Consider the following 54274-nt stretch of genomic DNA (forward strand, 5'->3'; position numbering starts at 1 on the left):
CCGCCCCACAGCCATGTCACGCGATCGTGCGCCTCAGGCCGCGCGCTGGCCCACCGCCTCGCCGGCGGCGCGGGACGCCACGGGCACCGGCGCCGCGTCGGCGGCGGCGCCGGTCGTGGCGGCCGGCCGGTGGACGGCGACCGTACGCGGCTTGGGCGTCGGTACGGTCATCGCCACCAGCAGTCCCAGGGTGAGCGCCACGACGGCGACGACGGCGATCCACCCGGCGGAGGTCGTCTGCGACAGCAGCAGCATGGCGAACGTCGAGAGGATCACGGTGAGGGAACCGTAGGCGAACTGTGCGACAGTCGGACGGGGCATGGCCATCGTGTCCTCGAAAAGGGGTGATCTCGGGGGTGAGACGGGCGGTCGGCCTGGCTTTCCGCCGACTCCCAAGCGTTCCGCCAAACGACTCTAATCGGTCGCATGCCCGAGGGGAACGAACGGTAAGCGTGACCTGACCTACGGTGCGCAGCACGGGGGGCGCACGGTGTCATGACGTCCACCAAGTGGACAGTCATACGCGCCTGTCAGGTTTCCCCGCCATTTCCCCCACGTGTCCGTTTAACGGATCGCGCATCCGCATAACGCTCTTGATCTGTCCAAGTCAAGGTCTGTCTTTTCTTCTGAATCTCCAGTCAAATGTCGTCACTTGACTACACGCGTTGAACACGAGTGCACCGCACGCGGACGCGGGGGAGGATTTCAAGTGACCAGCAGACCCTGGACGTTCCGGGTGACCGCGACAGCCGTAGCGCTCGCCGCAGCCACCGCCACCGCGACGTTCTCCACCGCCGCGGCGGCCGAGGAGGCCCCGTCCGCCCGGCCCGCCGCCGTCGACCGGCACGACCCGCAGCCCACGAAGCAGCGGGAGCACGACCTCGACGGCCCGCTCAGCAAGACCCAGGAGGCGCAGCGCCAAGAGGCCCTGAACCGGCTGATATCCGGCGACGCCACCGCCAAGGACCGCGACGGTTCCAAGGTCGTCGCCCTCAGGGGCAAGAAGGGCGACACCAAGTACGTGGAACTGGGCCGGGAGAAGACCGACAAGATCTTCACCATCCTGGTCGAGTTCGGCGACCAGATCGACAGCCGCTACGGCGGCACCCCCGGCCCGCTGCACAACCAGATCGCCGAGCCGGACCGCTCCGTCGACAACAGCACCGACTGGCTGGCGGATTACGACCAGCAGCACTACGAGGACCTCTACTTCGGCACCGGCGAGGACACCGAGTCGCTGAAGAAGTACTACGAGAAGCAGTCCTCGGGCCGCTACTCGGTCGACGGCGAGGTCACCGACTGGGTCAAGGTCCCCTACAACGAGGCCCGTTACGGCTCCAACGACTGCGACACCTGCGCCTGGAACGCGGTCCAGGACGGCGTCACCGCCTGGGTCGCCGACCAGGAGGCCGCGGGCCGCTCGCTCGCCGACATCAAGGCGGACCTCTCCGAGTACGACCTCTGGGACCGCTACGACTACGACGGCGACGGCGACTTCAACGAACCCGACGGCTACATCGACCACTTCCAGCTGGTGCACGCCGGCGAGGACGAGTCGGCCGGCGGCGGCGCGCAGGGCGAGGACGCGATCTGGGCGCACCGCTGGTACGCCTTCGGCACCGACGCCGGCTCCACCGGCCCGGCGGACAACAAGCTCGGCGGCACCGAGATCGGCGACACCGGTCTGTGGGTCGGTGACTACACCATCCAGCCGGAGAACGGCGGCCTCGGCGTCTTCGCCCACGAGTACGGCCACGACCTCGGCCTGCCCGACGAGTACGACACGGCGGGCGGCGAGAACTCCACCGGTTTCTGGACGCTGATGTCCTCCGGTTCCTGGCTCGGCCGGGGCGAGGACGCCATCGGTGACCTGCCCGGCGACATGAACGCCTGGGACAAGCTCCAGCTCGGCTGGCTCGACTACACCACCGCCGAGGCCGGGACCAGGTCCCGGCACAAGCTGGGCGTCGCGGAGTACAACACCGAGAACGACCAGGCGCTGATCGTCACCCTGCCCGACAAGACCGTCACCACCGAGGTCGTCGAGCCCGCCCAGGGCGCGAGCCAGTGGTGGAGCGGCAGCGGCGACGACCTGCGCAACACCCTCGCCCGCACCGTCGACCTCACCGGCAAGTCCTCCGCCGCACTCACCCTCGACGGCTGGTGGGACATCGAGTCCGGCTACGACTACCTCTACACCGAGGTCTCCACCGACGGCGGCGCCACCTGGACGCCCCTGGACGGCACCGCCGACGGCCAGGCGATCCCGCGCGACGGCAGCGACAAGCCCGCCCTCACCGGCTCGGTCGACGCCCACCAGAAGCTGGCGTACCCGCTGGACGCCTACGCCGGCCAGAAGATCGACGTCCGCTTCCGCTACCAGACCGACGGCGGCGTGGCGCAGAAGGGCTTCACCGCCGACGAGATCACCGTCACGGCCGACGGCACCGCGCTGTTCAGCGACGACGCCGAGTCCGCGGACGCGGCCTGGACGGCCACCGGCTTCTCCCGCGTCGGCGCGTCCTTCACCAAGGACTACGCGCAGTACTACATCGCGGAGAACCGCCAGTACGTCTCCTACGACACGACGTTGAAGACGGGCCCGTACAACTTCGGCTTCTCGACGACCCGTCCGGACTGGGTGGAGCACTTCCCGTACCAGAACGGCCTGTTGATCTGGAAGTGGGACACCTCCCAGGCGGACGACAACACCAGCGTCCACCCGGGCACCGGCCTCATCCTCCCCGTCGACGCGCACCCGACGGCCCTGAAGTGGTCCGACGGCACGCTGATGCGCAACAGGTTCCAGGCGTACGACTCGCCCTTCAGCACCTACCGCACCGACGCCCTCACCCTGCACAAGGCGGACGTCGTCACCCGCGTGCCGTCCGCGCGGGGGGTGCCGGTCTTCAACGATCACACCAGCGACTACTACGACGAGTCGAACCCGACCGGCGGCGTCCGGGTCACTGACACCAACACCAAGATCAAGATCACCAAGGAGGCCCGCGACGGCTCCACGATCGAGCTGGAAGTCGGCCCCGCGGTGAAATAATCCGCGTTCTAGCAGGTCAGAGCATGATCGGCGGCGACCCTCTGGCGGGTCGCCGCCGATCCGTGTTTAGGTGCGTGGTGTGGTTCTCTTATTGACACCGGCTGGTACGGGGGTATGACCGCATGGCCACAGGAGGTTTCTGCAAGCTGCCGAACGGCACCGTGGTGGTGGCGCTGAACCTGCCGAGCCCCGCCGTCCGCGTCCTCGTCCACGCCGGCAACCGGGCGCGCGCCCTGACCAGGCTGCGCAACCTCGGGCTGCGCGCCGTCTACCTGCGGGGCAACGCCGCCCCGCCGACCCCCGACGAGATCACCGCCGTACTGCACCACCCGGACGGCCTGGTGTGGCGCACGGCCCCGGCGGACGCACCCGCCCTCGGCCCGGAGCTGGTCCAGGAGCTGTGGCACCCCATCCGGGCGCTGCTCAGACCCTCGACCGCCCCGATGTGACGGCTCACTGCACGACGGGCTTCCCGGACAGCTCCACGCCCGCCTCCCGCAGCTCCTCCAGCGCCCGCTCGGTGGTCACGGCGGCCACCCCGGCGGTCAGGTCGAGCAGCACCTGCGTACGGAAGCCCTCCCGTACGGCGTCCAGCGCGGTGGCCCGGACGCAGTGGTCGGTGGCGATGCCGACCACGTCGACCTCGTCGATCTCCCGGTCGCGCAGCCAGTCCCCGAGCCGTACGCCGTTCTCGTCGGCGCCCTCGAAGCCGCTGTAGGCCGCCGCGTACGCCCCCTTGCTGAAGACGGCGTCGACCGCGCCGGAGGCGACGGCGGGGGCGAAGTTCGGGTGGAAGCCCACGCCCTCCGTCCCGGCGACGCAGTGCGGGGGCCAGGTGTGCTCGTAGTCGGGCTGGTCGGCGAAGTGGTTGCCGGGCGCGATGTGGTGGTCCCGGGTGGCCACCACGTGGCGGTACCCGGCCGGCGCCTGCCCGATCAGCTCGGTGACGGCGGCGGCCACGTCGGCACCTCCGGCGACGGCGAGGCTGCCCCCCTCACAGAAGTCGTTCTGCACGTCTACGACGATCAAGGCGCGGCGCATGGTCGGTGTCCTTCGGCTGTCGGAACGGCGATGACTGAGGTGGGCGGAGATCCGCCGGAGGTGTCGCTGCGCACTCGCTTTAGTTACCCGAGCCCTCGGCGGCGTACTCCGTCGGAATCACGGGTTCCCCTCGGGAGAGCTGGGTGGCGGAGAGCGGCAGGGCGGCGCGGGCCGCCGCGTGCCGGTCCCGGGCCACGTCCAGCGGCTCGCGGGCGACCACCGCGCCGCCCTTGACCAGCTCGACCAGGAGCTGCCGGCCGGCCAGCGCGGCGGGCACCGGCCCGGTGCCGACCACCTCCGCCTCGGCGTACCCGTCCGCGTCCAGCCGTCGCGCGGCCCACTTGCGTCCCCCCATGGAGGTCTTGCCGCCGCTGGACTTCTTCGCCACCGGCACCAGCGGCGCCTTCGGGTCGTCGGACTCCGCGCGGGCGACCAGCTTGTAGACCATGGACGCGGTCGGGTGCCCGGAGCCGGTCACCAGCTGGGTGCCGACCCCGTAGGCGTCCACGGGCGCCGCCGCCAGCGAGGCGATGGCGTACTCGTCCAGGTCGGAGGTGACGACGATCTTCGTGTCCCGTGCGCCCAGCTCGTCCAGCTGCTGCCGCACCCGGTGCGCGACCAGCAGCAGGTCGCCGGAGTCGATCCGCACCGCGCCGAGCCCCGGACCGGCCACCTCCACCGCCGTACGGACCGCCTCGGCCACGTCGTAGGTGTCCACCAGCAGGGTCGTGCCCGAGCCGAGGGAGTCGACCTGGGCGCGGAAGGCGTCCCGCTCGCGGTCGTGCAGCAGCGTGAAGGCGTGCGCCGAGGTGCCGACGGTCGGGATGCCGTAGCGGAAACCCGCGGCCAGGTCGGAGGTGGTGGCGAAGCCGCCGACGTAGGCGGCGCGGGCGGCGGCCACGGCGGCCAGCTCGTGGGTGCGCCGGGCGCCCATCTCGATCAGCGGACGCTCCCCGGCCGCGGAGGCCATCCGGGAGGCCGCGGCGGCGATCGCCGAGTCGTGGTTGAGGATGGACAGGATCACGGTCTCCAGGAGCACGCACTCGGCGAAGCTGCCCTCCACCCGCATGACCGGCGAGCCCGGGAAGTACACCTCGCCCTCCGGGTAGCCCCAGATGTCGCCGCTGAAGCGGTAGTCCGCCAGCCAGGCCAGGGTCGGATCGTCGACGATCTCCCGCTCCCGCAGGAAGTCGAGGACGCCGGTGTCGAAGCGGAAGTTCTCGACGGCGTCGAGGACCCGCCCGGTGCCGGCCACCACGCCGTACCGCCGCCCGTCGGGCAGCCGCCGGGTGAAGACCTCGAACACGCTGCGGCGCCCGGCCGTGCCCGCCGCCAGAGCGGCCCGCAGCATCGTCAGCTCGTACTGGTCCGTGAAGAGCGCCGTCGAGGGAACGTCGACCGGCAGCCCGAGGTCCGCTGTGTTCATGGCGGAATCGTACCCCCATTTCGTCAGTCTGACGATTTTGATCCGCGTCACAGGCCCGTTTGTGCGACCGCCCCCCTGCGGTGGCAGCATGGGTGATGTGACGTCACCCGCTCCCGTAGAGATCGAACGCACCGACCCGGCCGAAGAAGCCTTCGCCGTACCCGAGCCGGACGTCCCCTGGGTCACCATCGTCCACAACGACCCGGTCAACCTCATGAGCTATGTGACCTACGTCTTCCAGACGTACTTCGGCTACTCCAAGGACAAGGCCACCAAGCTCATGCTCGACGTCCACCACAAGGGCCGGGCGGTCGTCTCCAGCGGCAGCCGCGAGGAGATGGAACGCGATGTGCAGGCCATGCACGGCTACGGCCTGTGGGCCACCCTCCAGCAGGACCGGAAGTAGCGGGGCGGACCGCACAGTGGGCAGGACCGCAAGCAGCCAGGACCGCAAGCAGCCGGCAGGACCGCAAGCAGCCAGGACCGCAAGCAGCCGGCAGGACCGCAAGCAGCCAGGACCGGGAAGTAGCTGACACCCCTTCATGCCAGGACAATTCGAACCGCTCCCCGGCGGCGGCGCGGCCGTCGCCCTCGACGACGTCGAGATCTCCATCATCCGGTCGCTGGCCGTGCAGCTCCTTGAGCTGATCGGCCCCGGACCCGGCGGGGAGGCCTCCGAGGACCCGCTCGCCGACCTCTTCGCCGAGGGCCCCAGCGAGCCGCCCGCCGACCCGGTGCTCAGGCGCCTGTTCCCGGACGCCTACATCGACCCCGAGGGCACCCCGCAGGCCGCCGAGGCCGAGGAGCAGCGGGCGCACTCCGCCGAGTTCCGCCGGTTCACCGAGAACGACCTCCGGGCCGGCAAACGGGAGAACGCGCTGGCGGTGGTCCGCTCCCTGGACGCCCTCGCCTCGGCCTCCGCCGGGGAGGGCGGCGCGGTGCTGAAGCTGTCGCCGGACGAGTCCCGACAGTGGCTGAGCTGTCTGAACGACCTGCGCCTGGCCATCGGCTCCCGGCTGGACATCGCCGACGAGGACGACACCGACCTGCTCTACCGCCTCCCGGACGAGGACCCGCGCAAGCCGATGGTGATGGCGTACCTGTGGCTGGGCGGGCTCCAGGAGACGCTGGTCGCCACGCTCATGCCCTGAACCCCGTTCAGCGGGACCTCGCCTCCGGATAACGATCCCGTCACCTTGGCGCCCTGCTGTGCACCCTTCGGTGTGCTTTTCCCACCATCTGTCCGTGGCGTGTGTCACAGCGCGGCCCTGTGGCCCACGAGGCAGTCGTGGTAAATCTTCACGATCGCCCGGCCGACACCACCCGAATGTCGACCGGGTGCGCCACCGAGCCGGCGGACCGCCGGCCAGGCACGAGCGGGACGTCAGGCCCGCTCAGCTCCAGTATCCGGGGGGATCGAGATCCGATCCGCGGCCACCGAGAAGGCCCGGGTCGGTTGTGGAGAAAGGCGCACCACACATGACCTCAGCGAAGGTCGACACGGACAAGGGCCCTGACCAGGCCCCCGAGGAGGGCTACGAGCGCGGGCTCGGCAGCCGCCAGGTCCAGATGATCGCGATCGGCGGCGCCATCGGCGTCGGCCTGTTCCTGGGCGCCGGGGCCAACATCGCCAAGGCCGGCCCCAGCCTCATCGTCATGTACGCCCTCGCGGGCCTGATCATCTTCTTCATCATGCGGGCCCTGGGCGAGCTGCTGCTCTACCGCCCGGTCTCCGGCTCCTTCGCCGAGTACTCGCGTGAGTTCCTCGGCCCCTTCTTCGGCTACTTCACCGGCTGGACGTACTGGCTGATGTGGGTGGTCACCGGCATGGCGGAGCTGACCGCCGCCGCGATCTACATCAACTACTGGTTCCCCGGGATCCCCCAGTGGGTGACGGCCCTGGTCTTCCTGATCGTGCTGTTCGTCGCCAACCTGATCTCCGTCAAGCTCTTCGGCGAGATCGAGTTCTGGTTCTCGATGGTCAAGGTCACCGCCATCATCGGCATGATCGTCATCGGCCTCGGCGTGCTCACCTTCGGCTTCAGCCAGGCCGGCGACACCGCCGCCGTCTCCAACCTGTGGGCCTTCGACGGCTTCTTCCCCAAGGGCGTCGGCTCCTCCCTGATGACCCTCCAGGGCGTGATGTTCGCCTACCTCGCCGTCGAACTGGTCGGCGTCACCGCCGGCGAGTCCGAGAACCCGGAGAAGACCCTCCCCAAGGCGATCAACACGCTGCCCTGGCGCATCGCCCTGTTCTACGTCGGCGCCCTCACCGTCATCCTGTGCGTGGTGAAGTGGACCGAGTTCGCCGGGGGAGCGAGCCCCTTCGTCAAGGCGTTCGCGGTCATCGGCATCCCGGCCGGCGCCGGCATCGTCAACTTCGTCGTCCTCACCGCCGCCCTGTCCTCCTGCAACTCCGGCATGTACTCCACCGGCCGGATGCTGCGCACCCTCGCGGACAACGGCGAGGCCCCCGGCTTCTTCAGCCGCCTCTCGGCGACGAAGACCCCGGCCCTCGGCATCGGGGTCTCGGTGGTCTTCATGGGCATCGGCGTGGTCCTGAACTACGTCGTCCCCGAAAAGGCGTTCGGCTACGTCACCTCGGTCGCCACCGCCGCCGGCATCTGGACCTGGCTGATGATCCTGATCAGCCACGTCCTCTACCGCCGCCAGGTCGTCGCGGGCCGCCTGCCCGCCTCCTCCTTCCCGGCCCCCGGCGGCTCCGTCTGCTCCTACATCGCCATCGCCTTCCTGCTCTTCGTCACCGGCCTGATCGCCTACGACGCCGACGCCCGCGTCTGCCTGTACGTGATGGCCGGCTGGGCCGTCGCCCTCGGCATCGGCTGGGCGGTGCTCAAGAGCCGCAACCCCGAGGTCACCCAGCGGGGCGGCGAGCGCGGCGGAGAGCCGGAGTTCGAGAAGGTCGGCTGACCCCGTCCGCCTGCCGATACGGCCGCTGTCCGGCATATGGGCCGTCCCGTACCACCCACCGGTACGGGACGGCCCCTCTGCTTATCCTGCTTCTCATGCTGACCATCACCCAGACGCTGTACGACCAGATCGTGGCCCACTCCCGCGCGGACCACCCCGACGAGGCGTGCGGCGTGATCGCGGGCCCCGTCGGCGCCGGCCGCCCCGAGCGCTTCATCCCCATGCTGAACGCCGCCCGCTCGCCCACCTTCTACGAGTTCGACTCCCAGGACCTGCTCAAGCTCTACCGCGAGATGGACGACCGCGACGAGGAACCGGTGGTCATCTACCACTCCCACACGGCCACCGAGGCCTACCCCTCGCGCACCGACATCTCCTACGCCAACGAGCCAGGCGCCCACTACGTCCTGGTCTCCACCGCCGACACCGACGGCGCCGGCGACTTCCAGTTCCGCTCCTTCCGCATCGTGGAGAGCGAGGTCACGGAGGAGGAAGTGAAGGTCGTCGAGGCTTACTGATCTGGATGGATTCCCGGGCTTCTCGCACTGCGGATGAACATCGTCCGAAGGGTGAGATCACATTCCAGAACCCGGACCGGGAATCGATACGATGACCGCATGGTTTCCCACGACGTGAGCACGAAGACGCCGGGCACGCTGCTCGTGGCGCGGCTGCACGTCGACCTGTGCAGGCTCGCCAGCGCCATCTGTTGACCCCGCCCTGCCGCCGTACGGCCGTGAGCCGCGGCGTGCTGACGCGCGCCCTCCGAAACCCACGACACTTCCGACAGGAGCCCTGAGCCATGGCCATCGAGGTCCGCATCCCCACCATCCTCCGCACCTACACCGACGGTCAGAAGGCGGTGGAGGGCACCGGAGCAACCCTCGCCGACCTGTTCGCCGACCTCGACACCCGCCACCAGGGCATCCAGGCCCGCATCGTCGACGACGGCAAGCTGCGCCGCTTCGTCAACGTCTACCTCAACGACGAGGACGTCCGCTTCCTCGACGGCATCGACACCAAGCTCACCGACGGCGACAACGTCACGATCCTGCCGGCCGTCGCCGGCGGTATGGCCTGATATCCATGCGCTACGACTCCCCGCTGGCCGCGGTGGGCAACACCCCCCTGGTGCGCCTGCCGCGGCTGTCGCCCTCCGCCGACGTCTCGGTCTGGGCCAAGCTGGAGGACCGCAACCCCACCGGCTCGGTCAAGGACCGCCCCGCCCTGCACATGATCGAGCAGGCGGAGAAGGACGGCCGCCTCACCCCCGGCTGCACCATCCTGGAGCCGACCAGCGGCAACACCGGCATCTCGCTCGCCATGGCCGCCAAGCTCAAGGGCTACCGCATGGTCTGCGTCATGCCCGAGAACACCTCCCAGGAACGCCGCGACCTGCTCGGCATGTGGGGCGCCGAGATCATCTCCTCCCCGGCCGCGGGCGGCTCCAACACCGCCGTACGCGTCGCCAAGGAACTGGCCGCCGAGCACCCCGACTGGGTCATGCTCTACCAGTACGGCAACCCCGACAACGCCGGCGCCCACTACGCGACGACCGGCCCGGAGATCCTCACCGACCTCCCGTCGATCACGCACTTCGTCGCCGGCCTGGGGACGACGGGCACGCTGATGGGCGTCGGCCGCTACCTGCGCGAACACAAGCCCGACGTCAAGATCGTCGCCGCCGAGCCCCGCTACGACGACCTCGTCTACGGCCTGCGCAACCTCGACGAGGGCTTCGTCCCCGAGCTGTACGACGCCTCCGTCCTCACCACCCGCTACTCCGTCGGCTCCGCCGACGCCGTCACCCGCACCCGCGAACTCCTCGCCCAGGAGGGCATCTTCGCGGGCGTCTCCACCGGCGCCGCCCTGCACGCCGCGATCGGCGTCGCCACCAAGGCCCGCAACGCCGGCGAGAGCGCCGACGTCGTCTTCGTCGTCGCCGACGGCGGCTGGAAGTACCTCTCCACCGGCGTCTACACCGCGGCCACCACCGAGGAGGCCATCGAGACCCTCCACGGCCAGCTCTGGGCCTGATCCGCTACGACGAGAGGTGACGGACCTGGTCCCACAGGGCCGGGTCCACCACCCCCACCCGCCGCCGGAAGTCCCCCACCCGGACCTTCCGCAGCTCACCGGTGTCCAGGAAGCTCGCCCGCCCCCGTGCGTCCCCCACCGACCCCGGCGGCAGCGCGATCACCCCGCCCCGCCCCTCCCGGTACCGCGTGGTGATCTTCGCGACGACCGCCCGCCGCCCCCGCACCGACAGCACCAGGCACGGCCGGTCCTTCCCGCCCCCGCGCTCCTCGTAGGGCACGGTCGCCCACCAGATCTCCGCCGGCCGCGGCCGCACCCGCGCCCCCGGCGGCCGGTGCCCCCGGCCCCAGCCGTCCACGAGCGCCGCGACCAGCCCCAGCAGGGCCACCGCCGCGATCACCAGCCACCAGGACGCGTTCATACCCGCCGACGTTACCGGCGCACGCGGCATATGCGCGCCCCCTCGGCGGTCCCGACCGCCCCCTCTTCCAGCCGAACCGGTGACACCGCAGGTGAGTTCGCCCACAACGGCCCCTGGCGGAGGAGCGACCCCAGGTTTTGCGCCTTACGCTCGGTGAACCGCACGACCCCCGTCTCTCCACACCCGCCAGCGGAGGTTTCTGCTCCATGAAGCTCACCGTCGTCGGCTGCTCGGGGTCGTTCCCGTCCGCGGAATCGGCCTGCTCGAGCTACCTCGTCGAGGCCGACGGCTTCCGGCTGCTCCTCGACATGGGCAACGGCGCCCTGGGCGAGCTGCAGCGCCACTGCGGTCTCTACGACCTCGACGCGATCTTCCTCAGCCATCTGCACGCCGACCACTGCATCGACATGTGCGCCTACTTCGTGGCGCGCTACTACCGGTACGACGGCGGCCGCTGCGCCCCCCTGCCGGTCTACGGCCCCGAGGGCACCGAGCACCGGCTCACCACCGCCTACGCCGACACGCCCTCCGCCTCCTCCATGAGCGAGGTCTTCGACTTCCACACGGTCAAGCCGTCCACCTTCGAGGTCGGGCCCTTCACCGTGCACACCGAGCGCGTCGCCCACCCCGTGGAGGCCTACGCCGTCCGCGTCGAGCACGGCGGACGCTCACTGACCTACTCCGGTGACACGGGCGTGACCCCCGTCCTCGACGAACTCGCCCGGGACACCGACCTGTTCCTCTGCGAGGCCGCCTTCACCCACGGCAAGGAGGACATCCCCGACCTCCACCTCAACGGCCGCCAGGCCGGCGAGAGCGCCGCCCGCGCCGGCGCCCGCCGCCTCGTCCTCACCCACATCCCGCCGTGGACCGACCCCCGCGTCAACCTGGCCGACGCCCGCGCCGTCTACGGCGGCCCGTCGGACGTGGCGGCGCCGGGGGCGACGTACGAGATCTGACGCCACGCACGAAGGGCCCCCGGAACCAGGACGGTTCCGGGGGCCCTCGGTACTGCGGCAGGCGGCCTACGCCTTCGTCAGGTCCTCGACCTCCTCCTCGGGCTCCCGGCCCGGGGTCTTCAGGTCGAACTTGACGATGGCGAAGCGGAACACCACGTAGTAGACGACCGCGAAGACCAGACCGATCGGGATGATCAGCCACGGCTTGGTCGCCAGGTGCCAGTTGAGGGCGTAGTCGATGGCACCGGCCGAGAAGTTGAAGCCGGCGTGCACCCCCAGGCCCCACGTCACCGCCATCGACACCGCGGTGAGCACCGCGTGCAGCACGTACAGCAGCGGCGCGATGAACATGAACGAGAACTCGATCGGCTCGGTCACACCCGTGACGAACGACGTCGCCGCCAGCGAGACCATCATGCCCATCACGGCCTTGCGGCGCTCGGGACGGGCGCAGTGCGCGATCGCGATCGCGGCGGCCGGCAGACCGAACATCATGATCGGGAAGAAGCCGGACTGGAAGATGCCGGCGGACGGGTCACCGGCCAGGAAGCGGGTGATGTCGCCGTGCACGATCTCACCGGAGGCGTTCTCGAAGTCGCCGAGCTGGAACCAGGCCACCGTGTTGACGAACTGGTGCATGCCGATCGGGATCAGCCCGCGGTTCACCGCGCCGAACAGCGCCGCGCCGCCCGCGCCCAGGCCCGTCATCCACTCACCGAAGTTGGAGATGCCCTCGCCGATGGGCTCCCAGACCAGACCGAAGAAGACGCCGACCACGATGCCGACGAACGCCATGATGATCGGCACCAGCCGGCGGCCGTTGAAGAAGCCCAGCCAGTCCACCAGCTTCTTGCGGTGGTACCGCTGCCACAGCACCGCCGCCAGCAGACCCATGATGATGCCGCCGAGCACCCCGGGGTCGTTGTACGTCGCGGCGACGTCCTCGCCCTTCTTCACCACCGCCTCGGTGACCGGGAACGCCTGGAGCACCTTGCTGTAGACGAGGAAGCCGACCACCGCGGCCAGCGCCGTCGAACCGTCCGCCTTCTTCGCGAAACCGATCGCCACGCCGATGCAGAACAGGATCGGCAGCGAGCCGGTCAGCGCACTGCCCGCGTTGTTGAAGACCGCGGCGACCTTGTCCCAGCCCAGGCCGTCCTTGCCGAAGATGTCGTCCTGGCCCAGCCGGACCATGATGCCCGCGGCCGGCAGTACGGCGATCGGGAGCTGCAAACTGCGGCCGACCTTCTGCAGGCCCTGGAACAGGCCTGATCCCCGCTTCTTCGCGGGAGCCGCCGAGGCGGTGGCGGTGCTCATCGTGCTTCCTCCAACACAGGTGGTGGTCTACACCACTCAGTGGTGCGGACCTGTTCTAACACGATGAAGGTGACATAAGGAACCCACGATTCCGTCAGTACGGCGGCACCCCGGCGCCGGTCGCCGCGGGAGGGTGGTGTAGACCAGTCGGCGGGCTCGCGCAGACGGGCCGACTGTGGGTTACTGCGACAAAGCGGTTCGGACCAGGGAGAAGGAACATGGCCACCAAGGCTGAGAAGATCGTCGCCGGACTCGGCGGCATCGACAACATCGACGAGATCGAAGGCTGCATCACCCGCCTCCGCACCGAGGTCCACGACCCCTCCCTCGTCGACGAAGCCGCCCTCAAGGCCGCCGGCGCCCACGGCGTCGTCAAGATGGGCAGCGCCATCCAGGTCGTCATCGGCACGGACGCGGACCCGATCGCCGCCGACATCGAAGACATGATGTAGCCGACACCTCACGTGCGAAGAGGGTCCCTTCCCGCCCCGGAAGGGACCCTCTTCCCGTACGGCTAGGCTCGTCCGCATGTCACGCATCGACGGCCGCACGCCCGAACAGCTCCGCCCCGTCACCATCGAACGCGGCTGGAGCAAGCACGCCGAGGGCTCCGTCCTCGTCTCCTTCGGCGACACCAGAGTCCTCTGCACCGCCTCCGTCACCGAAGGCGTCCCGCGCTGGCGCAAGGGCAGCGGCGAGGGCTGGGTCACCGCCGAGTACGCCATGCTGCCCCGCGCCACCAACACCCGCGGCGACCGCGAGTCCGTCAAGGGCCGCATCGGCGGACGCACCCACGAGATCAGCCGCCTCATCGGCCGCTCCCTGCGCGCCGTCATCGACTTCAAGGCCCTCGGCGAGACGACGATCGTCCTGGACTGCGACGTCCTCCAGGCCGACGGCGGCACCCGCACCGCCGCCATCACCGGCGCCTACGTCGCCCTGGCCGACGCCATCACCTGGGGCCAGGCCAACAAGCTGATCCGCCCCAGCCGCAAGCCGCTCACCGGCACGGTCTCCGCCGTCTCCGTCGGCATCATCGACGGCACCCCCATGCTCGACCTCCGCTACGAGGAGGACGTCCGCGCCGACACCGACATGAACGTCGTCTGCACCGGCGACGGCCGCTTCGTCGAGGTCCAGGGCACCGCCGAGGCCGAACCCTTCGCCCGCGACGAGCTCAACACCCTCCTCGACCTCGCCACCGCCGGCTGCGCCGAACTCACCGACCTCCAGCGCAAGGCCCTCGACACGGTCCTCGAAAGGTAAAGACGGGGAAAAGAACGGCGGTCCGCGCACGCAACTGGACCGCCCGCCCCCGCGTCCCTACACATATACGGATGTACGGGCCTCACCGCCCCGCATCCGGCGCAACAGCACCGCACGGAGGGCCGCCCGGCCCTGTCCGCAGGGAAGGACCGTACTCTCATGGCCACGACCGGACGCCGAAGTCGTCGCACCGCCCTCGCCACCGCCGCCGCCGTGGTGGCCGTCGGCCTGACGGCCGGGCTGACCACCGGCTGCGACGCCGTCGACAAGGCACTGGACTGCGTCCAGACCGCCGACGCCATCGCCGACAGCGTCAGCGACCTCCAGCAGGCCGTCGAGGCCGCGTCGAACGACCCGACGCAGCTGGAGGAGTCCCTGAACAGCATCGACAAGAACCTCGACAAGCTCGGCGACAAGACCGACAACGCCGACGTCAACAAGGCCGTGGACGACCTCGGCAAGGCCGTCGACAACGTCCGCACCTCCGTGGAGAAGGGCGACGCGACCCCCGACATCAGCCCGGTCACGGACGCGGCGGGCGAACTGACGAAGGTCTGCACCCCGTAGCACGAGGCGAGCGGATGTGAAGGGAGCGGCGGGTCACCGCGATACTGATGCACATGACCCGCCTGATCCTCGCCACCCGCAACGCCGGAAAGATCACCGAACTCCGCGCCATCCTGGGGGAGGCCGGCCTCCCCCACGAGCTGGTCGGCACCGACGCGTACCCCGAGATCCCGGACGTGAAGGAGACGGGGGTGACCTTCGCGGAGAACGCCCTGCTGAAGGCCCACGCCCTGGCCCGGGCCACCGGCCTGCCCGCCGTCGCCGACGACTCCGGCCTCTGCGTCGACGTCATGAACGGCGCCCCCGGCATCTTCTCCGCCCGCTGGTCCGGCCGCCACGGCGACGACCGGGCCAACCTGGATCTCCTCCTCGCCCAGCTCTCCGACATCGCGGACGAACACCGCGGCGCGTACTTCGCCTGCGCGGCGGCCCTCGCCCTCCCCGACGGCACGGAACGCGTCGTCGAGGGCAAGCTGATGGGCGTCCTGCGCCGCTCCCCGTCCGGCACGGGCGGCTTCGGCTACGACCCGATCCTCCAGCCGGAGGGCGAGACCCGCACCTGCGCGGAACTGACGGCCGCCGAGAAGAACGCGATCAGCCATCGGGGGAAGGCGTTCCGGGGGCTGGTGCCGGTGGTGCGGGAGTTGCTGGGCTAAGGGCGAAGGCCCACCTGACTCCTCCAGGTGGGCCTTCGTTTCTAAGGTGTGCGGCCGGAGGGACTCGAACCCTCAAGGGATTTCTCCCACAACATCCTAAGTGTTGCGCGTAGGCCAATTCCGCCACGGCCGCCCGGCCGCAATGCTACCGGCCAGGAGTGGCCTTCCGCCTACCCCCTCGGCACCAGGTGTCCGTGGAGGCATGACAGTTGGGACACAACAGCCGCAGATTCTCGCGTCGGTTGTCGCTCCGGTCCCCGTTGACGTGATCGACCTCCAACGTCATGGGTTTGCCGAACCACTCGGGACCGATGCCGCACTCGGCGCACTGCTCGGGAACGCCGATCTCGCGGAGTGCCCGGCGGAGCGGTCCGGTCCGCGTCCGGTGACCGTCGTCCCGCAGGACCAGGATGTCCTCCGGCTGCCTGGCCAGTTCCGGCCGTGACGTCCCCCGCTGGTGAGCCTGCCCCAGGAAGTGCGCGGTGGTGAGGCCTTCTTCGGTGATCCACTGACGTAGCAGCGTGCGTTGCGTGCCGTTGTCCGGGCGCTCCAGACGGCGGAGTGCCTCCGCGACGGACGTCGCCGAGCCGACTGCGGCGCGCAGTTCGCCGGATGAGGGGCGGGCTCGCTTGCCGCGCGGCCTGAAGTGCGTGATGTCGATGCCGAAGTGTGCGAAGCGGCGCGTGAGATAGCGCCGCAAGGTCGCGTAGGGCCGCGTGCCGAAGAAGGCGATGACCTCATCGATGTCGGAGCACCGGGCGGCGGCTTCGGCCAGGCGCTCACGGGTGTACCGCGTGCCGGTGGTCACGAGGTCCGTCCCTTGCCCCGGCCCCGGTAGGTGTCCGTCGCCGAGTGGCAGTTGGGGCACAGGAAGCGCAGGTTGGCGAGGCGGTTGTCCCGCCAGTCGCCGTCGAGGTGATCGACCTCCAAGGGCAGGGGACGGCCGCGCCAGACCGGCGGGATGCCGCAGAGGGCGCACTGCTCCGGCACGCCGAGTGCCGTCATCGCCCATCTGAGGCGATCGCTGTGGACGCGGCGGGCGTGATCCGGCGGCTGCTGGACGAGCAGCGCTTCCGGTGTACGAGGACGGCGCCGCTCTCCACGCCGGGACGGCACCCGGAAGTGCGACACGTCGATGCCGTACGCCTTGATCCGGCGGCTGATGTGGGTGTGGTGGCCGCCGACGGCGTCCAGGCCGAGCCGGCGCAGTACCTCGACCATGGTCGTCGACGCGGACACCGCCTCCTGGAGGATCTCCCGGGTCCACTTCACCCCCTCCCGCTCGAAGTGGGAGGTGTCCACCCCGAGCTTTCTCATCCGGACCAGCACATACGACCGTGTCGAGCTTTTCGGGTCCACCCCCAACCGCCCCGACGCCTCCGTGAGCGTCCGCGCCCCCCGAGCCGCCTCCTCCAGCCGCTCCCGCGTGTACGCACTGGTCCCCATCGGGCCACCCCCTCCGCTTCCCGGCCGTCTGTTCGCGGCCTCGTACGGAGTAACGAACCGGTTATCGGACAGTCACGCGCGATATGCGGAAGGGACCGTTCCGGGGTGGTGTCCCGGTACGGCCCCTCGGGGTGGTGTCTCAGATGCCCAGATCCTTGATGATCTTGGCTACGTGGCCCGTCGCGCGGACGTTGTACAGGGCCCGTTCGACCTTGCCCTCCGCGTCCACCACGATCGTGGAGCGGATGACGCCCATGTACGTCTTGCCGTAGTTCTTCTTCTCGCCGAAGGCGCCGTACGCCTCCAGGACGGACTTGTCCGGGTCGGCGAGGAGGGTGACCTTCAGGGATTCCGTGTCGCGGAACTTGGCCAGCTTCTCCGGCTGGTCGGGGGAGATGCCGAGCACGTCGTAGCCGGCGCCGGCCAGCAGGTCGAGGTTGTCCGTGAAGTCGCACGCCTGCTTCGTGCAGCCGGGGGTAAGGGCTGCGGGGTAGAAGTAGACGATGACCTTGCGGCCCTTGTGGTCGGCCAGGGACACCTCGTTGCCGTCGGCGTCCTGGAGGGTGAAGGCGGGGGCCACGTCCCCGGGCTGGAGTCGCTCGCTCATCGGGACAGAGTAACCGGGGGTGCTGACAGTGCGGCGAGGCGCGGAGCTGACAGACTGTCCGGAACAGCACGACATCAGCATCACATCGGAGGCCGTACGGTGGCGGACACGTCGGACACGAGAACCCCGGCGCAGATCGAGGCGGACATCAAGCGCCGCCGCGAGGTGCTGGCCGAGACGCTCGACGAGATCGGGGTGCGGGTGCACCCGAAGACGATCATGGGTGACGCGAAGGCCAAGGTCGCGTCGAACATCGACCACACGCTCGGGCGGGCGTACGTCCAGGTCAACCGCGCCGTGAGCGAGGTGAAGGGCCGGTTCGTGAACGAGGACGGTTCGCCCCGGCTGGAGCGGATCGTGCCCGTGGCGCTCGTCGCCGTCGGGGTGGTGGGCCTGGTGGCCCTCGGGACCCGGCGGCGCGGGCGCTGAGGCGGAGCAGGTAGGTTCGGGGCCGTGAGCGTCAAGAGAAACGATCCCAGCACCCAGGACGACAAGCTGCCCATCCGCATGCTGCACGACCGGGTACTCGTGCGGCAGGACACCAGCGAGGGCGAGCGGCGTTCCGGGGGCGGCATCCTGATTCCCGCCACTGCGGCGGTCGGCAAGCGGCTGGCCTGGGCCGAGGTCGTCGCCGTCGGGCAGAACGTCCGGACGGTGGAGCCTGGGGACCGGGTGCTCTACGACCCCGAGGACCGGGCCGAGGTCGAGGTGCGGGGGGTCGGCTACGTGCTGATGCGCGAGCGGGACCTGCACGCCGTCGCGGCGGACCGGTTCGAGGGGTCGGAGGACTCCACCGGGCTGTATCTCTGACCGCGCGCCGAACACACGGAAAGGGCTGGTGACCGTGGTCACCAGCCCTTTCCCGTGTGCTTTGCTACCTTCGGAAGCCACCCGACGAGACGCGCCGTACCGGGTCACGCAAAGACGACGCACCACCGTTCAGTACGTTTTCGGAGGTGCCGTCATGGCCTGGGTTCTGTTGATCGTCGCCGGTCTGCTGGAGGTCGGCTGGTCGGTCGGGATGAAGTACACGGACGGCTTCACCCGTCTCGTCCCGTCCCTGTTCACCGGCGCCGGGATCGTCGCCAGCATGCTGCTGCTGTCCTACGCGGCCCGGTCGCTGCCGATCGGTACGGCCTACGGCGTGTGGGTCGGGATCGGGGCGGCCGGTGCGGCGGTGCTCGGCATGGTCGTGCTGGGTGAGCCGGTGACCGCCGCCCGGATCTTCTTCGTCTGTCTGCTGCTGGTGGCCGTCGTGGGGCTGAAGGCGACCTCCGGGCACTGACCTCACTGGCTCCCCGGCCTCACTGGCTCCCCGGCCTCACTGGCTCCCTGACCTCACTGGCTCCCTGACTCACTGGCCTCACTGGCTCCCTGACTCACTGGCCTCATTGACCGGTGGTGTCGGAGCTGTCGGGGAACGGCCAGTCCGAGTCGTCGTCGCCCCCGGTGCCGTCGTCCGTGCCCTCGCCGCTGCCGGGCGGCGCGTCGTCGCCGGTCCCGGTGTCGCCGCCGGTGCCGTCGTCCCCGCCGGGGTCGGTGCCGGTGCCGGCCGTCTCGCCGCCGGTGCTGTCGTCGCCGGGGGTGGTGCCGGTGTCGCCGGTGCCGGGCGGGGTGACCTGCTGGGTGGCACCGGGGGTCCGGCCGCTGCTCCGCGACGCGTCCGGGCTCGCCTCGTCGTCGCCGTCGGGCCCGCCGGTGCCGGTGGAGGAGGCCGACGGGCCGGTGGAGGGGGCCTCGCTCTCGGAGGCGCCGCGCTGCAGGCGCAGGTCGAAGCTGCCGACCGGTTCGCCCTCCAGGGCCTGGCGGGTGTACTGGCCCCAGATCTCCGCGGGGGCGCCGCCGCCGTTGATGCGGGCGAGGCCGGTGGCGCCGTAGAGCGGCTTGTGGGCGGCGGTCTCCGGGTCCTGGCCCATGACGGCGACGACGGTGGCCAGTTCCGGGGTGTACCCGGCGAACCAGGCGGCGGTGTCCTCCTCGGCGGTGCCGGTCTTGCCGGCGGCGGGGCGGCCCGCGGCCTGGGCGGCGGTGGCGGTGCCCTTCTGGACGACGCTGCGCAGCACGGAGGTGGTGGTGTCGGCGGCCTCGCGGCTGATGACCTGCCGTTCCTTGCGCTCGGGGAGCTTCAGTTCCTGGTCGCCGTCCTTCACGACCTTCACGACCAGGGTGTACGTGCCGTGCTTGCCGTGGTTGGCGAGGGTGGCGTAGGCCTCGGCCATGTCCAGGACGCTGGCCTGGGCGACGCCGAGCGCGATGGAGGGGCTCTCGACCAGGTCGGGGGTGGCCTGCGGCAGTCCGAGGTCGACGGCGGTCTCCTTGACCTTGTCGGAGCCGACGTCGACGGCCATCTGCGCGTAGACGGCGTTGACCGACTTGTCGGTGGCCTCGCGGACGGTGATCTGCCCGTAGGAGGTCTGGTCCTCGTTCTCGGGGGCGTAGTGGCCGCCGTCCCAGCCCTGGACGGCGCGCTTGTTGGTGCCGTCGTAGACGGTGTTGGGGGTGATGCGGCGGCCGTCCTGGGTCACGGAGGAGTTCTGGACGGCGGAGGCGAGGACGAACGGCTTGAAGGTGGAGCCGACCTGGAAGTCGCGGCGGGTGGCGTTGGGTGTGTACTGCTTGACGTAGTCGATGCCGTTGTACATCGCCACGACCTTGCCGGTCTTCGGGTCGACGGAGGCGCCACCGGCCCGGACGTACGTGTCGACCTCGCGGTTCTCCTTGTCGAGCTGGGACATCAGCTTGTCGTCGACGGCCTCGACGAAGGCGTCCTGCTTGTCCTTCTCCAGGGTGGTGGTGATGCGGTAGCCGCCGCGGTCGAGGTCTTCCTCGCCGACGATGCCGTGCTCGACGAGGTAGTCCTTGACGATGCCGACGACGTAGCCGCGCTGTCCGGACATGCCGGTGGAGGTGGTCGTCTCCTTCGGCATCGGGAACGTCAGCTCCGCGCGTTCGGCGGCGTCGAGCCAGCCCTGGTCGACCATGCCGTCCAGGACGTAGTTCCAGCGGGCGGTCGCGGCGCCCTTGTTCTCGGGGTGGGCGACGACGTCGTACTGGCTGGGGGCGTTCAGCAGCGAGGCGAGGTAGGCGCCCTGGGCGGCGGTGAGGTCGGTGGCGTCGGTGCCGTAGTAGGCCTGGGCGGCGGCCTGGATGCCGTAGGCGCCGCGGCCGAAGAAGCTGGTGTTGAGGTAGCCCTCCAGGATGTCGTTCTTGCTCTTCTCCCGGTCGAGCTTGATGGAGATGAAGAACTCCTTGGCCTTGCGGGTGACCGTCTGTTCCTGGGCGAGGTAGTAGTTCTTCACGTACTGCTGGGTGATGGTGGAGCCGGACTGCTTGCCCTTGCCGGTGACGGTGTTCCAGCCGGCCCGGATCATGGCCTGGGGGTCGATCGCGGACTCGGTGTAGAAGTCGCGGTCCTCGGCGGCGAGGACGGCGTGCTGGGCGTCCTTCGAGATGGCGTCCAGGCCGACGTTCTCCCGGTTGACCTCGCCGTCGCGGGCGAGGACGGTGCCGTCGGCGTAGAGGTAGACGTTGCTCTGCTGGGTCGCCAGGGCGTTGGCGGAGGGGATCTTGACCAGCGAGTAGCCGAGGAAGAAGCCGCCGACCAGCAGCACGGCGGCGATCAGCACGGTGCCGAGCGTCAGGCGCCAGGTGGGGACGATCCGGCGCCAGCCGGTGCGCTCCGGGCGCTTCGGCTTGCCGCCCGAGGGGGCGGTGGTGTCCTGGCTGCGGGCGGACCGGCCCGGGGCCGGCTGTTTCGGCTGCGGCTCGTCGCTCATGGTGTGCGTATGGCTCCTGGGGTGCAGTGCGTGCGGTGCGTGCGGTGCGCCGTACGTGGGGTCCGTACGGCTTCGGCGTGATGCGCGCGCAGAGGGGACTCCTGTGACCCCTGTGAACAAGACTGTCGCATCCGTCGTTCAGTTCCCTCCGCACCGGCCTGCGGAAAACCCGTGGCATGCCTCCTTCGGCCGGTACTAGGCTCCTGCGCTTCGGTGCCGGGAGGAGGTCGGAGGTGGGCGTGGGCGCGTGGCGGGTGTACGCGGCGGTCGTCGCGGGCGGGTTCCGCCGGTACGCGACGTACCGGGCGGCCACCGCGGCCGGGGTGTTCACCAACACGGTGTTCGGGCTGATCCTGGTCTACACGTACCTGGCGCTGTGGGACGAGCGGCCGTCGCTGGGCGGGTACGACCAGGCGCAGGCGGTCACCTTCGTGTGGGTGGGGCAGGCGCTGCTGGCGGCGCTGGCGCTCGGGGGCGGCGGCGTGGAGGGCGAGCTGACCGAGCGCATCCGTTCGGGTGACATCGCCATCGATCTGTACCGGCCGGTCGACTTCCAGCTGTGGTGGCTGGCGGCGGACCTGGGCCGGTGCCTGTTCCAGCTGGCGGGGCGCGGGGTGGTGCCGTTCGCGTTCGGGGCGCTGTTCTTCCCGGCCCACCTGCCGTCGGACGCGGGGACGTGGGCGGCGTTCCTGGTGGCGGTGGTGCTGGGGACGCTGGTGAGCTACGGCATCCGGTTCCTGGTGGCGCTGTCGGCGTTCTGGCTGCTGGACGGTACGGGGGTGCAGCAGACGGCGTGGATCGCCGGGTTCTTCTGCTCGGGGATGCTGCTGCCGCTGAACGTGTTCCCGGGGGCGCTCGGCGAGGTGGTGCGGCTGCTGCCGTGGTCGGCGCTGTTGCAGGCGCCGGCGGACGTGCTGCTGGGGGAGGCCGATCCGTGGGGCACGTTCGCCTTCCAGGCGGGCTGGGCGGTGGCGCTGGCGGCGGCCGGGCGGCTGGTGTGGTCGGCGGCCACGCGCAGGGTGGTGGTGCAGGGTGGGTGACGGCAGGTGGCACGACCGGGGCGGCGCCGGCGGGCCGCTGCCGGACGAGGGCCGCGGGGTCGGCGGGCCGCGCGCCTACGGGATGATCGCCGCGATGTGGATCAGGTCGACGATGGCCTACCGGGTGTCGTTCCTGATCACCACGGCGGCGAGTTTCGTGACCAGCGGGCTGGACTTCGTCGCGGTGCTGCTGATGTTCTCCCGGGTGGACGCGCTGGGCGGCTGGTCGCTGCCCGAGGTCGCGTTCCTGTACGGGCTGTCCGCTGTCGCCTTCGGGCTGGCGGACCTGGCGATCGGGTCGATGGAGCGGCTGGGCCGGCGGGTCCGGGACGGCACGCTGGACCTGCTGCTGGTGCGTCCGGCGCCGGTGCTGGCGCAGGTGGCGGCGGACCGGTTCGCCCTGCGCCGGGTGGGCCGGGTGATCCAGGGGGCGCTGGTGCTGGGCTTCGCGGTGTCCGCGCTGGACGTGGCGTGGACGCCGGCGAAGGTGGTGCTGATGCCGGTGATGGTGGCCGCCGGAGGGGCGATCTTCTGCGCGGTGTTCGTGGCGGGGGCGGCGTTCCAGTTCCTGGCGCAGGACGCCTCCGAGGTGCAGAACGCGTTCACCTACGGGGGGACGACGCTGTTGCAGTACCCGCCGGCGTTGTTCGCGCAGGAGCTGGTGCGCGGGGTGACGTTCGTGCTGCCGCTGGCCTTCGTGAACTGGGTGCCGGCGTCGTATGTGCTGGGGCGGCCGTATCCGCTGGGGCTGCCGGGCTGGACGGCGTTCGCGTCGCCGCTGGTGGCGGCGGGCTGCTGTGCGCTGGCGGGGCTGGCGTGGCGGGCGGGGCTGCGTTCCTACCGGAGTACGGGGAGTTGACGGTGACGGCATCGGCGGGCGACCGCTTCATCCATCTCGACGGCGTGGAGAAGGTCTTCGACGTACGCAGGAGGACCGGGTTCCTGCGCCGGGAGCGGCGTCGGGTGCGGGCGGTGGACGGGCTGTCGTTCACCGTGGCGCGCGGCGAGATGGTGGGCTACATCGGGCCGAACGGCGCCGGGAAGTCGACCACGATCAAGATGCTCACCGGCATCCTGACGCCCAGCGGCGGCACGCTCCGGGTGGCCGGCATCGACCCGTCCCGGGAGCGCACCCGCCTGGCCCGCCGTATCGGCGTCGTCTTCGGGCAGCGCACGACGCTGTGGTGGGACCTGCCGCTGATCGACTCCTACCGGCTGGCGCACCGCATGTACCGCATCCCTGACGCCCGCTACCGCGCCAACCTCGACCGCTGCGTCGAACTCCTCGGACTGGGCGCCCTGCTGGACGTGCCGGTCCGCCAGCTGTCGCTGGGCCAGCGGATGCGCGGCGACATCGCGGCGGCCCTGCTGCACGACCCGGAGGTCCTCTACCTCGACGAGCCGACCATCGGCCTGGACGTGGTCTCCAAGGCCAAGGTGCGCGGCTTCCTGCGCGAGCTGAACGCCGAGCGCGGCACCACGGTGCTGCTGACCACGCACGACCTGACCGACATCGAGCAGCTCTGCTCCCGGGTGATGGTGATCGACCACGGCCGGCTGATGTACGACGGTCCGCTGGCCGGGCTGCACGAGGCGGGGGAGAGCGAACGGACCCTGGTGGTGGACCTGGCGCGCGAGCTGCCCCCGATCGAGGTGCCCGCGCCCGCGCGGGTGGTACGGGTGGAGGGGCCCCGGCAGTGGCTGGCCTTCCCGGCGTCGGCGTCGGCGGCCGAGCTGGTGGCGCGGGTCGCCGCCGCCTATCCGCTGGTCGACCTGTCGGTGCGGGAGCCCGACATCGAGGCGGTGATCGCCCGGATGTACGCGGAGCGGGCGAGCGCGTGAGCGGGTGCGCGGGGGCGGCACGTTGGGCATAGTGCCGGGCGCGGTGAACTCGTAGGCTGCTGTACATGACCGACGACGCCCCGGACCTCCGGGCATCCGACGCCGACCGTGAGCGAGTCGCCGAGGTCCTGCGGGACGCCCTCGCGGAGGGGCGGCTGGACATGGCGGAGTTCGAGGAGCGGCTGGACGCCACGTACGCGGCCCGCACCTACGGTGAGCTGGCCCCGATCACCAAGGACCTGCCGGGCGGTACGGCGGCGCCGGCGCCGAAGGTGTCGATGACCAAGGAACCGGCCGGGGCGGGGAGCTGGGCGGGGCGGATCACCGGCGGGGAGGCGACCTCGACGTGGGCCGTCGCCGTGATGTCCGGCTTCCAGCGCAAGGGGCGCTGGCGGGTGCCGAAGCGGTTCAACTCCTTCGCGTTCTGGGGCGGTGGGGAGATCGACCTGCGCGAGGCGGACTTCGCGGACCGCGAGGTCGTGATCAACTGCGTGGCGGTGATGGGCGGGATGAACGTGGTCGTGCCGCCCGGCGTCGAGGTGATCGTCCGCGGCATCGGCGTCATGGGCGGCTTCGACCACCGTGAGGAGGGCGTGCCGGGCGACCCGGGCGCCCCGCGAGTGATCGTCACCGGCTTCGCCTTCTGGGGCGGGGTCGGCGTGGAGCGCAAGCCGACCCGGGCGGAGCGGCAGCGGCTGAAGGAGGAGCGGCGCCAGGAGCGGCTGGAGCGCAAGGAGGCGAGGAGGGAGCTGAACGCCTCGTTGCGCGACGACGTGCTGGACGCCCACCGGCGGATGCTGGACGCCCACCGGGACCACCGCGACCAGCACCGGGAGCGCCGCCCGCGCCGGGGGACTGAGCAGGGGGGACTGAGCAGGGGGGACTGAGCCGGGCCGGGGCCCGGTGTCCTCACAGCTGGGCCGGTGCCGCCCCCTCCAGGTCGTCCAGGTCGAGGGCCTCGGCCATCCGCTCGTACCCCCGGTCGCTGGGGTGGAGGTTGTCGCCGCAGTCGTAGTCGGGGCGCAGCCGGCGCGGGTCGTACGGGTCGCGCAGCGCCTTGTCGAAGTCGGCGACCGCGTCGAACACCTCGCCGGCGCGGATCGCGGCGTTGATGTCCTGCCGTACCCCCTCGCGGACGTCGCTGTAGCCGCGGTGGCCGCCGAACGGCATCAGGGTCGCGCCGATCACCTTCAGCCCGCGGGCGTGGGCCCGCTCGACCAGGGCGCGCAGGCCGTCGAGGATGAGGTCCGGGTCGGTGACGCCGGGGTCGCGCAGGATGTCGTTGACGCCGAGGTCGATCACGACGACCCGGACGCCCGTCCGGCCCAGTACGTCCCGGTCGAACCGGTCCAGCGCGCTCGGGTTGTCCGGCGGGGTGCCCACGCCGCCGGTCAGTACGCGGTTGCCGCTGATGCCCTGGTTGACGACGCTGTAGCGCGGCACGTCCCGCCCCTCCTCGGCCGCCGTGCGCAGCCGCGCGGCCAGCACGTCGGTCCACCGCCGGTTGGCGTCGGGGGTGGAGGTGGCGCCGTCGGTGATGGAGTCGCCGATCGCCACGACGGTGCCCTCGGCCTCGTTGCTGAGCAGGTCGAGGGCGCTCAGGTAGCGCCAGTACGGGGTCGGGGTGTAGCCGGTGCCGGTGGTGTCCTCGGCGCGGTCGCCGGGGGCCAGGTAGCTGGTCTGCCGGGCCTGCGAGTGGTAGGTGACCGGACCGGACGGGGTGGGGGAGTAGGTGGTGACCAGGACGTCGGCGCCGTAGGGGACGGTGAGCCGTACGGCGTCGCTCATCACCTGGTCGCCGGCCGGGATGACGACCCGGGTGGCGCCGTCGAAGGTCAGCCGCCGCATGGTGCCGTCGGCCGCGGCGGCGGTGCCGGCGCCGTCGGCCAGGGCGAGGGAGGCGTGGCTGATGGTCAGCGGGGTGACGCCGTAGAGGTTGGACAGGGTGACGCGGGCGCTGGTGCCGCCGACGGCCGTGTGCACGACGTTGCGCACCGAGCGGCCGGCCAGCCCGGTGGCCCGGGTGCCCGGTTCGGCGCCGGAGGGGGAGGCGGACCAGGCGCCGACCCAGGCGCCGGTGGAGGCGGGCGCGGCGGCGCCGGGCGGGGCGTGGCCCGCGGCGCGCGAGGCGCGGTTCCCGGTGGCGTCGTCGGCCGCGACCCCGACGTATATGGCGACGGCCAGGGCGAGTATCGACGCGAGGACGGCGGCGAGCAGGGCGCGCTGCTGGGCGGGGCGCCGGGTGGGCTGGGCGGAGGGTGCTGGGGGTACCGGGGGTACCGGGGGCAGCGGGGGCGTGTCCGGGCCCCCGTCATGACCGCGGGTCATGTGGTGCTGTTCTCCTCGGGAGAGGGGAGCCCGGGGCTCCGGTCCGACGATCCCATGATGCGGCATGGGGTCGGGGGCGCGGACGGGGCCCCGCCGCCGTCCCCCTCCGGACAGACGCCGGGAACTTGTGTTCCGTTCCGGGAGTCGGTCAGGAAGGGACAATGTGTGAGGGATCACCGAACGGGTGGAGCGGAGCGGATGGAACGGACGAACACGGGACGGCCGGAGGGCGCGGACGAGGGCGACGGCGAGGGCGAGGGCACGGCCGAGGGCCGGCCCGCCCGCCCCGACGCTCCGGCGAACGGCGCGACGAGAGCCGACCGCGCGCCGGCACCCGATCGCGCGCCGGCACCCGATCGCGCGGGGGAACCTGACCCCGCCACGGCGCCCGACCCCGCCACGGCGCCCGACCCCGCCACGGCGCCGGACCCCGCCACGCCGCCGAACGGCGCGACGACGCCCGATCGCGCGGGGGAACCTGACCCCGCCACGGCGCCTGACCCCGCCACGGCGCCCGACCCCGCCACGCCGCCGAACCGAGCCACGCCGCCGAACGGCGCGACGACGCCCGGTCGCGCCACGGCACCCGACCGAGCCACGGCACCCGATCGCGCGGGGGAACCCGACCCCGCCACGGCGCCCGACCCCGCCACGCCGCCGAACGGCGCGACGACGCCCGGTCGCGCCACGGAGCCCGATCGCGCCCCGACACCCGACCGTGTCCCGACACCCGGCCGCGCCATGACGACGTTCAGCCCCGCCGACGAGGAGAAGCGGCGCGGCGTGCGCCGCATGAAGCTCACCGCCACCGGCCTGCTGCTGTTCGTCGCCCTGGTCTACGTCCTCGCCGAATGGGCCTCCCACCACGGCGCCGGCGCCTGGGCCGGCTATGTCTCCGCCGCCGCCGAGGCCGGCATGGTCGGCGCGCTGGCCGACTGGTTCGCGGTGACCGCCCTCTTCCGCCACCCCCTCGGCCTGCCCATCCCGCACACCGCGATCATCCCGAAGAAGAAGGACCAGCTCGGCGTCTCCCTCGGGGAGTTCGTCGGCGAGAACTTCCTCTCCGAGGACGTCGTACGGCAGCGGCTGCGCGCCGTCGGCATCGGCTCCCGGCTCGGCGCCTGGCTCGCCGTCCCCGAGCACGCCGACCGGGTCACCGCCGAGCTGTCCGCCGCGCTGCGCGGCGCCCTGACCGTGCTGCGCGACTCCGACGTCCAGGCGGTGGTCGGCGAGGCCATCACCCGCCGGGCCGACGCCCAGGAGATCGCGCCCGGCATCGGCAAGATGCTGGACCGGGTCGTCGCCGACGGCGGCCACCGCAGGGCCGTCGACCTGATCGTCACCCGCGCCCACGACTGGCTGGTCCTGCACGGCGACTCGGTGATGGACGCCGTACAGGGCGGGGCGCCCGGCTGGACGCCCCGGTTCGTCGACAAGCGGGTCGGCGAGCGCGTCTACAAGGAGCTGCTGCGTTTCGTCACCGAGATGCGCGACATGCCCGCCCACCCGGCGCGCGGCGCCCTGGACCGCTTCCTCACCGACTTCGCCGCCGACCTCCAGTCCGACACCGAGACCCGGGCCCGGGTGGAGCGGCTGAAGACGGACGTACTGGGCCGCGGCGAGGTCCAGGACCTGATCGCGTCCGCCTGGACGGCCGTACGATCCATGATCGTTTCGGCGGCCGAGGACGAGCGCAGCGAACTGCGCCTCAGGGTCCGTGCCTCGCTGCTGTCGCTGGGCGCCCGGATGGCCTCCGACACCAAGGTCCAGGGCAAGGTCGACCAGTGGGTGGAGGGCGCCGCCGTCTACGTCGTGACCACCTACCGCCGGGAGATCACCTCCCTGATCACCGACACGGTCGCGAGCTGGGACGCCGAGCACACCACCAAGAAGATCGAGGCCAACATCGGCCGCGACCTCCAGTTCATCCGCATCAACGGCACGGTGGTCGGCTCGCTCGCCGGGCTGCTGATCTACACGGTCTCGCGCATGCTGGGGGCGTGACCTCCCGGCGTGACTCCCCGGCGTGACTTCGAAGGACCAGGGCACAAGGGAGGCGTCGCTCGACGGAGAGGGAGCCCATGACAGCAGATTCGTCGCCGGCCCCGGTGCCCGCCTCCACCGGAACCGTCACCACGGCCGTCCCGGCCCGCCTGGACCGGCTGCCCTGGTCCCGCTGGCACTGGATGATCGTGATCGGCCTCGGCACCGTCTGGATCCTGGACGGCCTGGAGGTCACGATCGTCGGCAACGTGGCCGGCCGGATCGCCGAGGAAGGCAGCGGCCTGGACATCAGCGCCGCGCAGATCACCGGCATGGCCGCCGCCCTGTACGTGGCGGGCGCCTGCTCCGGCGCCCTGTTCTTCGGCTGGCTGACCGACCGCTACGGCCGCAAGAAGCTCTTCATGGCGACCCTGGTGGTCTACCTGGCGGCGACCGCGCTGACCGCGCTGTCCTTCGAGACCTGGTGGTTCTTCCTCTTCCGGTTCCTCACCGGGTTCGGCATCGGCGGCGAGTACGCGGCCATCAACTCCGCGATCGACGAGCTGATCCCCTCCCAGTACCGGGGCCGGGTCGACCTCATCATCAACGGCAGCTACTGGCTCGGCGCGATCGGCGGCTCCCTGCTGTCCATCGTCATGCTGGACACCGCGATCTTCCCCAAGGACCTCGGCTGGCGGCTGAGCTTCGCCCTCGGCGTCGTCCTGGGCCTGGTCATCCTGCTGGTACGGCGGCACGTACCGGAGAGCCCGCGCTGGCAGTTCATCCACGGGTACGGCGAGCAGGCCGACGGCCTGGTGACCTCCGTCGAGAAGGAGATCGAGCGGGAGAAGGGCGAGAAGCTGCCGCCCCCGGCCGGCGAGATCACCATCCACCAGCGCAAGAGCATCGGCTTCGGCCTGATCGCCAGGACGGTCTTCGGCAAGTACCCGCGCCGCGCGGTCCTCGGCCTCTCCCTCTTCATCGGCCAGGCGTTCCTCTACAACGCCATCACCTTCGGCTTCGGCACCATCCTCATCACCTTCTTCGACGTGCCGACCGGCCGGACCGGCTACTACTTCGCCGTCATCGCCGCGGGCAACTTCCTCGGCCCGCTGCTGCTGGGCAAGCTCTTCGACACGGTCGGCCGGCGGATCATGATCTCGTCGACGTACCTGCTGTCGGGCGTGCTCCTCTTCGGCACCGCCTGGCTCTTCGACCGGGGCTCGCTGACGGCGACGACGATGACGGCCTGCTGGTGCGTCGTCCTGTTCTTCGCCTCGGCCGGGGCGTCCAGCGCCTACCTGACCGTCTCCGAGGTCTTCCCGATGGAGACCCGCGCGATGGCCATCGCCTTCTTCTACGCCCTCGGCACCGCCGCCGGCGGCATCAGCGGCCCGATCCTCTTCGCCGACCTCACCGAGTCCGGCGTCGTCGGCGACACGGTGCTCGCCTTCCAGATCGGCGCCGGGCTGATGTGCGCGGCGGGCATCGTGGCCGCGTTCCTCGCGGTGAAGGCGGAACGGCGCTCCCTGGAGGACATCGCGGAGCCGCTGTCGGTGGCGGGGGCACGGACAGCGGCCGGGACGCCGGGGACACCCGGGTCGCCGGGGTCGCCTGGGGCGTCCGGAGCGGCGGCGGTGTAGGGCGTACGTGGGTCACGCGGGTGTGCGTACGCAGGTGTGTGGCGTACGCGGGGAAGGACGTGCGCGGGAAGCGCGGGGGCGAGGCTCAGCCCCGCCGGTCGGCCACCGCCCAGGACGCCAGCGCGACCGCGCCCGCGACGCCGCACACCGACGGCCAGGCGCCGACCTTCTTGGCCAGCGGGTGCGACCCGGCGAACGCCGCGACGTACGCGGCGCCGAGCGCCCCCGCCGCCTTGCCGCCCGCCCGCTGCCGCCACTGCGCCGCAGCGACCGTCCCGGCGGCGGCGAGCACGACGCCCCCGAGCTGACGCTTCTTGGTCCAGCGGGCGACGCCGTACCCGCCGACGAGTCCGCCGGCGGCGACCAGAGCACTGGGAATCCTTGGAGTCATGCCCCGAGGCTAACCCTCACCAGCGACAACCTGCGACAATCCCCATACCTGAGCCCAGGCTTGTCAACTTTCCTCCCGCGAGCTATATAAGAAGACGTACCGAGGGCATCGCACAGACCCTGTGGAGAGGAGAGAACTGTGATGCTCATGCGCACGGACCCGTTCCGCGAACTGGACCGGCTCACCCAGCAGGTCTTCAACACCACCGCCCGCCCGTCGGCGATGCCGATGGACGCCTACCGGTCCGGTGACGACTTCATCGTCCACTTCGACCTCCCCGGCATCGACCCCGAGTCGATCGAGCTGGACGTCGAACGCAACGTCCTCAACGTCCGCGCCGAGCGCAGGTCCCCCGCCCCCGAGGGCGCCGAGACCGTCGTCGCCGAGCGGCCCACCGGCACCTTCACCCGTCAGCTGTTCCTCGGCGAGACCCTCGACACGGAGCGCATCGACGCCTCGTACGACGCGGGCGTCCTCACCCTGCGCATCCCGGTCGCCGAGCAGGCCAAGCCGCGCCGCATCCAGATCACAGGCGGCGGCGACCGCAAGCAGATCAGCGGCTGACGACTCACGCGGCGTCCTGCGGGCATCCGATTCCTGGCGGCCCCGCGGGACGCCCCTCGCCGACCCCGCACCCGCCCGAAACGGAGGAGAAGCCCCCACATGACCGTGACGACGATGCCGAGCACGACCCCGGCCCCGGCCCCGGCCCCGGCCCCGACGGCCTCGACCCCGGCGGTGACCGTACCCCCGTCGTCCCGCCCCGCCTGGGCCGACCTGGTCGAGGAGGTACGCGAGGCCGGCCGCTACCCGACCCGGCCGGAGGCGGAACGCGTCACCCGCATCGTCCTCTCCGCCCTCGGCGGCCACGTCGTCGGCGACGAACGGGTCGACCTGGCCCGGGCCCTGCCGGAGGAGGCCGCCAGAGTGGTCGCCTCGCAGATCCCGGCCACCCGCCCGCTGACCGCCGCCGAGTTCGTCGACTCGGTCGCCGCGCGCATCGAGGGCGCGACCCCGGCCACCGCCCGCTGGGACGTCAGCTCCGTGCTCAGCGTCCTGCCGCCCCTGATCGGCGACGACCTGACCACCCGCATCCTGGACCGCCTCCCGCCCGGTTACGCCCTCCTCTTCGGCCGAGCGGACCTGACCCCTGCCGCCTGAACCGCCTCCCCGGGAAACCGGCCACCGTTCACCCTCCGCACACCGCGGGGCCGACGGTGGCCGCCGCCCGGCGCCGACGCGCCCCCCACCACCCGCCCGCGCGCTGCCACAGCCCCGCCGAACCACCCGTACGAGTGAACAAACTGGTGCACAGCGCATCCCTTGATCGTTGAACCTTCGGCGCGTCCATGTACCAGGACGTACGACGACGTACGAGGACGTACGACGACGCCGTGTACGACGACGAGGAGGCGGCATGCCCGCGCAGGAGACCGACATGAACGCGAACAGGGAAGGGCAGTGGGACCGGGGAGAGGGAGAGCGCCGCACGGCCGTGGTCGACGGCGCCCGCGTCGCCTACTGGCAGGCCGGCCCGCCCGATGCCGAACCGATCCTCCTCCTGCACGGCTACCCCGCCAACCACCGCTGCTGGCGCCACCAGATCCCGCCCCTGGCCCGCACCCACCGGGTCATCGCCCCCGACCTCCTCGGCTGGGGCGCCTCCGACCACCCCTTCCACCTGTCCTTCGACTACGTCACGGAGGTCGCCCGCGTGGGCCGCCTCCTGGACGCCCTCGGCATCGACTCCGTCAACCTCTTCGGTCACGACTACGGCGGCTTCCTCGCCCTCGGGTTCACCCAGGCCCACCCCTCCCGGGTCCGCCGCCTGGCCCTTCTCAACAGCCGCGCCCACTCCTCCTTCACCACCCCCTGGTACACCGTCTTCACCCTCCTCACGCTGGCCGGCCGCGTCCCCGCCCTGCGCTCCGTCGCCCGCCACCTCCCCTTCGCGGCCCTCCACCGCCTCGCCCTCACCCCCCTCCGGCGCGCCGGTCACCTGGACGAGGCGACGCTCGCCACCTACACCGACTGGATGCGCACCGCCGAGGGCCGCCGCCGGCTCCTGCACTTCTTCGCCGACTACCGCACGGCCACCCGCCCCGGGCTGCGCCGCCGCCTCGGCGAGATCACCTGCCCGACCGCGATCGTCTGGGGCCGCGAGGACACCTACCTCAGCCCCGCCATCGCCACCGAACTCGCCGCCCGCATCCCCCGGGCCGACCTCACGATGCTGCACGGCACCGGCCACTGGCTTCTGGACGAACGCCCCGGAGAGACGACGGCGGCCCTGAACCGCCTCCTCGCCCGAGCGACCCGGGAAAAGTGACACGGCCTGTCACACTCCCCGCGTCCCCTCCGTCATGTAGGTGTACCGACCGATGACACCGACCCGGAGGAACCCATGAACGCCGCCCGACTCGACCTGTTCGCCAACCCGGTCTCCAGGAAGCTCTTCGGCCACCTCAACGGGGCGGGCAAGGTCCTGACGGACTCGTCCCTCCCGCACACCACCCAGGAGCTGGTGAAGATCCGCGCCAGCCAGATCAACGGCTGCGGCTTCTGCACCGACATGCACACCAAGGACGCCACGGCGGCCGGCGAGACCCCGACCCGCCTCAACCTGATCGCCGCCTGGCGCGAGGCCACGGTCTTCACCGACGCCGAGCGCGCCGCCCTGGCCCTCACCGAGGAGGGCACCCGCCTCGCCGACTCGCCCACCGGCGTCAGCGACGAGACGTGGGCCGCGGCGGCCAAGCACTACGACGAGGACCAGCTCGCCGCCCTGATCTCCCTGATCGCGGTCATCAACGCCTACAACCGCGTCAACGTGATCGTCCGTCAGCCGGCCGGGAGCTACGAGCCCGGCATGTTCGGCTGAGGCGGCCGGTCGTCCACGACGCCTCGGGGGCGGCTCTCCTGATCGACGGGAGAGCCGCCCCCGAGGACGGCACGCGACGACCCTTCCGGGTCACCCGGAGGCCAGCTGCTCGGTGATCTCCTTGATCCAGTTGGCCTTCTGGTCCGGGTCGTTCAGGCTGTTCTCCCACGCCTCATCGGTCAGCTTGTGGTCGCCCGGACCGCACTTGAGCACCTTGAGGAGGTCCCGGGCGTCCTTCTGCGTCTTGGCGGCCGGGCCGGCGTTCTCGGGGAGGGTGGGACCCGCCGCCAGACGGTAGATGTCGCGCGCCTTGGCCTGGCGTGGGCCGTTCTCCACCTTCCGCCAGAACGCGAGGGCGTGCTTCCACGCCTCCTTCTCGGACGCGGCCTCCGGGAACTGCCCGTCCTCGTCCCGCTCCCCGTGCAGTTCGGGGTGGCGCTTCTCGTTGTAACGCCCCCTGACCGCCTTGACCCCCTTGTAACCGGCGAGGAGGAGCAGGAGACCACCGCCGCCCGCGGCGAGACCCCAGCCGACCGGGGTGCTCGCCAGCGCCCCCGCCGCGACGGCCACCCCCACGGCGCCGGCCGCGGCCTTGGTGGTCTCGCCCACGCCGCTGACCGATTCCTTGGCGATCCGGTACCCCGTTTTCTTGCGCGCGTACTTCTGCGCCGAGGACAGCGTCTCGACGTCCACGCTGGCCGCCTCGGCGCTCTCCAGTGCCAAGGCGGCCTCACGGGCGCGTTCCATTTCGAGTTTGAGCGCTTCGAAGTCCGCGAAGTACTCGGCGAAGTCCGCGGCGAAGTCCTCCTCGTGAGGTTCGGGACCGGTCCGCTCGGCCACCACCTTGGCGTTCGCCGCGGCCACCCTCTCCTTGGACACCCGCACGGCCTCCCGCAGCTCGGCCAGTGACGCCTCGTGGACGGTACGGGGATCTCCGAGCGCTTTCAGATCCTTGTACCTGCGGATGGCCCTCGTGACGCGCCGCGTCGAGCGGGCGCCCTTCGCCGTGCCGACGACCGCGCTGAGGGAACCGCTCGCCTCGGCGGACATCGCGGCGTTCGCCGCCTCCCTGAGCTTGTCCGCCTCCCTGGCGATGGCCGCGGCGTAGCTGCCCGAGTTGACGGTGGCGATGGCCGCGTCGGTCCCCTTGACCTTGGCCTTCTTCATCGCCGTGTGGTACTTGGCCCCCTTCCCGGCCTTCTTGGCGTCCTCAAGGGCCAGTGCGGCGTCCAAGGTGCTGAGGCCGGCGTTGCCGAGCTCCGCGGCGAGGTTCTCCGACCCGGCGGAGACACCCGAGGCGGCGGAGCCGTGCGCGGCGGTGGCGTCGCCCGCGGCGGTGGCCGTCTGGCTGACGCCCGCGTTGGTGGGGGTCTGCACGCCCTTGACCCAGGCGTCGAGTTGCTCGGCGTACTTCTTGTACCTGTCGACGAGAGGCTTCGCCCAGTCGCGCTTCCGCTTCTTCTTCTTGTCGGCCGCGCCACCGGTCCCGGCCGTCTGGGTTGCCGACGCCGCCGCCGGTGTCTCCGACGCCGCCGCCGGTGTCTCCGACGCCGCCGCCGGTGTCTCCGGCACCGGTGTCTCGGTCTCCGCCGGGGGCGCCTCCAGCGTCGAACTCCGGACGCGCTGCACCGCCGCCGTCGCGGCCCGGTTGCCGGCGCTGGACTGCATCTGCAACAGGGCGCGCTGCACCGGATTCCCGGAAGAACCCCCGTTCCGCTCCTGCTCCTGGCGCTGCCGGACCGCCGTCACGATGGCCGAGGACTGCCGTGTCGGGACACGATGGACCGGAGTGCTCATGGACATACCTCTCCTGTGCCGGACCGGGCGTGGCCGCGAAGGTAACCAGGTTCGGCTAACAGAAGCGGTGCGGTGGGGAAACTCTTCGCGGCTGCCGCGAGGCGTGTCGGCGCGGCCACTTTCCGTGCAGCGCCTTCTGGCCTGCCGTAACCTGCGCTCGTCGGCGGCCAGTTGCCCTCACCTGGCCTCAACTGCCGGGATACGTGACGTCCGTGAGCTCCTCGGAGACCCGCCACACCCGCCGCGCCTCCTCCGTGCCGCGCAGCCGCGAGTAGAGCTTCTGCTCCCCGGGCGCGCCGCCCAGGTGCCCCGGTCCCCGTGGCCCGTAGAACCCGCCCCGCTCGGCGTCGGGGGAGGTGGCGGCGTAGAGGGCGGGGAGCTGGGCGGTGCGGACCGTGCCGACGACGATGCCGCGGGCGGACAGCACCCGGATCAGCCGTACGCCCATCGTGTCCTTGGCGCGTCCGACCTCGGGGCGGGCGGCGAGCAGGCTGGTCGGGGCGACGCCGGGGTGGGAGAGGTTGCTGGTGATGCCCCAGCCGTGGGCCTGGCTGCGCCGGTCGAGTTCGAGGGCGAAGAGCCCGAACGCGATCTTCGACTGGCTGTACGCCTTCATGCCGTCGTAGGACCGTTCCCAGTTCAGATCGTCCCAGTTGATGGCGCCCTGGTTGGCCGCGACGCTGACCTGCGAGGTCACGCGTGCCTGGCCCGCGCGCAGCAGCGGCAGCAGGTGGGCGACCAGGGCGAAGTGGCCGAGGTGGTTGGTGCCGAACTGCAGCTCGAACCCGTCGGCGGTCGTCTGCCGGTCGGGCGGGGTCATGACGCCGGCGTTGTTGACGAGGAGGTGGACCGGCCGGCCCTCCTCCCGCAGCGTCTCGCCGAGGGCAGCGACGGAGGCGAGCGAGGACAGATCCAGCTCGCGCAGCGACACCTCCGCGTGCGGGACCGTACGCCGGATCGCGGCGAGCGCGGCCTCGCCCTTGCGCGGGTTGCGCACGGGCAGGACCACCTCGGCCCCGGCCGCCGCGAGCCGCGTCGCGATGCCGAGCCCGATGCCGTCGCTGGCTCCGGTGACGACGGCGCGCCTGCCGGACAGGTCGGGGACGGTGATGTCGATGGGGGTGCGTGGCATGGGCCCACTCCTGGCGCTCGGGTACGTCATCGAGCCTGGGACCGGCGCCGTGGCCGCGGCAACCGGTGAGAGGGGGATCGACGATCCGTGGCTGCCGGGACGCGCGGGCGATAGAAAGGGGACCGGAAGGACGAAGGACGTACGTATGGCGATGGAGGGAGGCACGCGTGGCGGCGATCGACCGGACCGGACTGGCGGAGTTCCTGCGGCGTCGCCGGGAGGCGCTGCAACCCGAGGACGTCGGCCTGCCCCGCGGCCGGCGCCGCCGGACGAGCGGGCTGCGCCGGGAGGAGGTCGCCGCGCTCTGCCACATGTCGACGGACTACTACGCGCGCCTCGAACGCGAGCGCGGCCCCCACCCCTCCGAGCAGATGATCGCCTCCATCGCGCAGGGCCTGCACCTCTCCCTCGACGAGCGCGACCACCTCTTCCGCCTCGCCGGACACACCCCGCCCCCGAGGGGCGCGGCCGGCGAGCACATCGCCCCCGGCCTCCTCCGCATCCTCGACCGCCTCCAGGACACCCCGGCCGAGATCGTCACCGAGCTGGGCGAGACGTTGCGGCAGACCCCGCTCGGCATCGCGCTCACCGGTGACCAGACCGTCCACAGCGGCCCGGCCCGCAGCCTCGGCTACCGCTGGTTCACCGACCCCGCCACGCGACAGCTGTACGCCCCCGAGGAGCACGCCTTCCTCACCCGCATGTTCGTCTCGGGCCTGCGCGGGGTGGTCACGCTCCGGGGCCCCGGCTCCCGCGCGGCCCACTACGCCGACCTGCTGCTGGCGCGGAGCGAGGAGTTCCGTCGGGTCTGGGACGACCACGAGGTCGGCATCCGTCCCAGGGAGGTCAAACACTTCGTTCACCCCGAGGTCGGACCCCTGGAACTGACCTGCCAGACCCTCCTCGACCCGGACCAGTCGCACTTCCTGCTCGTCTACACCGCCGTCCCCGGCAGCGAGAGCCACGAGAAGCTCCGCCTGCTGTCCGTCATCGGGGCCCAGGCACTGAGCTGAGCCCGGACGCCCGGGGCGGGGCGCCGCCGGACCGGGTCAGGCGCGCAGCGCGTCGACCGCGGTGTCGATCGCGGCCAGCGCGGCGGCCCGGTCGAGACCGGCCCTCGATACGAGCGACAGGCCCTGGACGACGTAGAGCAGGAGCTGCGCCTGGGCCTCGGGGCGGGCGCTGTCGGTGACCTCCCCGGCGGCCTGCGCGCGGCGCAGCGCTTCGGTGACGAGGTCGGTGAACCGGCGGTACGAGCGGCTGACGAGGTCCGTGGCTTCCTCGTCGGCGGGTACGAGTTCGGCGGTGGCGTTGCCGACCAGGCAGCCCTGCGGCACGCCCGCCTCGGAGACCAGCTCGTCCAGGCGTGCCGGGTGGGTCAGGATCTCGCGCAGCGCCGGCAGCAGCGGGGTGGTGTCGAGCGCGGCGGTCAGGTGCCGCTCGTACACGTCCCAGTAGAGCCGGACGGCGTCGAGGTAGAAGCGGCGCTTGTCGCCGAACGCCCCGTAGAGGCTGCCGCGTTCGACGCCCAGCGCGTCGACCAGGTCCTGGATCGATGTCGCCCCGTAGCCACGGGACCAGAACAGCTCCAGCGCGCGCGTCAGCGTCTGGTCCTTGTCGAACTCGCGGGGTCGTCCGGTGCGTGCCACGGTCCGACCCTACGACTTCTTGACGATGCGTTCAAGAAGTCGTAGCTTCCCTTCCGTACTTCTTGAACGGCTGCACAGAAGTTGCCGTCCCCGGCCGGCACGAAGGGCGACGCATGGAATTCGCAGGGAAGACAGCACTCATCACCGGCTCCGGCGCGATCGGCGGACTCGGGCACGCGACGGCCGTGATCCTGGCCTCGGCGGGCGCCGACCTGATCCTCACCGGCACCGACCCGCAGCGCGGCGCCCAGGTCGTGGCGGACCTGCGCGCCACCGCCGGCGAGTCCACCGGAACCGTGCGTTTCGTCGCGGCCGACCTCTCCGACCCGGCGGCCGTGCGGCGACTGGCCGAGGAGGCCGGGACCGTCGACATCCTGGTCAACAACGCGAGCCTCATGACGTTCGCCCCGACCACGGAGCAGGACCTCGCCGCCTACGACGCCGCCTTCGAGGTCAATGTGCGCGCGCCGTTCCTGCTCACCGCCCTGCTGGCGCCGAAGATGGCCGCGGCCGGCGGCGGCAGCGTCGTCAACGTCAGCTCCACCGCGGCCGGCCTCGGCATGCCGGGCATGGCCGTCTACGGCGCCACCAAGGCGGCGGTCGAGTCGCTGACCCGCACCTGGGCGGCGGAGTTCGCCGCGTCGAACGTACGGGTCAACGCCGTCGCCCCGGGCCCGATGCGCACCTCGAAGGTGGTCGCGGCGATGGGCCCGGACCTGGGCGGCATGGGCCTGACCACGGCGCTCAAGCGCACCTCCGACCCGGCCGAAGTGGCCCAGGTGATCGCCTTCCTCGCGAGCGACCGGGCCGGCTACATGACCGGCGCGACCGTCGCCGCCGACGGCGGCCGGACCGCGATATGAGCAGGGAGGACACCAACCCCATGGGCCGCCTAGCGGGCAAGCACGCACTGATCACCGGAGGGACGAGCGGCATCGGCCTGGAGACGGCCCGCGAGTTCCTCGCCGAGGGAGCCTCCGTCGCGATCACCGGCCGCTCACGGGAGCGGCTGGACGAGGCCGCCCGGCAGCTGAAGGACCGGGGCCCGCTGCTGACCTTCGTCAGCGACGCCGGCGACGTACCGGGCCAAGAGGTCCTCGCCGCACGGCTGCGCGAGGAGTGGCCGAAGCTCGACATCCTGATGAGCAACGCCGCCGACCTCACCCACCTCCCGTTCGAGGCATGGACCGAGGAGGCGTTCGACCGGCTCCTGGCCACCAACCTCAAAGCCCCCTTCTTCCTCATCAAATCCCTGCTGCCGCTCTTCTCGCCGCGGTCCTCGGTGATCCTCGTCGGTTCGGTCTCGGCCTTCGTCGGCCACGAGAACGCGACGGTCTACGGCGCGGCCAAGGCCGGCCTGCTGTCCTACGCCCGCGGACTGACCTACGAACTGAAGGACCGGGGCGTCCGCGTCAACGGCCTGAGCCCGGGCCCGACCGTCACCAACGCGTTCGCGCCCCTCGGCCCCGAACGCCAGGCCGCCCTCTACGAGGAACTCCGCCGCACCGTCCCCCTCCACCGCCTCGGCACCACCACCGAGCTGGCGAAGGCGGCCGTCTACCTCGCCTCCGACGAGTCCGCCTACACCGCGGGCACGGTGCTGCGCGTCGACGGCGGCGTGGGGGAACTCGCGTACTAGGACGGGGGCCGGCCCGCGTGGGGGTGTGAGTAGCCGATGACTCCGACGACTCCGACGACTCCACCCGCCACGCCCGTCGAGGGAGAGGAGACGGCGAACGCACTGGAGCTGGTTCACGCGCCCACGCTGCTGGTGACCGTCCCGGCCGGCCTGCACGAACGGGGCCGGCTGTCAGTCCCCCCTGCTTGGATGTGGCCCACGGCACGACGGCACTCCGCGGAGGACATTGCGATGGGCACCTGGGGCAGCGGGAACTTCGAGAGCGACACGGCGCTGGACCACCTGTCCCTCGTCATCGACCGGCTCGTCTCGGACGTCACCGGCGCCATGACCGGCGACCCGGTCGCCATCGAACCCGACGAGTACTGGGGCGTCGCCGTACCGTGCAACCTCGAACTCCTCCACACCCTCGCCGAAGCGGGCCACACCACCGGCCTGCCGGCCCCCGAGGTCATCGCGGCCTGGAAGCAGACCTTCCTGACCGTCTGGGAACGCACCATCGACGACCTGGGGCCTTCCCCGGCCTACAAGGAGGAGCGGCGGGCGGTGTTGAACCGTACGTTCGACCAACTGGCTGCCGTCGCGCGACAGGAGACGGCCGACTGACGGGCACTGGTGGAGGCCCGGGGCCTGATGATGTGGGCTTCCGTCGCACGCGGCGTATCCGGCCCGACTTCGTGTTCAACGGCAAGGCGTGGCCCAGGGCCAGGACGTGCAGAACATCCCCGACGGAACGCCCGACCCTCTACGCCGTACCGCGCCGCGCTCAGCGACCCTCGGGCCATTCCCGGCGCACCGCGTCCACGAAAGAGAGCCAGACCGGTGCCCGCACGCCCGTGATGAGCGCGTCCCCGACCTTCGTGTCGCGCAGCAGCACGCGGTCACCGACGCGGGCACACTCCACGCATTCGCCTCCCGCGCCATTGCTGTACGACGACCTGATCCACGAGCCGGGCGCCACGGCGCCGACGAGAGACCTGCTGCTCACCGCGCGTACTCCTTCACGACGCTCCTTCGCCCACTCGCTCCCTACCAGAGTCACCCCACTCTTACAGGGAACCCGGGGCCCTCACCAGGGGTTCTTCCGCCATAGGTCGACGGACTTTCTGAGCGGTCACGAACTGTTCCGAGATCCGAGCGGAAACCCTGAGCCAGGCGCCCTCCCGCTGGTGCGACAACGCTAATCACGACAAGCTCAAGGGTCACGCGGTTATTACTACATCCTGGCCGCGTGTCCCTGTGAGTTCTCGTCGGTTGATCGCTTGTATGAAGCAAAGCCAGGTGCTGGGCTGAAAATAAAGGGTCCGGCCATTCTTACACTTGGAGTCGCGTATTAGTGTTGCGCTATCACCGAGTGCGCATTCCACGCACTCGGTGCCGCTTCCGCCGCTGTATGAAGACTTGAACCAGTGGAGCTGAGGCATTTCCGTCATCCGCTGCACTCCTGCCTGACCTTGTCGATGAGTTCAGCACTGGATTCGAAGTCGAGTGCCTGGGCGCTGAGGTATTCGAACGCCAACGTGTAACGGTTCAACTCTTCCCGTTTTTCCATGAAGAGCCCTCCACCGAGGATGTCCACGTATACGACGTCCAGTTCGCGGGCCTGGCCGCGCAGGACGGCGAAGCTGCCGACAGCCGCAGCATGGGCGCCTCGTGCGAACGGGAGGACCTGGACGGTGATGTTCGACCGCTGGGACATAGCAAGGAGGTGCGTGAGCTGGTGCCGCATGACCTCGCGCCCGCCAACTTGCCTGCGGATCGCGGCCTCGTCGATCACACACCAAATGTGCGGCGGCTCCTCGCGTTCCAACAGCTCCTGCCGCTTCATGCGGATGTCGACCATGTGCTGCACCTCGCGTTCATCGCAGTGGATCTCTGAAGCGCGGTGTACCGCTTCCGCGTAGGCGCGGGTCTGAAGTAGGCCGGGCACGTACATGCAAGCGAAGTGGTCCTCGCGAACGACTTCGTCTTCGAGGGTGAGCATGAGGTTCATGGACTCGGGGATGGGGTCGGCGAGTGAGCGCCACCAACCCTGGATCTTCGCCCCCTTCGCCAACTCGACCAGTGCGAGGCGTTCTTCGTCCGAGGCGCCGTACTCGCGGCAGAGCGCGTCGACGGCCGGCCACTTCACCGTTCCTTCCTTCGTCTCGTAGCGGCTGAGCGTCGCTTTGGAGATGCCCACCCGCGCTCCTGCCTCCTCCAGGGTCAGTCCTTTCAGATCCCGGAGTCGACGTAGGTCGGCGCCCAGTTGGCGCCTGCGGGTAGTGGGTCCTGCTGCCATGCCGGTGGCCTTCCTGTCGGTGGGATAGATCGTCGTCGCCACCCGGTGCTACCGACAAGATGGCGTGCGCCGGGGCGCGTTCCGCTGTGTCGCGCTCCCGTTGGGCCGTTATGAGAGTTCCATTTTGAGAGTCTCAGTGCAACTCTTAGTGCTCATGGAGTCACTCACGGCGCATAGCGCCATCGTCAGAGCCGGTACGGGAGTAGCGGCTCCCACCCTGCGTAGTACGGGCCGCCCGTCGGGGCGTGTGTGGGCGCTTCCCTTCATCGCGGAAGCGCGGGACGTCGCAGCTCTACGGGACGCCATGCGTCTCCCCTTGGAGCTCTGGGGCCTGCAAGAGCTCGTCGAGGACGCTCAACTGTGTGTCAGCGAACTGGTCGCCAACGTCATTCAGCACGTTGGCCCGGGGACGCCGACGACGCTGGTCCTCGCGGCTGAAGGCGTCGGCCTACGCATCGAAGTGCACGACCCGGACCTCCGTGCGCTGCCCACGCTGACCAGTGCGGGACCCGACTCGGAGGCGGGGAGAGGCATGGCGCTCATTGGCGCCCTTGCCGACCGCTGGGGTGTCGACCTCACGCCGGAGCGCAAGGCGACATGGTGCGAACTCGGCACGGGAGTCGGCCCGTCCGATCAACGTGCCGCCTCTCGGGTAGAGGCGGCGTTGGAGCAAGAGGCAGTGATCGGAGTCGTCGTTGATCTCCTTCATCGACTCCGCCTACATGGGTGGGACCCGGACGAGGTGCTCGATCAGGCTCAGATCCGCTTCGAGTCCGATACCGGCGGGTGCTGAGCCTGAACGACGACTGTGGTCAGCTAGCCGCGACAGCAGCTGAGTACACCCACACATCGGCAGGCAACTCGTGCTTCAAGCGCCAGGTGACGGCCATCGGCTTGCTGCCGGTGTGGGTGTCGTACGTCGCTGGGCCAAGGAGCATCCACGGCTGGGATTTGCCTATGTCCGTGTTCTTGTAGCGACGCATGAACAGCAGAACGTGGCTGCCTCGCTGTTCATGCTGCTGGTAACGGAGGCCGGTTGGCGAACCCTCAGCCGTCGTGCTCTGAGACTCCCAGTGGAAGAGCGACGGGCTCAGCGCATAGTCCTTGTAGCGGACGGTGGGCGAGAAGTCCTTCTCGTCCTTCTCCGACGTGATGAGCAGGGCGTCCGTCTGCAGTTCGTCCACCCACAGCACACCCTGAGCGAAGGACCGGGGCATCTGGCCGCCGAAGCGTGCCACTCCGAGTGCGGCGAGGATCTCGGAGCGATTGTACGAGCTGTGGACCTTCAGCGGAACCTGGCCGAGAAGGCCGGTCAACGGGATCGGGAAGTGGTCCGCGCGCTCCATGACGTACGACAGCAACTGCCTCAACTCGTCGCGCAGTGCCTGTTGCGGACGCAGCGACTCAAGGCCCTCCTGGTAGCTGGTGAAGCCACCCGCATTGTCCCAGAGGTTGAAGAAAAGCATGCGAGCATAGACCTGATCAGCAGGGATCAGCTCGTCGTACCGCGGAGCGTCGTCGCTGAGCAGCTTGAGGTAAGCCTGGGCGCGTTCGGGGTCGTCCACGTGGAGGAAGGCGTGTACGCGCTTGAGGAGCGCTGCTTCCGCCGAGGGTGCAGGTTCGTCGATGAGCCCGGCTCGGCGCAGGATGGTCGTCCAGGAGTTGTCGCTCTTGTAGAGCTCCTTGATCTCCCGGCGGCTCTCGTGAAGGTACTCGGCAAGGCGTGGCGTGCGGTAAGCCCTGACTTCGTTCACGAGTGTCTTGACAGTGGCGCCCAGTTGAGCGCGGATGTTGTCGAGTACGAGTTCCTTGGACTTACCTTCCAGGATGATCTGGCAGCCGGATGGCAGTTGAGGGAAGTCGTTCTCGATGTGGTCGACCAGCCGGTTCCGCGACAGGTTGGTCAGTGCGCGGAACTGCTCCTCGAAGCGGAACTCTGCGCGGTGCTGCCCGATGAAGTCGAGCACGGTGAGTACCGGCTTGGAATCCGTGCGCCTGAGGCCCCGCCCCAACTGCTGAAGAAAGATCGTCGCGCTGTTGGTGGGGCGAAGGAGGAGCAGGGTGTCGACGTCGGGGATGTCGAGTCCCTCATTGAACAGGTCGACGGAAAAGATCACTTGAAGCTTGCCGTCACGCAGGTCGGTCAGCGCCTGGGCCCGTACGTCAGCGGGGGAGTTGCCGTCGAGTGCCACCGCCTGGAAGTTGGCTTGGCGGAAACACTCCGCCATGAAGCGGGCGTGTGCCCTGCTGACGCAGAAGCCGAGGGCGCGCATGGCCCCGGGGTTTGAGATCTTGTCCGCGATCTGCTTCACCACAATCCGAGCACGGGCGTCGTTGCCTGTATACAGGCTGTCCAGCTCCTGTTCGGTGTAGGTCCCCCGCTGCCAGCCGAGGTTTCGTAGGTCGGTGCCGTCCGGGATGCCGAAGTAGTGGAACGGGCAGAGCAGGTTGTTCTCCAGGGCCTCCCACAGTCGCATCTCAGCAGCGATGCGACCCCCGAAAAACTCGTCCTGGACGTTCTGCCCATCCATGCGCTCGGGCGTCGCGGTCAGCCCCAGCAGTTCTTTGGGCGTGAAGTGATCGATGACCCTGCGGTAGGTCGTGGCGGTGGCATGGTGGAACTCGTCGATGACGATCACGTCGAAGTGGTCGCGGGCCAACTGCTCCAACCGCTGGGCATTGAGCGACTGAACGCTGGCGAAGACGTGGGTCCACTCACGCGGGTCCTGGCCGGCGTGGAGCAACTCACCGAACGATGCGTCGTCCAGCACCTCGCGATAGGTGCGCAGCGACTGGCTGAGGATCTCCTTGCGGTGGGCTACGAACAGCAGCTTCGGTCGCTCACCTTGCGTCTGCCTGCACAGGTTCCGGTAGTCCAGTGCTGCCATGACGGTCTTGCCCGTGCCGGTGGCGGCGACGAGAAGATTCTGATGCCGGTCGCGGATTTCCCGTTCGACGCGCAGCCGCTCCAGCATGTCCTGCTGGTGTGGGTAGGGACGTACCTCAAGACCAGACAGATTGATCTTCAGGTCGGTCGCCGTGCCGGACCCGCTTGCCTGGGCCAAGGCTTCGTCCAGGCGCTGTCCGTGCAGGTCAGGGTCGTAGGTTTCGAAGGCGATGTCGTTCCAGTACGCGTCGAAGGTCGCTTCGAACTTGTCCAATACGGCGGGGGTGGCGACGGACGACAGACGCACGTTCCACTCCAGACCGTCGAGCAGGGCTGCCCTCGACAGGTTGGAACTACCGACGTAGGCGGTGTCGAAGCCTGTGTTACGCCGGAATAGCCATGCCTTCGCATGCAGGCGGGTGGACCGGATCTCGTAGTTCACCTTGACGGTGGCGCCGAAGTCACGGACCAGCCGGTCGAGTGCACGGCGATCGGTGGCACCCATGTAGGTGGTGGTGATGACTCGGATCGGCACCTTCCGCTTTTTGGCGGCGTGCAGAGCTTCTTCCAATACCCTTATGCCGTACCACTTTACGAACGCACACAGCAGGTCGATGCGGTCGGCAGTAGCAAGTTCGGCACGCAACTCTGCGCCGAGACTGAGGTCCTCCGGCGAGTTGGTGAGCAGAGAGGTCTCCGAGAGCGGGGTCAGCGGGCGGATGGCGTAGACGCCCGCCGCCTCCTGCTGCGCGAGAGCGAGGAGTTGTCGAGGGCCCTCGACAACCCTGCTTATCGGCTCGTCCTCGCTGCGGTCGGACCACGCCGCTGCCACGGAGTCCAGAACCTGATTGGCGAACGGCACCTGCTGGTCCGCCTGGAGTCGCTGGAGCCTGTGGGCTATCACCTCGCCGATGTGGCGGGCCAGCACATGGGGCGATGATTCCCCGCCGACCTCAGCGTCAATGGCCTTCCACCCCGCGGAGGCCAACTGCTCCAGCTCATCGTGCACGCTTTGCGTGATCAGCTTCTCGTACACTCCGGCGATCGGCTGCCCCGGATCTTTCTCTGCCGCCACCATGCCCCCTCAGACATAAGTCAGTGACTCTTGTTCTAGCAGGAGCCACTGACAAGCTACGCAGGGGCCGTGCCGCAACACCTCCCATATATGGACTTTGGGAGCTTCTGTTCCCTCGGGAGCAGACGGATCTCTCGTTCTGACGAAGAAGCGCCCCATAGCTGCTGTCGGGGTGCAGCCGTGAGGTGGGTGTGGAACTGGTGGCCGCCGAGCCCAGGCTGTCGCTACCGTCGGGCTTTCGGCCGGCCGTATCGGCGGTTGCCTCGTCTAGGAGCGTTTCCCGTGATCAACCGGCAAGTAACGACGACGCTGTGGCGTCCCACCGGTCCCGGAGAACTCGAGCTGGTGCGCGAGCTGGACTGGCGTGCCTGGCCGCCGCGGCTGCCTGAACAGCCGATCTTTTACCCGGTCCTCAACTAGGAGTACGCCGTCAAGATCGCGCGGGACTGGAACGTCAAGCACGACGGCGCCGGTTTTGTCACCCGCTTTGACGTCAAGTCCGATTTCCTGCGCAGGTACCCGGTTCAGCAGGCAGGCGGACGGGCGATCCTCGAGCTGTGAGTACCGGCCGAGGAACTCGACGAGTTCAACGCTCACATCGTTGGCAAGATCCAGTTGGTGCACGAGTTCCACTGAGCTGAGCTCTGTAGCCTCCGCGAGGCGGCTGGCTGCCTCGGTGCGGTGATCCTGCTGTGACCGCTGTGATCGCGACTCCGCCGTCGCCAAGGAACTCGACGAGGAATCCGTCACGAAGCCGCCGCCCGCACCAGCAGCGTCCCGATGTGGCCGGCGTGAGGTGGCTCGATGACCCGCGCGTCGGCCGTGGCGAAACCGGCCCGGGTGAGGAGGCGCTCCCACACGGCCGGGCGGTAGCTGTAGCGGTAGGTGAACATCGCCTTGCCCGTGAAGCCTCCCTTGTACATGCCCTGCGGTCCGTACGCGCCGGGGATGGCGGGAGGCTGCGAGAAGACGAGAACGCCCCCGGGCCGGAGCCGTCGGCGGACGAGAGGGAAGAGGCGGCTGGGGTCGGTGAACCAGGCCGCTCCGAAGATCGAGTAGACGGCGTCGTACTCGTCCTCGTGCTTGCTCAGGTACTCCAGGACTTCGGAGCACAGGATGTCCGCGCCGGTGCTTGCCCACTTCGCGGTGGCCTTCTCGACCATGACGGGCGACAGGTCGATGCCCCGGGCGGTGATGCCGTGCTGAGCGAGGTGGGCGAGGGCGCGGCCGGTGCCGCAGCCGATCTCCAGGACGGAACGCGGGTTCCCGAGCAGTTCCGGGCCTGGTCCGTGACCGGCGTACTGGGTCCAGCAGAAGCCGGGTTCCATGTCGTCCCTGAAGGCGGAGGCGGCGAAGGTGTCCCACAGTTCCGTCTCGGCGGCGATGTCGTGTGGTGCGGGCAAGGCGATTCCTCCTCGCAGGAGCCGCCGGCCCCTGTCCCGCGGAGGGCGAAGACAGGGGCGGGCGGGCCGGACCGTTCAGTGGCTGTCGGGGACCTTGTTGTCGCAGGGCGAGCAGTCCGTTCCGTCGATCGCCCACAACTCCTCGTCGACGTCGAAGCCGATGGACTTCAGGAAGTCTGCCGTACGCACGCACAGGCCGTCCCGGCGGCGCTCGGTGAACGGGGCGTGGTGCTTGTAACGGCCCTCGTTGTACACGTCGCACAGGGCCCACCACACCGGGGTGTCGAGAATCAGCTGGTGAACGCCGATGTCGACGAGCTTGCCGACGCCCAGGTGGATCTCGGGGTGCTCCATGCAACCGACGGTGTACATGACGGCGTTGCCGAGAACGCGTTCCGCCATGTCGCGGACCATGGTGTGGTCGCGCAGCAGCAAGGCGACCTCGCGGTCCCAGAGGGTCATGCCGCTGTCCAGCACGTTGATCGTCAGGTGTTGAATCTCGGGCTGGACGAGATTGAGAAGTTCCTTCGGGTCCCGCGTGCGGAGGGTTGTAGGTCGGTCGAGCGTGACGGTCATCAGCCGCTCCTTCGATGGCAGGTGGTGGCGTTCCCGTTCGGACTCGCCCCGCCCCGGCGTGCGGCGTCGTGCAGGGGTCCTGGCTGCGGTCCGGCCGGCAATGCGACGGTAGGGACGGTCATGAGCAGGGCGCACGAGAGTTGCGCGAAGTTGCTCGGCACGCCGGTGAGGTTGCGCGAGGTTGCTGATTCAGGGTGACCGGGGCACGCACGTCGGACGTGAGTCCTGGGAAAGCTTCGGGAGCCGGACCCCGAGGGAAGGACGCGATCATGACCCGACGACTGCGTTTCAACGGCACAGGCAGCGGCGTCAACGGATGCCCGTCCCTTCATGACGACCTCGACACAGGCGAGGTCATCATTCACGGCCCCCCACTCACCGACCCGGACGACATCGCACAGCTTCGTCACCTGAACGAGGGCGAGGTGCCCATCGTGGTGCCGCGCGAACTGCTGGTCGATTTCGGTCCGAAGGAGGTGGTGCGCGAGCCCGACATCATCGGGCTGGACGAGTTCGACCGGCTCTTCACACAGTTCGAGCACACGGCCTGGCGACTGGAGACACGCCGCCGCTACGCGTCGGACGAGCTCACCGACACCTACGCCCAGTTCATGCGCGGCGAGCCCGTCGACTGGGAGGGAGCCGACACCGACTGGTGCGCGGAGCGCCGCGAGCAGGTGGCTCTCGGCAAGCGGTTCGAGCGGGTCCGCGTGGTCGACGAGCCGCCCACGAGCGGCCAGCTCTACCTGCTCGACAACGCACGCCGCAACAGCGCTGTCGGCGAGGTGATCCACAATCTGCGGCGAGGGGATGCCGACCGCCTCGGCCTGCCCACCGAAGATTTCTGGATCTTCGATTCCCGGCTGGTCGCGCTGCTGAACTTCGATGACACTGATCACCTGTTCAGCGTGGAGCTGGTCACAGAGCCGGCTGCGGTGCTGCGGTACGTCAGAGCACGCGACGCGGCACTGCACCATGCCGTGCCGTACGAGGAGTTCGCGGCACGGCTGACCGCGAAGGAGGACTGAGGCAGGTGTGGAGCGGTGAGCACGGACTACCAGCAGGCACGGGAAGCACTCGGGGTACGGCTGCGCGAACTCCGGCTCTCCGCCCCTGGGGGCAGGCTCACCGGCGCTGAGCTCGCCGGCCGGTACGGGTGGAACAAATCCAAGGTCAGCAGGCTGGAAAACGGCAGGCAGACCCCGACGCCCGATGACTTGCGCAAGTGGGCGGAGGCAACCGGCCAGGCGGAGGCGTACGACGAGCTGGTCGCGCGCCTCCTCGGCTTCGAGTCCCACATCCGGTCATGGCGGCGTCAGCTCGCCTCGGGGCACAAGGCGGTCCAGGACACCCACCTGAGGGCCCATGCCGACGCCTCGGTCTTCCACGGCTGGGAGTCGTCGATGATCTTCGGGTTACTCCAGACTCCGGACTACGCCCGGGCGGTCTTCACGCAGTACGCGGAGCTACAGCGGTCGCCGCGCGACACAGAGGAAGCGGTCCGGTCCCGAATGAAGAGGCAGGAAGCGCTGTACGACTCCGCGAAGCGCTTTCACCTCATCTTGTGGGAAGCCGCCCTTCACTCCCTGGTCTGTCCGCCGTCGGTGCTCGCGGCCCAGCTCGACCGCCTGCTGGGGACCATTGGCCTGGACACGGTCGAACTGGGCGTCATCCCGTTGTCCGCCTCGCTCAAGATCCCTCCGGCCACCGCTTTCTGGATCTACGACGACCGTCAGGTGATCGTCGAGAACTGGCACGCGGAGTTGTGGATCGACGACGAGGCGAGCGTCGACACGTACCGGCGGACCTGGAGAACGCTGCGCGAGTCCGCGGTGTACGGCGTCGACGCGCAGAACGTCATCAACGGGGCGCGACGAGGGCTGCGTACTCGCTGAGGTGACAGCGTCCTGCCAGGAGGTCACCGCTCCGCAGCGGTGCTCGCTCCATGACAGTCGCCGTACGTCCGTCCCGACCCGCACCAACACTCAGCCCCCCGCTGCGGCGGCCAGGCAACCGCCCGCCCCCGCGCCCCCAAAGTCGTCGCGTACTGCGGCAACAGCGACGCGTCGGCCGGAGACGCCCCCTCCGACGCCGCGAACGCCTCGTAGGACGGGACCGTCCCCCGCACCACCCCCAGGTTCCGCGTCCCCGACGACTCCAGCTCCCTCAGTGCGTCCTCTATCGCCGCCAGGTGCTCCTCGTACGACGGGTACTCCGCGGAGAGGGACGGGTACGCCGACAGGAGTTCCGTCAGTTCTTCGGCGGGCCAGTGGAGCATGGCGACCGGGAAGGGGCGGGAGAGGGCCTCGCGGTAGGCGCCGAGTTCGGCGCGGAGGCGGGAGATCTCGGCCTCCAGCTCGGCCGGGTTGTCCGAGCCGAGGGACCATACGCGCTTGGGGTCGTGCAGTTCGTCCAGGGTGACCGGCATGGAGTGCAGGGTGTCGGCGAGGGTGTCCCAGTCGTCGTGCGGCAGGCCCAGCATGCGGCGGACGCGGTGGCGGCCGTAGAGGAGGGGGTGGGTCGGGCGCGGGGGCTCGGGGGCGTCGGCCAGCAGGAGTCGGGCGGCCTCGGTGAAGGTCTCGTGGGCCGACTCCAGCTCGTCGTGGGACTCCAGGGACTCCGCGACGATGACCCAGGGGGCCGGGTCCCTCGGGGACGCCGCGCGGACGCCCTCGATGATGGCCCTGGCCTCGGCCTCGTGGCCGTACTCCCAGAGGTTGGACGCCTTGAGGGCGCGGACCAGGGCCGGGTTCTCAAGGGTGCCGGGGGCGGAGAGCAGACGGTCGTAGAAGGCCGTCGCGGCGGGGCGCTCGCCGGCCAGCTCCAGATGGGCTGCGGCCCGCAGCAGCAGGGCCTCGGCGTCCTCCGGGTACAGGCCGGCGGTCCGCTCCAGGCGTGCCGCTTCGGCGGTGTGGTCGACGTTCTCGGCGGGCGTGTCGGGGCGCATGGGGGACACCGTACTGCTGGCTGGTGACAGAGGGGTACGAAGCCGGTCGGAGTACCGGTGGTCCTCGGTCTCGCGGCGTCGAAGGGTGGACGTCGATGCCTGCGCCGGGCGCCGAGGTCATCCCGCCGTCATTCGCAAGCCGACTGCGGCCAGTCGGCTCTGCGCCACAGCGCCTCGAAATGCTTCGGTGCGATGTGCAGCGCGGTGAACTCGATCTGCGCGTTCACATCATCGAGTTCACCGACGGGTACTTCGCTGAGGCCAATGTGCGAGGTTTCATGGTTCCGATCAGCCTTGAGGAGTCTGCCGTCGCGATATTTTTGGATCTTTCTCATCTCATAACCGTCGTCACCGATCTCGCTGAAGAAGGTTGTGGCCTCGTCGTTGAACTCATGGTGCCACTCCACTTGCCAGTATTGGATTGCATTCACCCGTGTTCGCCGTCGTCCAGTTCTTCAATCGACTTGGTGCGATCGATGCGTTGGTTCACGTCGCCTGCGGTGAGCGTTGTGGGAGTCGCCCTAGTGAAGGAAGAATGCGTAGCAATCACCACGCGTGGGAAACGGGCACGCCTGACGCCTCATCGGAGAAGGGCATTCCATTGCCCCAGGAAAAAATGTAGCGACGATTTGTGGTGTCGTACTCGACGCTGATACCTGCGGGCGTCAAGTCAAAGACTTCTCGCGTCCATCCCTCCATGACAAAAGCTGCTACCTCGGGTACGTAGTCACTGGTCGGGAAGGAGAGGTTTTGCACTTTGACGGTCAGACCCTGCGGATGCAGTCTGTTGAGGCTCTCGGAATGCAGGGACAGGCCGTACATCATCCATGCGGTATCACGCCAGTGCGGCCAGGAAGCTGGTGGTTCCATCCAAAGACTCCTGCCAATTTGTGTGGCGTGCCGAGGAATGGGTCCGGTCGCGTCGGCCGCCGCGGTGATGTCGGCGGCCAATCCGCCGAGTGGGCTGCGCTTTCTGTAGCGGAAGGTTTTCACTGATGAATGCAGCTCAATTCAAGGACTTTCTCTCTCCGTACCATGTATTGTGGTGGGTGAGATGGACCTGCTCGGCAGAAATTCTGGCTCGAGCCAATCACTTCGCCTCAGGTGTGAAGTGATGAGTCACAATCCAGTAGTCATACTCCTCCGTGGTTGCAGCGCAAAGACGGCAACCGTCGACCGACATCGCAATAAATTCCGGTGAATCCTGGTCTTGAAGGTGTGGAGACAGGCGGGCTGTTTGTGTCCACTGAACCGTAGTCCACCCCAGCCTCTCACCACCAGGACCAGCAGTGAATAGTAGAAATGTGTCAGCGGAGTCAAAGATTGAATTCTCGCGTGCCTGTTTGTACCATGCGCGATCAAGCGCTGTGATGGCGTCGGGAGAGTTCTGGCTGATGACCACTGCAGGCGCCACTTCCATGCTTGCAACACGTTGAATGGCCTCAAGCGCTGATGGGACATCGGGTGGTGATGGGGTATCGATAATGCGTAGTCCTGTCTTCGACAACATCCGCATGCGGGTTTCGAAAGCGTCATTCATTGTATGTCTTCTTTCTTACTCGCCGTAGAACAGGTGGTGATCGCCGCCGGGTTTGTTTATTTTCGCATACCTCTCCAATTTTCCATAGTCTCTGTTGTCCCAGCCAAAGTTGACCCATTCGCGAGTGCTGACGAATTTCGGCTTTCCCGCGTGGAAGTGGGGGCCGGCGGGATCGTGAGTGTGTTCCACTACCACGCGCGATCCCTGTGGCGTCTCATACTGACGAAAATTTCCCCAGTGCGAAGGTTCGCTTGAATAAATGAATCCCTCGATATGTTTCATTCTAATATCTCCCACGACCTGCCACTCCGCAAGTAGCTCAGCGTCAGGCCCGATGCCCGCCAGTTCATGCGCCGCTTTTTCTGCCTCGGCCCGCGACGAGAAAGGGTTGGTCCTTTCCCCGAGGGGTCCGTACGGTGCCAGTCCGAGGGGGTCGGTCCAGGTGTGGGGGTTGTGAACGTAGCTGGCTGGGTTGTCCGCAGGCGCCAGGCCCAGCGGGTCAGGCGTCAGATACCGAGCCGTCTCCGGATCGTAATGCCGGAAGTAGTTGTAATGAAGCCCGGTCTCCGGATCGAAATACTGTCCCGGAAATCGCAGTGGTGTGTACGCGGTGGCTGTGGGGTCCCAGGTTGTGGTGCCCCACAGGGTGGTGTGGGGGCGCCAGGCGATCGTGCCGGTGTCGTCGATCAGTTCCGTCGGCGTGCCGACCAAGTCCGTGACGATCGCGTAGAAGCGCCGGTCGATCTCCTCCTGAGAGGTGTCGGACGGGGTCCGGCGTTCCGTCTGGGTCAGTGGGCGCAGACCGTCGTGGTCCCAGGTGAGGGTTGTGGCCGGGGTGGGGGTGCCGGGATGGGTCGTGGTTTGTTCGGTGAGGGTCGTGCCGTCCCAGGTGAACGTCGTCCGTTCGGTGACCGTCGTGCCGTCAGGGGACAGGCGCTCTTTGGCTGTGCGGCGGCCCAACGGGTCGTACCCGTAGCGCCACGTCGTGCCGTCGGGGGTGGTGACGGAGGTGAGGCGGTCCTCGGCGTCCCAGGTGTAGCGCCAGGTGTCCGGCTTGCGGGAGAGGCGGGCCTTCTGGCGGAGGGTGACGCGGCCGGCGTCGTCGTGTTCGTAGCGGACCGTGCCCGCGCGGGTGATGCGGGTGCCGGTGTAGGTGCGGGGGCCGGTTGACTCCTGGCCGGGGAGGGAGGGCGGCCAGGTGGCGTGGGTCTGGTTGCCGGCCGTGTCGTAGGCGTAGGACTCCGTCCAGTTCGCGGCGTGGACGGCGGTGACGCGGCCGGTGGCGTCCAGGTCGAAGCGGCGGGTGCCGGAGAGGTGGTCGTCGATCGAGGTCAGGTTGCCGTCGGCGCGGTAGGTGTAGGCGCGGTGCTGGAGGAGGCGGTCGGCCGGGCCCGTGAGGTGCTGGGACGTGAGGCGGCCCAGCGGGTCGAAGGTCTGGGAGAGGGTCAGGGTGCCGTCGATGCGGCGGGTCAGCTCGCGGCCCGTGGGGTCGTGGGTGAAGGCGAGGGTGTGGGCGCCGGTGGTGAGGGTGGTGCGGTTGCCGGCCGCGTCGTAGGTCCAGGTGCTGGTCGCGCCGGTGGGGGTGGTGCGGCCGGTGCGGCGGCCCAGGGTGTCGTAGGTGTGGGTGAGGGTGCGGCCGTTGAGCGTTTCGGCCGTCACGCGGCCCGCCGCGTCTCGCTGCCAGGTCAGGGTCGCGTCCGGGTTCCTGGCGTGGGTCAGGGCGCCGGTCGCGTCG

General features: G+C 69.8%; 59 protein-coding genes, 1 tRNA gene, 1 pseudogene and 1 riboswitch (1 of these 62 cut by a window edge). Of the genes and pseudogenes, 35 read left to right on the forward strand and 26 right to left on the reverse strand.

The features are described 5' to 3' along the window. Positions 1-33 precede the first annotated feature (33 nt). Positions 34-321 carry a hypothetical protein gene (locus J7I94_RS09175; RefSeq protein WP_215166473.1) on the reverse strand — a complete coding sequence of 96 codons (288 nt, stop codon included), beginning with the start codon at positions 319-321 and terminating at the stop codon, positions 34-36. 388 nt (positions 322-709) lie between these two features. Here J7I94_RS09175 and J7I94_RS09180 point away from each other — a divergent pair, with 388 nt between their 5' ends. Then, positions 710-3055 (forward strand): immune inhibitor A domain-containing protein, encoded by a 2346-nt coding sequence (locus tag J7I94_RS09180; protein ID WP_215166474.1) that lies wholly within the window; start codon positions 710-712, stop codon positions 3053-3055. A 122-nt stretch (positions 3056-3177) separates the two neighbouring features. Then, entirely contained in the window at positions 3178-3504 is a 327-nt protein-coding gene (locus J7I94_RS09185) for a hypothetical protein (RefSeq protein WP_215166475.1), read from the forward strand. A 4-nt stretch (positions 3505-3508) separates the two neighbouring features. On the opposite strand, the gene J7I94_RS09190 is transcribed toward J7I94_RS09185, so the two are convergent. Both J7I94_RS09190 and J7I94_RS09195 read right to left on the reverse strand, forming a co-directional pair. Continuing rightward, a complete protein-coding gene (locus J7I94_RS09190) occupies positions 3509-4096 on the reverse strand; it encodes an isochorismatase family protein (RefSeq protein ID WP_215166476.1) in 588 nt (195 codons plus the stop codon). A 79-nt stretch (positions 4097-4175) separates the two neighbouring features. Beyond that, positions 4176-5522: a nicotinate phosphoribosyltransferase gene (locus tag J7I94_RS09195; RefSeq protein WP_215166477.1), complete on the reverse strand. Its 1347-nt coding sequence runs from the start codon at positions 5520-5522 to the stop codon at positions 4176-4178. Positions 5523-5610: 88 nt separating this feature from the next. On the opposite strand from J7I94_RS09195, the gene clpS reads away from it, so the two are divergent. The 7 genes from clpS to J7I94_RS09225 all read left to right on the forward strand — a co-directional run bounded on the left by clpS (position 5611) and on the right by J7I94_RS09225 (position 10490). Then, positions 5611-5928: an ATP-dependent Clp protease adapter ClpS gene (gene clpS, locus J7I94_RS09200; protein WP_215166478.1), complete on the forward strand. Its 318-nt coding sequence runs from the start codon at positions 5611-5613 to the stop codon at positions 5926-5928. Positions 5929-6064: 136 nt separating this feature from the next. After that, the gene (locus J7I94_RS09205; RefSeq protein WP_215166479.1) at positions 6065-6673 is read left to right on the forward strand and encodes a DUF2017 domain-containing protein; all 609 of its coding nucleotides are present in this window, start codon (positions 6065-6067) and stop codon (positions 6671-6673) included. Between the two features lie 328 nt (positions 6674-7001). Next, entirely contained in the window at positions 7002-8453 is a 1452-nt protein-coding gene (locus J7I94_RS09210; RefSeq protein WP_215166480.1) for an amino acid permease, read from the forward strand. Between the two features lie 95 nt (positions 8454-8548). Then, positions 8549-8971, forward strand: a complete 423-nt coding sequence (locus J7I94_RS09215) for a Mov34/MPN/PAD-1 family protein (RefSeq protein ID WP_215166481.1) — start codon at positions 8549-8551, stop codon at positions 8969-8971. Positions 8972-9070: 99 nt separating this feature from the next. Next, the gene (locus tag J7I94_RS39495) at positions 9071-9166 is read left to right on the forward strand and encodes a putative leader peptide (RefSeq protein ID WP_374198371.1); all 96 of its coding nucleotides are present in this window, start codon (positions 9071-9073) and stop codon (positions 9164-9166) included. 89 nt (positions 9167-9255) lie between these two features. After that, the gene (locus J7I94_RS09220; RefSeq protein WP_215166482.1) at positions 9256-9534 is read left to right on the forward strand and encodes a MoaD/ThiS family protein; all 279 of its coding nucleotides are present in this window, start codon (positions 9256-9258) and stop codon (positions 9532-9534) included. Positions 9535-9539: 5 nt separating this feature from the next. Beyond that, on the forward strand, positions 9540-10490 hold the full coding sequence (locus J7I94_RS09225; RefSeq protein WP_215166483.1) for a PLP-dependent cysteine synthase family protein: 951 nt from the start codon (positions 9540-9542) through the stop codon (positions 10488-10490). A 4-nt stretch (positions 10491-10494) separates the two neighbouring features. On the opposite strand, the gene J7I94_RS09230 is transcribed toward J7I94_RS09225, so the two are convergent. Beyond that, positions 10495-10911: a type II toxin-antitoxin system PemK/MazF family toxin gene (locus tag J7I94_RS09230; protein WP_215166484.1), complete on the reverse strand. Its 417-nt coding sequence runs from the start codon at positions 10909-10911 to the stop codon at positions 10495-10497. Between the two features lie 206 nt (positions 10912-11117). Between J7I94_RS09230 and J7I94_RS09235 the strand changes: the two genes are divergently transcribed. Next, on the forward strand, positions 11118-11870 hold the full coding sequence (locus tag J7I94_RS09235; RefSeq protein WP_215166485.1) for an MBL fold metallo-hydrolase: 753 nt from the start codon (positions 11118-11120) through the stop codon (positions 11868-11870). Between the two features lie 66 nt (positions 11871-11936). Here the strand turns inward: J7I94_RS09235 and J7I94_RS09240 are convergent, their stop codons facing one another. After that, positions 11937-13187, reverse strand: coding sequence for a PTS transporter subunit EIIC (locus J7I94_RS09240; RefSeq protein ID WP_215166486.1), 1251 nt, complete (start codon positions 13185-13187; stop codon positions 11937-11939). Positions 13188-13405: 218 nt separating this feature from the next. Here J7I94_RS09240 and J7I94_RS09245 point away from each other — a divergent pair, with 218 nt between their 5' ends. From J7I94_RS09245 to rdgB, 4 genes are all read left to right on the forward strand, one after another. Next, a complete protein-coding gene (locus J7I94_RS09245; RefSeq protein ID WP_215166487.1) occupies positions 13406-13639 on the forward strand; it encodes a glucose PTS transporter subunit EIIB in 234 nt (77 codons plus the stop codon). Positions 13640-13715: 76 nt separating this feature from the next. Then, on the forward strand, positions 13716-14453 hold the full coding sequence (gene rph, locus J7I94_RS09250; RefSeq protein ID WP_215166488.1) for a ribonuclease PH: 738 nt from the start codon (positions 13716-13718) through the stop codon (positions 14451-14453). 159 nt (positions 14454-14612) lie between these two features. Beyond that, the gene (locus J7I94_RS09255) at positions 14613-15020 is read left to right on the forward strand and encodes a hypothetical protein (protein ID WP_215166489.1); all 408 of its coding nucleotides are present in this window, start codon (positions 14613-14615) and stop codon (positions 15018-15020) included. Positions 15021-15073: 53 nt separating this feature from the next. Further along, positions 15074-15676: an RdgB/HAM1 family non-canonical purine NTP pyrophosphatase gene (rdgB, locus tag J7I94_RS09260; RefSeq protein ID WP_215166490.1), complete on the forward strand. Its 603-nt coding sequence runs from the start codon at positions 15074-15076 to the stop codon at positions 15674-15676. A 49-nt stretch (positions 15677-15725) separates the two neighbouring features. On the opposite strand, the gene J7I94_RS09265 is transcribed toward rdgB, so the two are convergent. From J7I94_RS09265 to bcp, 4 genes are all read right to left on the reverse strand, one after another. Then, positions 15726-15809 (reverse strand) — tRNA-Leu (locus J7I94_RS09265). Between the two features lie 12 nt (positions 15810-15821). Further along, on the reverse strand, positions 15822-16484 hold the full coding sequence (locus J7I94_RS09270; protein ID WP_215166491.1) for an HNH endonuclease: 663 nt from the start codon (positions 16482-16484) through the stop codon (positions 15822-15824). Further along, on the reverse strand, positions 16481-17122 hold the full coding sequence (locus tag J7I94_RS09275; protein WP_215166492.1) for an HNH endonuclease: 642 nt from the start codon (positions 17120-17122) through the stop codon (positions 16481-16483). The genes J7I94_RS09270 and J7I94_RS09275 overlap by 4 nt, the downstream gene beginning before the upstream one ends. Positions 17123-17261: 139 nt before the next feature. Further along, positions 17262-17729, reverse strand: a complete 468-nt coding sequence (gene bcp, locus J7I94_RS09280; protein ID WP_215166493.1) for a thioredoxin-dependent thiol peroxidase — start codon at positions 17727-17729, stop codon at positions 17262-17264. A gap of 99 nt (positions 17730-17828) precedes the next feature. Between bcp and J7I94_RS09285 the strand changes: the two genes are divergently transcribed. The 3 genes from J7I94_RS09285 (at position 17829) to J7I94_RS09295 (ending at position 19014) form a co-directional block, all read left to right on the forward strand. Continuing rightward, on the forward strand, positions 17829-18158 hold the full coding sequence (locus J7I94_RS09285) for a DUF3618 domain-containing protein (protein WP_215166494.1): 330 nt from the start codon (positions 17829-17831) through the stop codon (positions 18156-18158). Between the two features lie 24 nt (positions 18159-18182). Continuing rightward, positions 18183-18539, forward strand: a complete 357-nt coding sequence (locus J7I94_RS09290) for a co-chaperone GroES (RefSeq protein ID WP_215166495.1) — start codon at positions 18183-18185, stop codon at positions 18537-18539. Between the two features lie 58 nt (positions 18540-18597). After that, positions 18598-18663: riboswitch (guanidine-III (ykkC-III) riboswitch) on the forward strand. A 30-nt stretch (positions 18664-18693) separates the two neighbouring features. Continuing rightward, on the forward strand, positions 18694-19014 hold the full coding sequence (locus J7I94_RS09295; RefSeq protein WP_215166496.1) for a multidrug efflux SMR transporter: 321 nt from the start codon (positions 18694-18696) through the stop codon (positions 19012-19014). A 103-nt stretch (positions 19015-19117) separates the two neighbouring features. Here the strand turns inward: J7I94_RS09295 and J7I94_RS09300 are convergent, their stop codons facing one another. Beyond that, complete coding sequence (locus J7I94_RS09300) at positions 19118-21505, reverse strand: transglycosylase domain-containing protein (protein ID WP_215166497.1); 2388 nt, start codon at positions 21503-21505, stop codon at positions 19118-19120. 239 nt (positions 21506-21744) lie between these two features. Here J7I94_RS09300 and J7I94_RS09305 point away from each other — a divergent pair, with 239 nt between their 5' ends. The 4 genes from J7I94_RS09305 (at position 21745) to J7I94_RS09320 (ending at position 25274) form a co-directional block, all read left to right on the forward strand. Beyond that, complete coding sequence (locus J7I94_RS09305) at positions 21745-22545, forward strand: ABC-2 family transporter protein (protein WP_308114526.1); 801 nt, start codon at positions 21745-21747, stop codon at positions 22543-22545. Between the two features lie 82 nt (positions 22546-22627). Next, positions 22628-23404, forward strand: a complete 777-nt coding sequence (locus tag J7I94_RS09310) for an ABC transporter permease (RefSeq protein ID WP_215166542.1) — start codon at positions 22628-22630, stop codon at positions 23402-23404. Then, positions 23401-24387: an ATP-binding cassette domain-containing protein gene (locus tag J7I94_RS09315; protein ID WP_251074884.1), complete on the forward strand. Its 987-nt coding sequence runs from the start codon at positions 23401-23403 to the stop codon at positions 24385-24387. The genes J7I94_RS09310 and J7I94_RS09315 overlap by 4 nt, the downstream gene beginning before the upstream one ends. Positions 24388-24452: 65 nt before the next feature. Next, entirely contained in the window at positions 24453-25274 is an 822-nt protein-coding gene (locus J7I94_RS09320; protein ID WP_215166500.1) for a DUF1707 domain-containing protein, read from the forward strand. A gap of 22 nt (positions 25275-25296) precedes the next feature. Here the strand turns inward: J7I94_RS09320 and J7I94_RS09325 are convergent, their stop codons facing one another. After that, positions 25297-26715, reverse strand: a complete 1419-nt coding sequence (locus J7I94_RS09325; RefSeq protein ID WP_215166501.1) for an SGNH/GDSL hydrolase family protein — start codon at positions 26713-26715, stop codon at positions 25297-25299. Between the two features lie 741 nt (positions 26716-27456). Here J7I94_RS09325 and J7I94_RS09330 point away from each other — a divergent pair. Together J7I94_RS09330 and J7I94_RS09335 are read left to right on the forward strand one after the other, a co-directional pair. Further along, a complete protein-coding gene (locus tag J7I94_RS09330; RefSeq protein WP_215166502.1) occupies positions 27457-28719 on the forward strand; it encodes a DUF445 domain-containing protein in 1263 nt (420 codons plus the stop codon). A 77-nt stretch (positions 28720-28796) separates the two neighbouring features. Further along, a complete protein-coding gene (locus tag J7I94_RS09335) occupies positions 28797-30341 on the forward strand; it encodes an MFS transporter (RefSeq protein WP_215166503.1) in 1545 nt (514 codons plus the stop codon). An 85-nt stretch (positions 30342-30426) separates the two neighbouring features. Here the strand turns inward: J7I94_RS09335 and J7I94_RS09340 are convergent, their stop codons facing one another. Beyond that, positions 30427-30732 (reverse strand): hypothetical protein, encoded by a 306-nt coding sequence (locus J7I94_RS09340; protein WP_215166504.1) that lies wholly within the window; start codon positions 30730-30732, stop codon positions 30427-30429. A gap of 141 nt (positions 30733-30873) precedes the next feature. Between J7I94_RS09340 and J7I94_RS09345 the strand changes: the two genes are divergently transcribed. The 4 genes from J7I94_RS09345 to J7I94_RS09360 all read left to right on the forward strand — a co-directional run bounded on the left by J7I94_RS09345 (position 30874) and on the right by J7I94_RS09360 (position 33613). Beyond that, complete coding sequence (locus tag J7I94_RS09345; RefSeq protein ID WP_215166505.1) at positions 30874-31296, forward strand: Hsp20/alpha crystallin family protein; 423 nt, start codon at positions 30874-30876, stop codon at positions 31294-31296. Positions 31297-31395: 99 nt separating this feature from the next. After that, complete coding sequence (locus J7I94_RS09350; protein ID WP_215166506.1) at positions 31396-31893, forward strand: DUF2267 domain-containing protein; 498 nt, start codon at positions 31396-31398, stop codon at positions 31891-31893. Between the two features lie 256 nt (positions 31894-32149). Next, positions 32150-33061: an alpha/beta fold hydrolase gene (locus J7I94_RS09355; protein WP_251074885.1), complete on the forward strand. Its 912-nt coding sequence runs from the start codon at positions 32150-32152 to the stop codon at positions 33059-33061. Positions 33062-33136: 75 nt separating this feature from the next. Next, a complete protein-coding gene (locus tag J7I94_RS09360; RefSeq protein WP_215166507.1) occupies positions 33137-33613 on the forward strand; it encodes a carboxymuconolactone decarboxylase family protein in 477 nt (158 codons plus the stop codon). A 90-nt stretch (positions 33614-33703) separates the two neighbouring features. On the opposite strand, the gene J7I94_RS09365 is transcribed toward J7I94_RS09360, so the two are convergent. After that, complete coding sequence (locus tag J7I94_RS09365; RefSeq protein WP_215166508.1) at positions 33704-35410, reverse strand: hypothetical protein; 1707 nt, start codon at positions 35408-35410, stop codon at positions 33704-33706. Positions 35411-35597: 187 nt separating this feature from the next. Further along, positions 35598-36542 carry an SDR family oxidoreductase gene (locus J7I94_RS09370; protein WP_215166509.1) on the reverse strand — a complete coding sequence of 315 codons (945 nt, stop codon included), beginning with the start codon at positions 36540-36542 and terminating at the stop codon, positions 35598-35600. Positions 36543-36709: 167 nt separating this feature from the next. Between J7I94_RS09370 and J7I94_RS09375 the strand changes: the two genes are divergently transcribed. Continuing rightward, positions 36710-37555 carry a helix-turn-helix transcriptional regulator gene (locus tag J7I94_RS09375; RefSeq protein WP_308114523.1) on the forward strand — a complete coding sequence of 282 codons (846 nt, stop codon included), beginning with the start codon at positions 36710-36712 and terminating at the stop codon, positions 37553-37555. Positions 37556-37591: 36 nt separating this feature from the next. Here J7I94_RS09375 and J7I94_RS09380 read toward each other — a convergent pair whose 3' ends face one another. Next, positions 37592-38191, reverse strand: a complete 600-nt coding sequence (locus tag J7I94_RS09380; protein WP_215166510.1) for a TetR/AcrR family transcriptional regulator — start codon at positions 38189-38191, stop codon at positions 37592-37594. A gap of 113 nt (positions 38192-38304) precedes the next feature. On the opposite strand from J7I94_RS09380, the gene J7I94_RS09385 reads away from it, so the two are divergent. From J7I94_RS09385 to J7I94_RS09395, 3 genes are read left to right on the forward strand one after another with little or no spacing between them, the layout of a single operon-like run. Continuing rightward, positions 38305-39054: an SDR family NAD(P)-dependent oxidoreductase gene (locus J7I94_RS09385; RefSeq protein ID WP_215166511.1), complete on the forward strand. Its 750-nt coding sequence runs from the start codon at positions 38305-38307 to the stop codon at positions 39052-39054. 20 nt (positions 39055-39074) lie between these two features. Then, complete coding sequence (locus J7I94_RS09390) at positions 39075-39830, forward strand: SDR family oxidoreductase (protein WP_215166545.1); 756 nt, start codon at positions 39075-39077, stop codon at positions 39828-39830. A 36-nt stretch (positions 39831-39866) separates the two neighbouring features. Further along, positions 39867-40436 carry a hypothetical protein gene (locus J7I94_RS09395; protein WP_306521951.1) on the forward strand — a complete coding sequence of 190 codons (570 nt, stop codon included), beginning with the start codon at positions 39867-39869 and terminating at the stop codon, positions 40434-40436. Positions 40437-40596: 160 nt separating this feature from the next. Here J7I94_RS09395 and J7I94_RS39220 read toward each other — a convergent pair whose 3' ends face one another. The 3 genes from J7I94_RS39220 to J7I94_RS09410 form a co-directional block, all read right to left on the reverse strand. Beyond that, the gene (locus J7I94_RS39220) at positions 40597-40818 is read right to left on the reverse strand and encodes a DUF397 domain-containing protein (RefSeq protein WP_215166512.1); all 222 of its coding nucleotides are present in this window, start codon (positions 40816-40818) and stop codon (positions 40597-40599) included. Between the two features lie 214 nt (positions 40819-41032). Then, positions 41033-41263, reverse strand: coding sequence for a DUF397 domain-containing protein (locus J7I94_RS09405; RefSeq protein ID WP_215166513.1), 231 nt, complete (start codon positions 41261-41263; stop codon positions 41033-41035). After that, a complete protein-coding gene (locus tag J7I94_RS09410; protein ID WP_215166547.1) occupies positions 41260-42111 on the reverse strand; it encodes a helix-turn-helix transcriptional regulator in 852 nt (283 codons plus the stop codon). The genes J7I94_RS09405 and J7I94_RS09410 overlap by 4 nt, the downstream gene beginning before the upstream one ends. A 247-nt stretch (positions 42112-42358) precedes the next feature. Here J7I94_RS09410 and J7I94_RS09415 point away from each other — a divergent pair, with 247 nt between their 5' ends. Further along, positions 42359-42904, forward strand: a complete 546-nt coding sequence (locus tag J7I94_RS09415) for an ATP-binding protein (protein ID WP_308114524.1) — start codon at positions 42359-42361, stop codon at positions 42902-42904. A 19-nt stretch (positions 42905-42923) separates the two neighbouring features. On the opposite strand, the gene J7I94_RS09420 is transcribed toward J7I94_RS09415, so the two are convergent. Further along, complete coding sequence (locus tag J7I94_RS09420; RefSeq protein WP_215166515.1) at positions 42924-46076, reverse strand: DUF3427 domain-containing protein; 3153 nt, start codon at positions 46074-46076, stop codon at positions 42924-42926. Positions 46077-46355: 279 nt separating this feature from the next. On the opposite strand from J7I94_RS09420, the pseudogene J7I94_RS38215 reads away from it, so the two are divergent. Beyond that, positions 46356-46709, forward strand: a pseudogene (locus J7I94_RS38215) (hypothetical protein). Positions 46710-46819: 110 nt separating this feature from the next. On the opposite strand, the gene J7I94_RS09430 reads toward J7I94_RS38215, so the two are convergent. Beyond that, positions 46820-47476 (reverse strand): bifunctional 2-polyprenyl-6-hydroxyphenol methylase/3-demethylubiquinol 3-O-methyltransferase UbiG, encoded by a 657-nt coding sequence (locus J7I94_RS09430; protein WP_215166517.1) that lies wholly within the window; start codon positions 47474-47476, stop codon positions 46820-46822. Positions 47477-47551: 75 nt separating this feature from the next. After that, positions 47552-48052: a hypothetical protein gene (locus J7I94_RS09435; protein ID WP_215166518.1), complete on the reverse strand. Its 501-nt coding sequence runs from the start codon at positions 48050-48052 to the stop codon at positions 47552-47554. Between the two features lie 269 nt (positions 48053-48321). Here J7I94_RS09435 and J7I94_RS09440 point away from each other — a divergent pair, with 269 nt between their 5' ends. Next, on the forward strand, positions 48322-49080 hold the full coding sequence (locus tag J7I94_RS09440) for a DUF6879 family protein (protein WP_215166519.1): 759 nt from the start codon (positions 48322-48324) through the stop codon (positions 49078-49080). Between the two features lie 15 nt (positions 49081-49095). Beyond that, on the forward strand, positions 49096-49947 hold the full coding sequence (locus J7I94_RS09445; protein ID WP_215166520.1) for a helix-turn-helix transcriptional regulator: 852 nt from the start codon (positions 49096-49098) through the stop codon (positions 49945-49947). Between the two features lie 23 nt (positions 49948-49970). On the opposite strand, the gene J7I94_RS09450 is transcribed toward J7I94_RS09445, so the two are convergent. The 5 genes from J7I94_RS09450 to J7I94_RS09470 all read right to left on the reverse strand — a co-directional run. After that, positions 49971-50999 (reverse strand): SEC-C domain-containing protein, encoded by a 1029-nt coding sequence (locus tag J7I94_RS09450; protein ID WP_215166521.1) that lies wholly within the window; start codon positions 50997-50999, stop codon positions 49971-49973. Positions 51000-51127: 128 nt separating this feature from the next. Then, positions 51128-51406: a hypothetical protein gene (locus J7I94_RS09455; RefSeq protein ID WP_251074888.1), complete on the reverse strand. Its 279-nt coding sequence runs from the start codon at positions 51404-51406 to the stop codon at positions 51128-51130. Between the two features lie 139 nt (positions 51407-51545). Further along, a complete protein-coding gene (locus tag J7I94_RS09460; protein WP_215166522.1) occupies positions 51546-51992 on the reverse strand; it encodes a hypothetical protein in 447 nt (148 codons plus the stop codon). Positions 51993-52089: 97 nt separating this feature from the next. Next, positions 52090-52539 carry a hypothetical protein gene (locus J7I94_RS09465; RefSeq protein ID WP_215166523.1) on the reverse strand — a complete coding sequence of 150 codons (450 nt, stop codon included), beginning with the start codon at positions 52537-52539 and terminating at the stop codon, positions 52090-52092. 15 nt (positions 52540-52554) lie between these two features. Then, positions 52555-54274, reverse strand: the end of a protein-coding gene (locus tag J7I94_RS09470) for a putative T7SS-secreted protein (RefSeq protein WP_215166524.1). Its footprint extends 3026 nt past the window's final position; 1720 of the gene's 4746 nt are visible here — the last part of the coding sequence; the start codon falls outside the window, past its right edge; its stop codon occupies positions 52555-52557.

This window comes from Streptomyces sp. ISL-12, assembly GCF_018614415.1.
Lineage (GTDB): Bacteria > Actinomycetota > Actinomycetes > Streptomycetales > Streptomycetaceae > Streptomyces.

What these genes read in the sequence shown, in the direction of transcription:
- J7I94_RS09205 (WP_215166479.1), top strand. Translation starts at nt 6,065, where the DNA reads ATGCCAGGACAATTCGAACCGCTCCCCGGCGGCGGCGCGGCCGTCGCC.
- J7I94_RS09325 (WP_215166501.1), bottom strand. Translation starts at nt 26,715, where the DNA reads ATGACCCGCGGTCATGACGGGGGCCCGGACACGCCCCCGCTGCCCCCG.
- J7I94_RS09390 (WP_215166545.1), top strand. Translation starts at nt 39,075, where the DNA reads ATGGGCCGCCTAGCGGGCAAGCACGCACTGATCACCGGAGGGACGAGC.
- J7I94_RS09385 (WP_215166511.1), top strand. Translation starts at nt 38,305, where the DNA reads ATGGAATTCGCAGGGAAGACAGCACTCATCACCGGCTCCGGCGCGATC.
- J7I94_RS09195 (WP_215166477.1), bottom strand. Translation starts at nt 5,522, where the DNA reads ATGAACACAGCGGACCTCGGGCTGCCGGTCGACGTTCCCTCGACGGCG.
- J7I94_RS09440 (WP_215166519.1), top strand. Translation starts at nt 48,322, where the DNA reads ATGACCCGACGACTGCGTTTCAACGGCACAGGCAGCGGCGTCAACGGA.
- J7I94_RS09245 (WP_215166487.1), top strand. Translation starts at nt 13,406, where the DNA reads ATGGCCACCAAGGCTGAGAAGATCGTCGCCGGACTCGGCGGCATCGAC.
- J7I94_RS09215 (WP_215166481.1), top strand. Translation starts at nt 8,549, where the DNA reads ATGCTGACCATCACCCAGACGCTGTACGACCAGATCGTGGCCCACTCC.
- J7I94_RS39495 (WP_374198371.1), top strand. Translation starts at nt 9,071, where the DNA reads ATGGTTTCCCACGACGTGAGCACGAAGACGCCGGGCACGCTGCTCGTG.
- J7I94_RS09370 (WP_215166509.1), bottom strand. Translation starts at nt 36,542, where the DNA reads ATGCCACGCACCCCCATCGACATCACCGTCCCCGACCTGTCCGGCAGG.
- J7I94_RS09395 (WP_306521951.1), top strand. Translation starts at nt 39,867, where the DNA reads ATGACTCCGACGACTCCGACGACTCCACCCGCCACGCCCGTCGAGGGA.
- rph (WP_215166488.1), top strand. Translation starts at nt 13,716, where the DNA reads ATGTCACGCATCGACGGCCGCACGCCCGAACAGCTCCGCCCCGTCACC.
- clpS (WP_215166478.1), top strand. Translation starts at nt 5,611, where the DNA reads ATGGGTGATGTGACGTCACCCGCTCCCGTAGAGATCGAACGCACCGAC.
- J7I94_RS09175 (WP_215166473.1), bottom strand. Translation starts at nt 321, where the DNA reads ATGCCCCGTCCGACTGTCGCACAGTTCGCCTACGGTTCCCTCACCGTG.
- J7I94_RS09450 (WP_215166521.1), bottom strand. Translation starts at nt 50,999, where the DNA reads ATGCGCCCCGACACGCCCGCCGAGAACGTCGACCACACCGCCGAAGCG.
- bcp (WP_215166493.1), bottom strand. Translation starts at nt 17,729, where the DNA reads ATGAGCGAGCGACTCCAGCCCGGGGACGTGGCCCCCGCCTTCACCCTC.
- J7I94_RS09300 (WP_215166497.1), bottom strand. Translation starts at nt 21,505, where the DNA reads ATGAGCGACGAGCCGCAGCCGAAACAGCCGGCCCCGGGCCGGTCCGCC.
- J7I94_RS09190 (WP_215166476.1), bottom strand. Translation starts at nt 4,096, where the DNA reads ATGCGCCGCGCCTTGATCGTCGTAGACGTGCAGAACGACTTCTGTGAG.
- J7I94_RS09320 (WP_215166500.1), top strand. Translation starts at nt 24,453, where the DNA reads ATGACCGACGACGCCCCGGACCTCCGGGCATCCGACGCCGACCGTGAG.
- J7I94_RS09340 (WP_215166504.1), bottom strand. Translation starts at nt 30,732, where the DNA reads ATGACTCCAAGGATTCCCAGTGCTCTGGTCGCCGCCGGCGGACTCGTC.
- J7I94_RS09330 (WP_215166502.1), top strand. Translation starts at nt 27,457, where the DNA reads ATGACGACGTTCAGCCCCGCCGACGAGGAGAAGCGGCGCGGCGTGCGC.
- J7I94_RS09220 (WP_215166482.1), top strand. Translation starts at nt 9,256, where the DNA reads ATGGCCATCGAGGTCCGCATCCCCACCATCCTCCGCACCTACACCGAC.
- rdgB (WP_215166490.1), top strand. Translation starts at nt 15,074, where the DNA reads ATGACCCGCCTGATCCTCGCCACCCGCAACGCCGGAAAGATCACCGAA.
- J7I94_RS09185 (WP_215166475.1), top strand. Translation starts at nt 3,178, where the DNA reads ATGGCCACAGGAGGTTTCTGCAAGCTGCCGAACGGCACCGTGGTGGTG.
- J7I94_RS09420 (WP_215166515.1), bottom strand. Translation starts at nt 46,076, where the DNA reads ATGGTGGCGGCAGAGAAAGATCCGGGGCAGCCGATCGCCGGAGTGTAC.
- J7I94_RS09410 (WP_215166547.1), bottom strand. Translation starts at nt 42,111, where the DNA reads ATGGCAGCAGGACCCACTACCCGCAGGCGCCAACTGGGCGCCGACCTA.
- J7I94_RS09335 (WP_215166503.1), top strand. Translation starts at nt 28,797, where the DNA reads ATGACAGCAGATTCGTCGCCGGCCCCGGTGCCCGCCTCCACCGGAACC.
- J7I94_RS09230 (WP_215166484.1), bottom strand. Translation starts at nt 10,911, where the DNA reads ATGAACGCGTCCTGGTGGCTGGTGATCGCGGCGGTGGCCCTGCTGGGG.
- J7I94_RS09360 (WP_215166507.1), top strand. Translation starts at nt 33,137, where the DNA reads ATGAACGCCGCCCGACTCGACCTGTTCGCCAACCCGGTCTCCAGGAAG.
- J7I94_RS09345 (WP_215166505.1), top strand. Translation starts at nt 30,874, where the DNA reads ATGCTCATGCGCACGGACCCGTTCCGCGAACTGGACCGGCTCACCCAG.
- J7I94_RS09235 (WP_215166485.1), top strand. Translation starts at nt 11,118, where the DNA reads ATGAAGCTCACCGTCGTCGGCTGCTCGGGGTCGTTCCCGTCCGCGGAA.
- J7I94_RS09310 (WP_215166542.1), top strand. Translation starts at nt 22,628, where the DNA reads ATGATCGCCGCGATGTGGATCAGGTCGACGATGGCCTACCGGGTGTCG.
- J7I94_RS09255 (WP_215166489.1), top strand. Translation starts at nt 14,613, where the DNA reads ATGGCCACGACCGGACGCCGAAGTCGTCGCACCGCCCTCGCCACCGCC.
- J7I94_RS09405 (WP_215166513.1), bottom strand. Translation starts at nt 41,263, where the DNA reads ATGACGGAAATGCCTCAGCTCCACTGGTTCAAGTCTTCATACAGCGGC.
- J7I94_RS09350 (WP_215166506.1), top strand. Translation starts at nt 31,396, where the DNA reads ATGACCGTGACGACGATGCCGAGCACGACCCCGGCCCCGGCCCCGGCC.
- J7I94_RS09365 (WP_215166508.1), bottom strand. Translation starts at nt 35,410, where the DNA reads ATGAGCACTCCGGTCCATCGTGTCCCGACACGGCAGTCCTCGGCCATC.
- J7I94_RS09465 (WP_215166523.1), bottom strand. Translation starts at nt 52,539, where the DNA reads ATGAATGACGCTTTCGAAACCCGCATGCGGATGTTGTCGAAGACAGGA.
- J7I94_RS09240 (WP_215166486.1), bottom strand. Translation starts at nt 13,187, where the DNA reads ATGAGCACCGCCACCGCCTCGGCGGCTCCCGCGAAGAAGCGGGGATCA.
- J7I94_RS09275 (WP_215166492.1), bottom strand. Translation starts at nt 17,122, where the DNA reads ATGGGGACCAGTGCGTACACGCGGGAGCGGCTGGAGGAGGCGGCTCGG.
- J7I94_RS09210 (WP_215166480.1), top strand. Translation starts at nt 7,002, where the DNA reads ATGACCTCAGCGAAGGTCGACACGGACAAGGGCCCTGACCAGGCCCCC.
- J7I94_RS09225 (WP_215166483.1), top strand. Translation starts at nt 9,540, where the DNA reads ATGCGCTACGACTCCCCGCTGGCCGCGGTGGGCAACACCCCCCTGGTG.
- J7I94_RS09355 (WP_251074885.1), top strand. Translation starts at nt 32,150, where the DNA reads ATGCCCGCGCAGGAGACCGACATGAACGCGAACAGGGAAGGGCAGTGG.
- J7I94_RS09435 (WP_215166518.1), bottom strand. Translation starts at nt 48,052, where the DNA reads ATGACCGTCACGCTCGACCGACCTACAACCCTCCGCACGCGGGACCCG.
- J7I94_RS09295 (WP_215166496.1), top strand. Translation starts at nt 18,694, where the DNA reads ATGGCCTGGGTTCTGTTGATCGTCGCCGGTCTGCTGGAGGTCGGCTGG.